Genomic DNA, 57671 nt, shown 5'->3' on the forward strand with positions numbered 1-57671 from the left:
CAAGGCGATTACCTATTTGCCCACACTTGGCTGCACATCTATCACGAACTGCGAGGCCTCGATTTGCGCCGCGAGATCCAAGAGTCTGATGGCGGAAATCTTAGTCTCCAAAACTGGCTGATTAATGTCACTGCAGTCTGCATAAATCAAGCTGAATTGCCCCCTGTTGAGTCGATTCACTACTCTTTGCAATCGGCTCCGCCTCCGCTGTGGTGTTACGTCAAACAAGCCTTGGAATTGTTAGCGCCGCTGCCGCGTTTAGTGGTGTTGATGGCTCAGACTTTCCGCTGGAGCGAAACTCGCATTGCAGCTTATTTGCAAGCAGAAGGCGAAGCTATTTCCCCCGCTCAGGTAAAGGCTTTGCTGCAAAAAGGATATCAAAGTTTAGAATCCAACTTGCCGGAGGATATTCGGGCTATTTATCTAGATGAAAATCTCGATTATCAGGAAGCGCTTGTCTAGTATAGCGATCGAGGTTGTGGTTTCTCAAAAACCCGGTGTTTTGAAAATACTGGGTTTTTTAGCTATCATGTATAGCGGAATGTGCTTCGTCCGCACCCTACATTTTGATTTTTTCTGTAAGTTGTAATCATCTATTTTAGTTGAATACCAGCAATCCAAATATAAGAGGTGGAAATGGCTGTTTATCAAGTTCGGTTGGTGAATGAGGCTCTCGCGCTCGATCGCACGATCGCAGTACCAGACGACCAGTATATCTTAGATATCGCAGAAGATGCCGGCATCCGCTTGCCGAATGGATGCAAGCAAGGCGAGTGTTCTGCTTGCGTTGTCAAACTGCTGAGCGGTGAAATCGACCAAAGCGAACAAAAGTTTTTGAAGCCGTCTGAAGTGCAAGCTGGCTACGCTGTTACTTGTGTGGCTTACCCGCTTTCTGACTGCACTTTGTTAACTCATCAAGAACAAGTTTTATATCAAGCCGCTCTTTATTTTAAGTAATACGAAATCATTTTTTTACCATCTTTTCTTCTAGCCTCGCTTGGCGCGGAATTTGTTTGTAATACCAATTTTAAAAAACAATGCAACAGTATTCTTGTTCCCCCCCTTTGCAAGGGGGGGCTAGGGGGGGTCGAAGAGTGTTGCAGGATTTTAGAGAAATGGTATAAAAGAGCGAATTATATTCGCCGAGCTAATCGTTATCAAAGCAGATTTGGTGTCATGTAAGGTGCGTGACTCTCCAGCATCTCGCTGTTAATTGAGTAACTAAAAAGTCACGCACCCTAATGAGTATAGATAAACCCACCCTTATAAATTCAGCAATTGTAGAATCCGCTTCATCGGAATTTCCGCCCAATCCAAGCGGTAATTAAGTTCGTAGGCTAGCTCGCCAACCGCTTTTTCCAAAATGTAAGCATCCAACAAAACTTGTAGTTCCGGTATAGATTTGGGCAAGAAATTGGCATCGCCTGCTGTTACCAAATAGCTGTTAAGAAACGTCAGGCTGACCCAGCGGTGCCAAACGTTCGCCCACTGCTGCATCTCCGGGAGATTTTCCGGGCGAATCATGCCACTTTCTACTTCATTGCGGAGTGCCAAAGTAACAGCGTAACTTATAGATTGCAGCATTCCCGCAACATCTCGCAGGGGCGACCTCTTCATCCGCCGCTCGCTTAACGGTCGATTCCGTTCTCCTCCGAAATCAATAATTACAAAGTCTTTCCCTGTATAAAGAACTTGCCCGAAATGAAAGTCTCCGTGACAGCGAATTCTATCGGCCGTGATTCTCAAGTTCAAAATAGACTTGAAACGTTCCATGATCAACTCTTCGCGGTTGAGCAGCTTTTGAGCCGATTTTTGTATTTCTGGCGGCAGTTTAGACATCCGTTTTTTCAGATCCAGCAAAGTTCTTCCGGCCAGATTTCTCATGTGTTGATAGATGGAACGCTGGTAAAAGGAGGTGAAGTTTTCTGGGGCAAAAGCGGGATTTTCTGTGTCAGCACCTAAAGCGAGGTGAAGTTCGGCTGTCCGTTGACCTAAAAGTTCGGCTGATGCTAAGTAAGAGCCGATGAGTTCGCGAGCTAATGCCGGAATTTCTAGCGATAAATCGGCTACTAGCGAGTTTTGCTGCCGCTGCTGTCCGGTCAAAGCGTTCGGTAAATAATTTTCGGGGGCTGTAGATAAATTCTCACCGGAATGCTTTGCTTCTACTGTCATTACTTGCTCGAAATAGTCGCGCAGTGTGTCTAAGGTATAAGACCAAGCATCTACGCTGTCGGGGATTAATTTTTGTAGGATTCCGACTGTAAGGACTTGTTTTGCTGGTGTGTGATATTCCAATGCTCCGGCAATTGGAGCGTAGTGTTGGATCGAGTTGCGCTCCGTTAAAAAGCGTCCGATTTCTAATTCGGGGTTGATTCCTTCCTCGACTTTTCGCAATATTTTGAGGACGAAGCGGTCGCCGTAACCTGCGGATGTATTGCTTTGTTCTTTTTTGAACACGTGGGGGTCGAGGTGGGATAAATCTTCTTCTGAGCTGAATGCAGTGTCGGCAATTCCTAGTAGTTGGCCTGCAACACCTCTGTAACTGCGAGAATTGCCGATCGCCCCCAGCAGCGCGCTCAGAAAACCTTTTTCCCCGGCAGCGTCAAATAGTACCCCGATTTCCTTGTTGGTTTCTGGGAAGTGCAGGCGCGCGATCGCCCGCTCGTCCACATCCCCTTTCATCTCTTCCCAACCTAAAGGCAAAACGTAAGTTTCCGGCATACCTTCAGTATAATTCAACTGCAAAAACAGAATGTAAACTTGAGATTCCTCCCCCGCATTATCTTTACATTCAATCGGTACAACCTCACTTATTTCTAATGATTGAATTGTCCGATCTGTACCGCTAAACCAGCGATTGCGCCGCAGGTATCCCGGCAAAAGATTAAGCAGCATATCGCTTAACTGACTTGTAGCAAAAGCAGTTTTCCAATTGCCTATCACCGCCAAAGTAGGCAAGTCTGTGGGAACACCGTGCAGCGAAAAATCTTCGTGTTTAACAGTAAGAGTAAACCAGTAAAAAGTGTGAGGACTCAAGCACAAAAAGTAAGGCGACTCGCCAACTGGAGGAAACTCCGTGCGACCGAAAATCTCCACTGGAACAGCACCTTTAAAGGGCGCAAGGTCTAATTCTGCCGTCTGGACAAAGCGTGACAAATTAGCCACTACCAGGATGTGTTCGTCTTGATAAGTGCGTACAAAAGCTAAAACTTTGCGGTTTTCCGGGTACAGAAACTCGCAAGTTCCGCGGCCGAATGCTTGGAAGCGCTGCCTAATTGCAATCAGGCGTTTCATCCACCACCACAGAGAACTTGGATTCGCCCGCTGCGCGTCCACGTTAACAGATTCGTAGTGATATTCAGGGTCAACAATGGGCGGTGCGTACAGCCGCTGCGGGTTAGCACGGCTGAAACCGGCATTGCGATCGCCACTCCACTGCATCGGAGTTCTCACCCCGTTGCGATCGCCCAAATAGATATTGTCTCCCATGCCAATTTCATCGCCGTAGTAAAGCACCGGCGTACCCGGAAGAGACAGCAGCAAAGCATTCATCAACTCGATGCGGCGGCGGTTATTTCCCATCAAAGGAGCCAAGCGGCGGCGGATGCCCAAATTAATTCTCGCCTGAGTGTCTTGAGCGTAAACCCGATACATATAATCTCGGTCTTCATCGCTCACCATTTCCAGCGTCAATTCATCGTGATTCCGCAAAAATAATGCCCACTGACAATTATTGGGAATATGTGGAGTTTGCTGGAGAATGTCGCTAATTGGGAAGCTATCTTCCATGTGCAAAGCCATAAATAAACGCGGCATCAGCGGAAAATGAAAGTTCATGTGACATTCATCGCCAGCAGCGTAATATTCAACCGCATCCTCCGGCCACTGATTCGCCTCAGCCAGCAGCATCCGGTTCGGGAATTTCTCATCTACGTGCTGCCGCAATTGCTTCAGGAATACGTGAGTTTCGGGCAGGTTTTCGCAGTTAGTACCTTCGCGCTCGTACAGGTAAGGCACCGCATCCATTCGCAGTCCGTCTACTCCCAGTGCCAACCAGAAATCTACCACATCTAAGATGGCTTGGCGGACGGCCGGATTGTCGTAATTCAAATCGGGTTGGTGGGAATAAAAACGGTGCCAGTAATAAGCTTTTGCTACCGGATCCCAAGCCCAATTAGATGTTTCAAAATCTTGGAAAATAATCCGAGCCTCTTGATATTTTTCCGGGGTGTCGTTCCACACATAAAAATCTCTTTCGTTACTTCCTTTCGGGGCGCGGCGCGCTCGCTGAAACCAAGCGTGCTGGTCGGAAGTGTGGTTAACAATTAACTCAATAATGACTCGAATTCCCCGCTGGTGCGCTGCTTCTAAAAGGTCTTTAAAGTCCTCTAATGTGCCGTAAATCGGGTTGACGGTAGTATAGTGAGATGTATCGTAGCCGTCGTCTCGGAGCGGCGAGGGAAAAAATGGCAGTACCCAAATTGCTGTTACTCCCAAGTTTTGCAGGTAATCCAGTTTTTCTGTCAGTCCTCTAAAGTCGCCTATCCCGTCTGCATTGCTGTCGGCAAAAGCCCGAACTGGTACTTCGTAAATAATCGCGTCTTTGAACCACAAGGGGTCGTCATTTAACATTGAGTTTGGCATGATTTTTAGCGATGATTGGTAATTGAGAATTTGTACTTAAAATTTGGTAATTGGGATTTGTTCGTTCAAATCCAAACTGATAAATCATAACTTATAATTTGACCGCGATCGTCCTGCCAGCGGCAGACTTTTAATCGTAATTTATTAACGCAAAACTTATAACTTCTTAACTATAAAATCTCAACAATCTGTTTTGCTATTTCGGATACAGTTCACAATCCGGGTACTGTGCTAGCTACCGATGCGCGGTAGTGCCCACCCTACCAAGGCGTGTCAACTTAAGCCTTAAACCCCTCTGTATCTCTCGCTGGTAGCCCAGTCTATATCCCCCTAAATCCCCCTTGATAAGGGGGACGAAAGAGAACACTCTTGTCCCCCCCTTATTAAGGGGGGCTAGGGGGGATCGAGCCCTTGTTGACACTAAGCACACCCTACAGACTCAGGATTAGGTGCGGTATTTACTACCTGCCGGACGGTTGCCACGACATTACAGTACCTTGACGTTTATTAATAATTTTCGTTACATTAGTTTACATAAAGCAACAAAAGTTAAGGAAAAAGCAAAAATGACTATTGTAATCGCTCTTTTAATCGTCGGTTGGGTCGCGGCCTCAGTAATTGGCACTCAAGCATATTTCCTCGGGGAACAGTCAAAGCCCATCCACGAGCGGAATTGGAACGATGAATCTTTTGAACAACTAGCAAAATCAGTGACGGGAACAGAAATTGATTACCGCGTTCGCGTTCCTGCCTACAGCATGGATGCCTATGGTAGCCGCACCATGTCTAATTCTTGATAATATATTTCACCATTTTTAATAACAGGCAGGATGCCTGCTCCACAAGAAAAATTGATTGTCTGTGGAACAGGCATCTTGCCTGTTCCTAGCTGTTCGGCAACTACAAACTGTTACCTGTCAGCGCTGGGCGAGAATCTTTTTTGCGAAATTGCAAAGTGTTATTTTCACAGTCGATCGCAATTGTATCGCCCTCCACAAACGCATTTTCCAGAATCTTGTTCGCCAGCGGGTTTTCCAGCTCCCGCTGGATGGCACGTTTCAAGGGACGAGCGCCGTAAACCGGGTCGTAACCGACATCTGTGATATGGTTTTTCGCCGCATCTGACAGTTCCAAAGTAATTTTTTGCTCGGCCAACAAACGCTCGATCCGCTTCACTTGGATACTGACTATTTGCCGCAGTTCCGTCTTGCTCAAAGTGTGGAACAAAATTATCTCGTCCACCCGATTGAGAAATTCGGGCCGGAAGTGCGAGCGCAGGGCTGTCATCACCCGTTTTAACATCTGTTCGTACTCTTGGTCTGTCTCCCGTTCTTGAGTCAATAAATTTTCATTTTCACTCTTCTCGGCAGTATCGACTCGGTGGGCAGACACCTCAACAGTACCGTCGGCAGCCACTTTATAATCTGTCTTTTGGCTTGACAAATCTTTCGTTTCCTGCTTGCGAGTAGCAGGTTTTTTGACGGTTTTTTCCTTCTTAGTAAACACGTCTAAAATGTGGTCGCTGCCGATATTGCTAGTCATCACAATTACGGTATTTCTAAAGTCAACCACTCGACCTTGAGAATCGGTAATTCTGCCGTCATCCAACACTTGCAGCAAAATGTTAAATACGTCGGGGTGCGCTTTTTCCACTTCGTCAAACAGCACTACCGAATAAGGATGTCTCCGCACTGCTTCCGAAAGTTGTCCCCCTTCATCGTAACCGACATATCCGGGAGGAGCTCCTACCAACCGGGAAACGCTGTGCTTCTCCATGTATTCCGACATATCGATGCGGACGATCGCATCATCGCTGTCAAACAAAAACTCCGCCAACGCCCGCGCTAACTCTGTTTTTCCGACGCCTGTCGGGCCCATAAACAAGAAAGAGCCGATCGGCCTTCCGGGGTCTTTCATGCCCGCCCGAGCGCGCCGAATTGCCGCTGCCACGGCTGTTACAGCTTCCTCTTGACCGATAACTTTTTGGTGCAAGTGTTTTTCCAATTGCAGCAATTTTTGGCGTTCGGATTCTAACAACCGGTTAACCGGAATGCCCGTCCATTTAGCGACAATTTCCGCAATATCGCCCTCAGTAACTTTTTCCCGCAGCAGGGAAGAACCTTGAGCTTGCTGTTTCAAAAGTTCCGCTTCTTTCGCTTCGCGATCGCGCACCGCCGTTTCTAACTTGCCGTACTTTAACTGTGCGGCTTTATTCAAATCGTAAGCCCTTTCTGCTTGTTCGATTTGCACTCGCAGTTGGTCTTCTTCTGCTTTCAATTTATTGATTGCATCCAACAACTGCTTTTCGCCCAACCACTGAGAGGATAATTTTTCCTGCTTAACTTTTAAGATGTCAATCTCAGATGTGATGCGTTCGACGCGGAAGCCGAGCCCAGGGGCTAGAGCACCTTTTCCTTCCCCTTCGATCGACAATTTTTCCATTTCCAACTGCATCACCCGGCGGTCAATGCCTTCCAATTCCACAGGTTTAGAGGTAATCTCCATTTTCAAGTGGGCGGCCGCTTCATCTACGAGGTCGATCGCCTTGTCTGGCAAAAATCGATCGGAAATATAGCGGAAAGACAGAGTTGCAGCAGCTACCAGAGCCGAATCCGTAATTTTTACCCCGTGGTGGCGTTCGTAACGGTCTTTCAATCCGCGCAAAATCGAAACAGTATCTTCAACGCTGGGTTCGCCGACAAATACTTGTTGAAATCGGCGTTCTAGTGCGGGATCTTTTTCAATATTCTTGCGGAATTCGTCGAGAGTTGTAGCGCCGATGCAGCGCAGTTCGCCTCTGGCTAACATCGGTTTTAACAAGTTTCCCGCATCCATCCCCGAACCGGAACTGCCACCGCCGCCAGTACCGACAACGGTGTGCAATTCGTCAATAAATAGGACAATTTGCCCGTCGGAATCGATGACTTCCCGCAGAACAGACCGCAATCGTTCTTCAAATTCGCCCCGGAATTTGGCCCCAGCAATTAAACTGCCCATGTCGAGGCTAAATAGCTGGCGATTTTTCAAAGATTCCGGTACGTCGCCGTTGACAATTCGCTGGGCTAAACCTTCGGCGATCGCAGTTTTTCCAACTCCGGGATCGCCAATTAACACCGGATTGTTTTTTTGACGGCGGGAAAGAACTTGTACCACGCGGCGGATTTCCTCATCGCGGCCGATTACTGGGTCGAGTTTGCCGGCTTTGGCGGCTTCTGTCAAATCGCGGCCGTACTTGCTGAGGGCGTCGGAGCTAGCTTCGCCATCTTGCTCTTGGGCTTTAGCGCTGCTGCGGCTGGCTTTCCCAGTTTCGGAATTTTTTTCTTGGGCTTTAGTAGTGGCGCGGACTGATTTGATTGCTTCTTCGAGTTTTGGTCGATCGAGCGTACCGGCTGGGGGTTTGCGATCGTAACCGGGGCGGCCCGGCGGGCCGTCGCCTTTTGTCAGCAACCTGCGACCGACTCGTTCGTCTTCTACTAAACCAATTAATAAATGTTCAACGGCGATAAAATTATCTTGCCAAGCCGCCCTGGTGGCCTCGGCAACATCTAACATCACTTCTAAGCCGCGGCCGAGGTATAGTTGGTCAGCGTTGGCAACTCTGGGCTGTCGTTTGGCAAAAGCATCTAACTGCTGGGCAAAGCGGGCGGCATCGACTCCAGCTTTGCTGAGAATGCTGTTGGCCTGACCTTGCTGTTCGAGAAGGGCGATGGCTAAATGTTCAACCTCTAGCTGCTGATTGGCAAAGCGGCGGGCTACATCCTGGGATTTGACAATGGCTTCCCAGGCTTGATCTGTAAATTTGCTAGGGTCTGTTGGCTGCACGTTAGTTCCTCGCAATCAAGGGGATTCCTGTTGTTATCCGTTAATACATCGTCTCACAACCATCATAATCTTTAAACAGGATTGTGAATTTATGAGTGCGGTTAACTAGGGGGGAAGTTGTGGCCTAATTGACCTCTTACAAAAGCTTACAGTCCGCAATCCACCCCGAAATTTGGTGCGGTCAGACCGACTCTGGCGATATCCTTCGGGATAGGTTGGCTGGCCGTACTTATAAAAATATTGCCACAAACAAGATTTTTTACCGGCTGAGATTTATGCTATTTCCCACTTACCAATTTTTAGTATTTTTCCTAATTATTTTTAGCCTGATCGTCTCTGTGAAACCCCAAGTCGATTTGTATAAAATTGTCTTGTTAGTTTCCAGTTTCTTATTTTATTCCTTTTGGAGTTTCGACTTTCTCTTGCTCCTCGTTTTCTCTACAGCCTATAACTATATCACTCTTCGGGTTCTGTGCAACAGTAAGTATAAAAAACTTGCTTTAATCTCCGGCTTAGTTTTCAACATTGTCTATCTCGGCATCTTTAAATATTGCAACTTCTTTGTAACTTCTTTATTTGAGATACTGAACCACCTACAAATTCCAGCCAGCTTTCCAGTGTTGCAAATAATCGCCCCCGTCGGCGTGTCTTTCTACACTTTTAGAATAATTTCTCATTTAATCGACTGCTACCAGCAAAAAATACCCTGTCCAAAATTTATAGACTATGCCGCCTACATTACCTACTTTCCGCAAATTGCCTCCGGGCCAATCTCGCGAGCTCCCGAATTTTATTTGCAGCTAAATTCACCGAAAAAATACGACTATCAAATTGAAGAAGTTATAGTTTTGATTTTGTCGGGACTCTTCAAAAAATATACTTTAGCCAGCTTTTTGTTTAACTTCACTGACTTGCCATTCAAAGTCCCCCAGCAGTACAGCAGCATCGATTTAATCCTGGCGGCAATTTCCTATTCCTGTTTAATTTACGTAGATTTCAGCGGCTATTCAGATTTAGCCAACGGCATCTCCTGTTTGCTAGGTTTCCAACCCATTGCCAACTTTAATATGCCATACCGATCGCTCAGCCTGCAAGAATTTTGGAAAAGGTGGCACATCAGTCTTTCCGAGTGGCTGAGGGATTACCTTTACTTTTCCTTGGGCGGCAACAAATACGGCAAGTTGAGAAAGTACCTAAATCTATTTTTAACCATGGCGATCGGCGGATTTTGGCACGGCGCAGGTTTAAACTTTATTTTCTGGGGAGCAATTCACGGTTTAGGATTAATTGTCAACCATTTATGTAAAGATATCCCCCAAGCTATCCACTTTAAATTAGACTATGCCTTTCCCAGATTTGCTAAATTTTGCAGTTGGTTGTTAACATTTAGTTTTGTTACTTGTAGCTGGGTATTTTTCGGCACTCCCAACTGGGAAACTGCGGTGAGTTTTTTTGAAGGAATTGTCCATCCTGCCGTCGCCACTTTTCAATTTAACTTTTGGCAATTGTATTTAGTAATTGCAGTCATTGGCGCGCTCAACTTGCGGGGCGATCGCATCGCGAAACTATTGCAAACCTTATTGTCATTAAAAAACATTTTCTTTCGCGTTGTCTTAGTTTCGCTGCTCGTGTATACTATCTTGATGTTGGGGCCTAGTACCGTTCCGCCTTTTATTTACTTTAATTTCTAAGAAATATGAAAGACCGGGAATTTTTGCTAATTGTTACTTCTGTCATTCTCACTTTAATATTTTCAAACTTATCATTATTTCTAAAAAGCTTTGCTTCAACTCCTTTGGCCAGTCCAGAAATCAAAGAAGCCGCGCGCCGGATCGAAATAGACGGTTTCCGAAAATCCGAACAAGCTTTTTGGAGCCAAATTAAAGATATTAACTTCGATAGCCTCGCCAAAGAAGCAGAAATTCCTCCTGTCAAAACCGAAACAAAAGCGGCCGTTGAACCCCCAATGCCCGCTAATGCTAAAAAACAAACCCCAGCTAAACCTAAACTGACCAGACCTTATCGCAGATTTTTATTTATTGGAGATTCCGTACTGTTCGACTTAGGAATTCAACTCCAGTACACTCTTAAGAAAAAATACAATATCGCCGATACGAAAATTGACTACAAAGTCTCGACGGGGTTAAATCGGATAGATTATTATGACTGGTATGCCAGAACTAGCCAAATTCTTAATAATTACCAGCCGGATGTAGTGATAGTTTTGTTTGGAGCAAATGACCGTCAAAATATTACTGATTTTCAAGGAAAAGCCTGGGCAGTTATGAGCCAAGGATGGCAAAAAGCTTATCAAGAAAGAGTTGAAAAATATGCCACTTTACTTGATTCATCCTCGGTGAGAAAAGTCTATTGGATAGGTCAATCTATACCTAACAAATCTTCGTATATCAAAGCTTTTCCTATTATGAACGATATTTATAAAAATGCCAGCCAATCTTCATCAAAAATTGAATATATTTCGACCTGGGAAACTTTTGGAAAAGGCGGAAGATTTGTTCCTGTAGTTGCTAATAAATCGGGTAAGCGAGGTTATGTAAAAAATAATGACGGCTTGCACTTTACCTCCCACGGGGCTCAAATTATCAGCGACTTAATCGTTGACCAAATGGTGAGCGACAAAATATTAAAAGTTCCGACCAAAAAATAAATATAGTAGGTTGGGTTTCGTGACCCAACCTAAAATTTTGACATTTCACCGATCACTGCAAAATTATATATTTATTTCGGGACGCACATTTGCCTTGCTCAAGCCGGTTTATAAGAAAAATATGGGCTTTAGTTAGGAGAAATTTACCCGTGAAACCGGGTTTATAACTCCCTAGGCGTCCCGGACTAATATTGACAAAAAGCACCAGTAGATGTAAAGTTGAATTCAGCATCAAAGAATGGCGTCCATATCTACCAATTGTCATGGCGACCAATTATGACGAGGAATCTGGGGAAAGTCGATCGCAGTAGCATCCCTGAGTCGATCGGGTGCAGCGGCACAGCGCTAATCTTCATTCTCAATAAATATACTCAACCCTGGCAAAGAATAAACATAGTTGAAAAAATCCTGCAACAGTGCGGCAGCGAGCCTTTTGCTGAAGTTGTGGGCGTAGCGAAAAGCGGAATATTCAGAGAAAATATACCCGAATCAGTCAGAAAACCGCATCCGAATTTGCTGTTTCGCGCTTTGGGGATTCAGGCATTGGGGAAGGTGCGAGATGAGCTGAGATCGAGTGAGAGAGAAGCTAGAGCAAGTGATTTTAGCAAAAATCTGCTGGCGGCGTTAGAACAGGAAGCGCGAGGGGGATCGACTCCTTTAATTCGGTGGTCTGCGGCTGTTAGTATTAAGTCAATTTGGTTGGATGAAGCAGGGCAAGCACAAGACAAGGAATGTGCTGTCAATGTCACAATCAATGCAGGGGAAATTGAGCGGCTGGTTGTAGAAGAGCAAATTAAACTGTTAGCAATCAACAAATTTGCTTTGGGCGACAGTAGAAATGATAGCAGTAAGGAATATGAGAATTGTCTAGATTTTTGGGTGTACGGCCCGAGCTGGCTGCTGCCGGGTATGCCAATGGATTGCGAAGAATATCTGTTTTGGATCGAGAGAGTATTTGCTGCGATCGCAGTTACGGGCTCGTACAAATTGAATCCCAAAAAGGATGCAGCAGTAACCAACTTTTTGGAAGCTGCGGAAAATAATTTTAATGACTTGGAATTCTCCCAAATACTTGCCAAAATTTTTGAGTTCCTGCACCACCCGGAAGCGAGAGTCAAAAATCTAGCTGCAATTATTTTAGAACCTTACAAAGACAAGCTTGACCGGAAATCGGCGCTGATTCTGACAGCCCTAGTATATAAATTTAATGTAGTAAAAAATCCGCCCTTAGAATGTCTGACTATTCCCGAAATAGAGGAGTGCAAAGCGTCACTGTATCGAGATAAAATCGAAATTGACAAGGTGTATAGTGAGGCTTTGTCGCTGTGCGGCGATCGGGATGTCGAGATGGCAAGTTTCTTGTCAGCTAAACAGAGTGAAGACCAAAATACGGTAGACGAGCAAATCAACAATCTCAGCAAGTTAGTTAAGTCGATCGTAGATTGCCAGAGCTTGTTAGATGCTAATAGGGAACTTTTGTATTTGACTATAGAGCGGCTGCAAAAATGGGATTACACCCTAGGCCATAAACTGTCTGTGCACCGCAAGAAACTCCAAAACCTCAGTTTTGACAAAAGCACCTCCGAGCAGTGCATAAACCTCGACAACGAGCTAAATTCTATCAGAGATTCTTTGCAATATACTTTGTATGAAGTCACATCCAAAATTAACAGCCTAATTAGAGATGTAGAAGTTTCAGTGTCTAAGAATAATAAGACGGCCACAGATATGTTTAAGTGGACATGGGTATTGTTGGGGGTGTGGTTTTCAGTAGGGCTGCTCTTGTATGTATCGGATTCAGTGATTAACTCAATGTTTACCGTCAGCTACACAAGCGAATTTGTAGTTTATTGGACTATTTTATTTATTGTGATGGTGGTATTTTTGTTAGTATTAGCTGTATTTTTTTCGGCGATCGCTGCTTTAGAAAAGCGCCGAGAATCTAAATTAATTCCTCAATTTGATAGCTTAAGCCAAATAGGCACCAGTTTTTCTATTTTGTGGCAAAAGAGTTACTTGCAGCAGTTTGTACCGTCGGTGCGATCGAATTAAAAGTGTTGAAAACCCCTAAATCCCCTCAGTAGGGTGCGTCACAGAAAGAGTTTCAGCTTAACTCAAAAAGTTTGTTTCTGACGCACCCTACCAGGACTAGGAGGACGAACTCTAAGATGCGCTCGCCGCACTTACTTTCTGGGCGTTGCTACCTTGATTTGCCAGTTGAATTAATTCAACTTTATATCCATCTGGGTCTTGCACAAAAGCGATGACTGTTGAACCGTGCTTCATCGGGCCGGGTTCGCGGCTGACTTTACCGCCGCGGGCTTTAATTTCTTCGCAAGTACCGTAAATGTCGTCAACGCCGATCGCAATATGACCGTAAGCATCTCCCAAATTGTACTCTGTGACGCCCCAGTTGTATGTTAATTCCAAAACTGTAGTGTCTGATTCGTCGCCGTAACCGACAAAAGCCAGAGTAAATTTACCGTCTGGATAGTCCTTTTGCCGCAGCAATTTCATGCCCAGAACCTCGGTGTAAAATTTGAGGGATTCTTCCAGATTGCCGACTCGGAGCATCGTGTGTAGTAGTTTCATTTAGCTCACTCCAAATTTTTTAAGCTTCCTCAATTTTAGCGAGATCTCGCTGGAAAAAACCGCGCCGGAAAAGTTTACCTGGTTTTAGCTTGCTTTTTACTGAACAAAAACCACCACAGTTCTAAACCAATTAATGTCAATCCGCCTGCTGTTACGCCAATTTTTAAACTTAACGGCTGTTCGATATGCCGAAATTGAGCGGTTGATTTGGCAGGATGGATTGATATTTGATTGGCTCGAACTCCCGATGCAATTCCGAGCATAATTCCTAAAGTGCCGAGGCTTCCTAAGATTTGGCGTTGATTCAACATTTTTTAAATTTCTCCTAGTTTATGCAAGAGATTTTCTTTGATAAATCGGGGAATGGTGCGTATAGCGCACCTTATATCTGTGTGCAGGTAGGGTGGGGCACCATAGATTTTTGGAAAACTCCTAATTTAGGCAATAGATTTGGGTTTAAAATTCCTCAATCGCAAAGCATTACTAACTACAGAGACTGAACTGAAAGTCATTGCTGCACCGGCGATAATTGGATTTAGCAGCCAGCCAAAAATGGGGAACAAAATGCCAGCGGCGAGCGGTATTCCAGCGATGTTATAAATAAACGCAAAAAACAGATTTTCGCGGATGTTCCGCATGGTGGCGCGGGAAAGTTTAATTGCGGTAACTATGCCTTGCAAATCTCCTGAAATTAAGGTAATGTCGCTCGCTGCGATCGCCACATCGGTGCCGGTGCCGATCGCAATTCCCACGTCTGCTAAGGCCAAAGCCGGCGCGTCGTTAATCCCGTCTCCCACCATCGCCACAATGTTTCCTTCCCTTTGCAGGGCTTGAATTTGAGCTGCTTTTTGGTCGGGTCTAACTTCGGCAAAAACCCGAGTAATGCCCACGGATTGGGCGATCGACTCCGCAGTCGCGCGATTATCCCCCGTCAGCATCGCCACCTCCAAACCGAGCTTTTGAAGCGCTTTCACCGCCTGCGCTGACGACGGTTTGAGGGCATCCGCAATCCCCAGAATTGCCTCTATTTTGCCCTCTACAGCCATCCAAACAACCGTTTTGCTCGCAGCTTCCAAAGCTCTCCCGCGCAGTTCCAGATATTCAGTATCGCAGCCTAGTTCCTGCATCCACCTCAGCGTTCCCAAGGCGATCGACTTTCCGCCTACAACCCCGCGAACACCACTCCCCGCGATCGCCTCAAAATCCTTAACATCCGTCAAATTAACCTCTTGAGATTGAGCGTACCTCACAACAGCTTCCCCCAAAGGATGCTCGGAATTTCGCTCTACAGACGCCGCCAATTGCAGCAACTTTAACTCATTGCTGTTCGCCGTTCCCCTAATTGTCACAAAATCAGTTACAGTCGGCTTGCCTTCGGTGAGAGTCCCAGTTTTATCTAAGACAATAATTTGAATTTTATGAGCCAATTCTAAACTCTCGGCTCCTTTAATTAAAATCCCATTTTCTGCCCCTTTACCAGTTCCCACCATCACAGCAGTCGGAGTCGCCAAACCCAAAGCGCACGGACAGGCAATAATCAGCACTTCCACCATTGTTACGGTGGCTAGAGTGATGTTTCCCGTCGCGTTAAACCAGATAATAAAAGTAGCTAAAGCGACGGCAATTACTGCGGGTACAAACCAACCAGTCACTTGGTCTGCTAACTTTTGAATCGGTGCTTTTGAACCCTGTGCGTCCTGCACCATCTTGACAATTTGAGCTAAAAATGTATCTTTGCCAACTCTTGTCGCCCGAAACTTGAAACTGCCAGTTTTGTTAATTGTGGCTCCGATAACTTCGTCACCAAGCTGCTTTTTGACAGGCACAGTTTCTCCCGTAACCATTGCTTCGTCTACTGTGGAAGAGCCTTCAATTACCTCTCCATCTACGGGGATTTGCTCTCCCGGCCGCACCTGCACGACATCGCCAATTTCCACTTGGGCGATCGGCACTTCCAACTCTTCCCCGTTGCGAATTATCCGAGCAGTTTTTGCTTGCAAACCCATGAGTTTGCGAATCGCTTCGGAAGTCTCTCCCTTCGCCCGATTTTCTAGGGTTTTCCCCAACAAAATTAAGGCGACAACGCTGGCGGCAACTTCGTAGTAAACGCTAGGAGTCAAACCTTGGGCAGTCAAGAAACCGGGAAAAAAGGTCACAAATACAGAATAAAAGTAAGCAGCACTCGTTCCCAAGGCAATCAAGGTGTCCATTGTCGCCACCCGCCGTTTTAGGGATTTCCAAGCTCCTACATAAAACGATTTGCCGCACCAAAATTGTACGGGGGATGTCAGCACTAATTGCAGCCAAAAATTGTGCAGCCATGCGGGAATAAATGGCAGATGCAAGCCGGTCATCGCTGGAATAGCGCCCACAACCAGCAGGATGCTGATGATACCTGCTGTCCAGAGTTTCCGCTGCAAGGTTTGAGATTCAGATTTGCGATCGGCTTGTTCGGAATCATCCTCTACAGCCGCCATTTCTTGAAGCGGCCAAGCTTGGTATCCCGCATCATCAACCGCCGATTGAATTGTTTCTAAGTCGGTTTGCTTGGAGTCGTATTGGATGCTTGCTTGTTCCATCCCAAAATTGACATGACACTCAATTACGCCGGGAACAGATTGAATTGCTTGTTCGATAGAGGAAGCACAAGAAGCACAACTCATGCCCCGCAATTTAAGTGTGAGATTGTCCATATATGCCATCCTCAATGAGACATTTACCCTTTGTCTTTAAATAGTTGGATAGCCCGCCGATGCGATCGCTTTCCTAACTTCACTTTCCGACTTAGCGGTTTGAATCGCGACCACTTTTGTCTTGAGATCCGCCTCAACCGTTGAGGCTGAGTCAATGGCTTGGACTGCTTTTTTGATTGTAGTCGCACAAGCAGAACAAGCCATCTTAGGAACTTTTAGCTTTAAAGTCATAATTTGAACCTCAGCAGAAACTACTCTGCTCAATCAATGAATTAACTCCATTGTAAAGTCTCCAGTGTACTGGAGAGTCAAGGGTAATTGCGAAATTAATCAGGAATTATGGAAAAAGTGGTTTGACACCCTACCCATAGGGGTAAGGGGCGCACTGTGCACCCTACATAATTAGATTCAACTGAGTTCTGTAAATCTTAAATTTGAGTGCGATCGGCGGCACAGCAATAATTATTTACAATTCCGACTCAAAAATTTCATCCTAATTTCATTTATATGTGGAAAACTGAAGATAAATGGCAGTTTTAAGCATATAAAAATCTATGAAACCAATTTCATTAAAAACAGGCTTTGCAGCCCTGATATTGACCGCCGCAGCCGCTTTAACCAGCGGAGTGCTTGCAGCTTGTTCAAAAGCCCCTTCCAGCGAAACTCAAGCCCCAAATGTTACGGCTGCAACCGAAGCAAACAAGAAGCAAGACGTGGCACAAGGCGACGGCATGGGTGGCATGAATCATGGCATGAATCATGGCATGAATCACAATATGTCAATGGATTTAGGCCCGGCTGATGCGGACTACGATTTGCGATTTATTGATGGCATGACAGTACACCATCAAGGTGCTGTAAACATGGCTAAAGAGGTACTCAATAAATCCAAACGTCCTGAAATGAAAAAACTAGCAAATAACATTATTGCTGCTCAGAACCGCGAAATCAATCAAATGAAAGAGTGGCGAAAAGCTTGGTATCCCAAAGCTAGCAGTACCCCGATGGCTTATCACGCTCCAATGGGTCACATGATGGCAATGACTCCCGAACAAATGCAAAGCATGATGATGAGCATGGATTTAGGGGCGGCTGACGACCAATTTGACTTGCGATTTATCAATGCGATGATTCCTCACCACGAGGGAGCTGTAGTGATGGCTGAAGATGCTTTGAAGAAATCGAAACGGTCAGAAATGACAAAATTATCTCAAGAGATTCTGAGTTCGCAAAAGCAAGAAATTGAGCAAATGAAACAGTGGCGGCAAGCTTGGTATAAACAGTAGAAAGTCGGCGCGGGAATTTAGCCTAATATCTGTAGGGCCGGGTTCACTCAAATATAAATCGTAAGTAAAAAAGATAAACCCGCCCCGCCCTGTTGGTAAACCCGTTTCAATCTGCGGTTTTTCGGGGTAGTTTATAACATCATATCGGGTGATATATTCCGCCTCGTGGCGGGTTTATGAAGATCAAGGTTGTGATATTAAATATCTTGGTGAACTCGCCCTAGATAAACGATGTTGATTTAACCTATTTCATCCTGATTTCATATTGGTCTGCCAAACTGATCGGTGAGTTCAGATTCGCCCCTACTCAATCATGCACTCTTGCCACTATTTCGCCTCCCCAATAAAGCTCTGCCGCTTTTCGGGCTTACTCCTGAGCCTCGCGTTCCTAACTTCTCCCGCCGCTGTTTTTGCCCACGCTGGCCACGGAGATGAATTTCACCAAAGCGGCGAAACAACTCAAACTCCTGCTGCTATTTCTGTTGATGCCGAAACAGCAAAACGATTAGGAATTAAAGTCTCCCCTGCAGCTCGCCAGCGACTAGATATCGGCATCAAAACCACAGGACAAATTGAAACTTTGCCCAACCAAAAAGTTGAAGTGACGGCTCCTGTTGCTGGGAAAGTAGTAGAGTTGTTGGTTAAGCCTGGGGACAAAGTGTCAAAAGGTCAAGCCCTTGCGGTTTTATCGAGTTCAGAATTAGGACAATTGCGGGTTGAATCTCTCTCGAAACGTGCCGAAGCTGAGGCAGATTTGCAGCAAGCGGAAGGCGATCTCAAACTAGCACGAGAAAATTACGATCGCCAAATTCAAATATCCGCAGCAGAAATCGCCCAAGCCCAAACCCAATTGACAGCGGTAACAAAGCAGTACCAACAAGAACAAGAATTAGTAAACAATCGTTCAGTTGTGCAAGCAGCTAAAGAAAATTATCAGCGTCAAGTTGAAATAGCGCAAGCCGAAATAGCGCGGGCAGAAACAGAATTAACTGTTGCTAAAGAACAGTTCGATCGCGACAAAGAATTAGCGGCATCAGGGGCGATCGCGCGGCGCACAATGCTGGAATCGCAAGCCCACTTCGCCGAAGCACAAGCCAATGTTGCTAAGGCAAAAAGCCGTCCTGAAGTTATCAAAGCCCAAACCGAAATTAAACAAGCCGAAGTAGACCTCCCAATGCGGGAATTGCGCGATTCTCAAGGCAGAGTAGCAGAAGCAAAAGCTCAACTTACCAGAGCTCAGAGCCGCCGGGAAGTCCTAGAAGCCGAGAACCAACTCAAACGCGGCCAAACTGCCGTCGAAGTCGCTCAGTCGCGCATTCGCTTGGCTGACGCAGCCTATCAAGCGCGGCTCCAACAATTAGGAACTGTTGCCAACGATCGAGGACTCGTTACCGTAGTTGCTCCGATTTCGGGGACGGTAGCCGATCGCGAAATCACCCCAGGAGAGTCAGTAAACGCTGAAAAACCGTTGATGAGTCTGTTAAATGACAGCCGCGTTTTTGCCACAGCCAATATTTACGAAAAAGACCTGAATCAAGTAAAACCGGGTCAGGAAGTCAGGGTAAAAGTCGCTAATTTACCCGATCGCACTTTTAATGGAAAAATCGCCTTAATTGGGTCATCCGTGGAAGGAGAAACGCGGGTTGTGCCGGTGAAAGCAGAACTAGATAATATTAACGGCGAATTAAAGCCCGGACTGTTTGCGGAGTTGGAGATTTTAACCGACAAAACTGCAACAAATATTTTAGCAATTCCGAGTGCGGCGGTAGTGGATGTTAGCGGGAAAAAAACCGTTTACGTCCAAAATGGTAATGCTTATCAAGCGGTGGAAATTGAACTTGGTCAAACTGCCGGAGATTTAGTTGAAGTTAAGAGGGGTTTATTCGAGGGAGATTTGATAGTAACGCAGCGAGCACCTCAACTTTACGCACAATCTTTGCGGGGCGACAGCCAGCCCTCAAAAGACGAGGCAAAGAAAGAGGCAACTCCAAAGGTAACAGAGGTTAATTTTAATAATTTACCCGTGTCTGTATGGTGGGCGGGAATAGGGGGAGGAGTTGCGATCGCATCCCTGACTTTCACAGCGGGCGTGTTGTGGGGAAATCGGCGCAAATTGCCAGCAATAGCAGCGGATTCTGGAAACAATGCTACAAATAATGGTTTTTCCGCCTCAACATCGACCTGGGACGATGAATTGCTATTACACAATGACAACCATCACGTTAAAACTCAAGAGGCAGAAGCCAAGAGTTTAAAGTAACAGCACGACACGGAAGTCACGGATACACGGATAGCTGTTTTTATCAATGCCCAATGCCCAATTCCCAATGCCCAATTCCCAAATTATTAAATGTTCAGCACAATTCTCAGATGGGTAATTAACCGCCGCTGGCTAGTCGTTATCGCCACCCTTATTGTTAGTCTGTGGACATTTTCTATCATCCCCCAAATGTCGCTTGATGTCTTCCCTCCTTTTGCACCCCCGCAAGTCGAAATTCAAACCGAAGCACCGGGGCTCGCACCGGAAGAAATCGAGTCTTTAGTAACACTGCCGATCGAAAGTGCAATTAACGGAACTCCTGGGGTAACAGCAGTGCGATCGTCTTCCGCTGTGGGCCTTTCTGCGGTTAAGGTAATCTTTGATTGGGGAACTGAAATTTATCAAGCGCGGCAGTTGATAACAGAACGGTTGCAGCAAGCGCAAAGCAAACTCCCCGCCGGAGTAGAAACACCGCAAATTTCTCCCACGACTTCACCTGTCGGCACTGTTATTACCTATGCTTTTACATCAGAAACTACTCCTTTGATGGAAGTGCGCCGTCTGGTTGACTGGCAAGTCACAAATCGCCTTCTAGCCGTGACGGGTGTTGCTCAAGTGGTGGCTTACGGAGGCGAAGAAAGGCAGTATCAAGTATTAGTAGAACCTGCCAAGTTGAAAGCTTTTAATGTGTCGTTGCAGCAAGTAGCTGAAGCGGCGGCGGCTGCGAATGTTAACGCGCCGGGGGGGTATTTAATTACGCCGGATCGAGAAACTTTAATCCGGGGAGTGGGGCGAATTGAGTCTGTGGAAGATTTGCAGCAATCGGCGATCGACTCTCGCCACGGAACGCCCGTCAGAATTGCTGATGTCGCTGATGTCAAGATTGGGGCTGCTATCAAGCGGGGCGATGGCAGTTTTAAGGGCAAAAAAGCTGTGATTGTGATGGTAAACAGACAGCCAGTTGCTGATACTCCGACGGTAACGAAAGCGGTTGAGGCAGCAATGGCTGAGGTACAGCAAGCTCTGCCAAAAGATATTAAAGTTACTGTGACTTTTCGACAGGAAGAATATATCAATTCCTCGGTGGACAATGTGCGATCGGCTTTAGTTGAAGGCAGTATTATCGTCACCCTTATTCTGATCCCGTTTTTGATGAATTGGCGCACTCTGGCGGTTGTTTTGCTGGATTTCTTTCTGACTTGGCTGTTGGCGCTGCTGGCGATGTATTGGCTGGGGCTGGGGCTGAATACGATGACTTTGGGGGGTTTGTCGGTGGCGATCGGCACTGCGATCGACGATGCGATCGTCTATGCGGAAAATACCTACCGCAATTTGAGGGAAAATACGTCTTCTCTTCATCCACGCCCGGTGATGGATGTGATTTTTGACGGCAGTCAAGAGGTGCGCGATTCTTTAATTGGAGCGACTGTTATTGGGATTGTGGTGTTTTCGCCAATTTTTACTTTGCCCGGTGTAGAAGGTCGAATTTTTACGCCTATGGGAATTACTTATCTGGTAGTTGTTGTGATTTCTAGTCTGGAATCGCTGTTAATATCTCCCGCCCTTTGCGCTATCTTGTTGCCTACCAAACGCATGAGTGCTGCGGAACCTTGGCTGCCGAGATTTTGCAAGAAAGTCTATCATTTTTTTATACAATTGTCAATGCGCTATTCGGGAATTATTTTAGCTTTAGCTGCTGCTAGCATGGTTGCTGCATTAATTATTTTGCCATCTTTTGGGCGGGTGTTTTTGCCTGAGTTTCAGGAGCAAACTTTGGTAAATACTATTCTGCTTTATCCTGGGGTGTCTTTGGAGACAACAGATAGCGCGGCTTTTGCTATTGAAGATGCACTTAAGGATGATACCAGGTTTGAATACGTGCAAGTGCGATCGGGCAGAGCTCCAGGTGATGCTGATGCTGCGGGAGTCAATTTAGCTCACATTGATATCGGTTTGAGCGAGGCAGGGATGAAAAACAGGCCGAAAACTTTGGAGTCGCTGCGGCAGGAATTTGCTAAATTGCCGGGAGTTGCACCAAATATCGGCGGTTTTATTTCTCACCGGATGGATGAGGTTTTATCTGGTGTCAGAAGTCAGATTGCTGTCAAAATCTTTGGCCCGGATTTGGATCAACTTCGCAGCATCGGTGCCCAAGTTGAAGAGCAAATGAAAACAGTTGAGGGAATTGTGGATTTGCAACTCGAACCGCAGGTGCCTGTGCAACAAATTCAAATTAAGTTTAACCGTCAAGCGGCGGGTAGATACGGTTTGAAAATCGGAGAGCTTTCTGAAATAATTGAGACAGCTTTAAACGGCAAAGTTGTTTCTCAAGTTTTGGAGGTGCAACAAACTTTTGATTTAGTTGTTTGGTTGCAGCCTGAAGCCCGAAATAACTTAGAAACAATTCAGAATTTGCTGGTTGATACTCCAAGCGGCAACAAGATTCCCCTCGCCCAAGTTGCGACTGTTAAATACGGTACGGGGCCCAATACGATTAACCGCGAGAATGTTTCCCGGTTGATTGTGGCGGCGGCTAATGCTAAAGGTAGGGATTTGCGATCGGTTGTGAATGAAATTCAAGCTAAAGTTAAACGCGAGGTGCAGTTGCCTTTTGGCTATTTTATCCAGTACGGCGGTCAATTTGAAGCCGAACAAAGGGCTTCGCAAAATATTATGATATTTAGCGCGATCGCCTTTTTAGTAATTACAGTATTGATGTACTTGTCCGTCAAGTCTATCGCTTCAACTGCTATGATTATGATTAATTTGCCGATCGGATTAGTGGGAGGAGTAATTGCGGTAGCTTTGACGGGCGGCATCATCTCTGTAGCTTCCCTGGTTGGCTTTGTCACATTATTCGGCGTTGCTACCCGTAACGGCTTGCTTTTAGTAGACAACTACAACTCTAAGTTTGCCGAAGGAATGCCTTTTAAGGAAGCAATTATAAAAGGCTCGATGGAACGGCTCAACGCCATCCTGATGACCGCTTTAACTTCAGCTTTGGGTTTAGCACCTTTAGTCTTTGAAGGCGGGGCGGGCAAGGAAATTTTGCAACCGCTGTCAGTAGTAGTTTTAGGAGGATTATTTACTTCTACAGCCTTAACTCTGTTAGTTTTGCCAGCTTTGTATGATCAATTTGGGAAAATTTTACTACCTCAAGAACCTCAGGCAGTTATTGAAGAGGGGAAGAGAGTTAATGTGTGATATTTTCTAATTAGTGTCAGTCAGCAAGGAGTCAAACCAATGAAATCGCTCAAATCAAATTTAATTGTTCTAGGTAGTGTAGGATTGTTATTTTTGGTAGCCTGTAATAAAGGCGACCAAGCAAGCGATACAAATACCAGTCCAGCCTCCTCTCCTGTCGCCTCTCAACCTGCATCTTCGGCTCCCGCCACTGCTCCTGCAACAGCAACTCAAGGGGGGCAAGTTGTAAAGTCTGGAGCTTACTATTTAGAGTTTGTACCTGAAAAAGAAGCTACCGGAACTCATTTAGATGTTTTTTTGCAAAAAGGGGAGAAAAAGGAACCAGTTCCTAACGCCAAAGTGACGGCTCAAGTGCAGTTGCCGAATGGAAAGCAGCAAACCCTAGCTCTCAAGTATGATGCTGATGGCAAACATTACGCTGTGGTGTTTCCCGGCAAAGATGCAGGAAGTTATCCCGTAAAAGTGACTGCGGATATTAACGGAGAAAAAGTTGACGGTCGTTTTACCTTCAATCAATAGATAGCTGATTTCCTAATGCGCTCTAACTTATGGGCGCATTAGTTATTAGCAACAAACAACTGCCTCCTGCATTTCCACTAAAAAGCCGATCGTATTTCGATCGCACTTAATTTCCTATTTCGTTACCTGAGTTTTTTTTGAACGGGAAAAACACTCGACCTGCCAAACTTTGAAAGTAAATGCCGCCCACGGTAATTAAAAAGACGAAATAAGCGATCGCCTGCACGACATAGAGCTTATCCGTGTAGCCAAACAGCGCACTCAACAACAAACCTGGAAACTTGTCTTCGGGAAGCAGTTGCGAGGTATTCCAGACCATCGGCCCGAGAATGCAAGAGTGGATTTTAGTAAATCTTTCGTAATAGAAACACAGTGCTGCTGATTCGCGATTTGTTTGCGATAAAATATTCATCGCGCTGTCAAAAAGTCCCAAAGTAGATACCACTAAGCCTGCTACAATGAAGAGCAATAAAATGCCCATATATTTGAAAAACAGGCGGATATTAATTTTGACTCCCCATTTAAACAGCAGGACACCAAGTCCGGTGGCTGAGAGAATGCCGCCCAAAGCGCCGAGGGCTGGAATAATGCCTTGTTGAAACTTGGCGACGACAAACAAAACAGTTTCAAACCCTTCGCGCAAAACAGCAATAAAAACTAAACTAAATACGCCCCAACCGGCATGAGAGTTTTGCGTTAAAGCAGCACTTACAGCGCCTTCAACTTCGGCTTTCATAAATCGCGCTTGCTTGGTCATCCAAATCAGCATCCAGCTCAGCATTGCGATCGCTATCAGCCCAAAGATTGCTTCTAGCAGCAATTCCATAATCGGTGCAAAAGGCTGATTGGATGCGGACAAAATTTGCATCGTCCAGACCAACAGTACACCTATCAAAGCGCTGGCAATAAGTCCAACCCCAACACCCCCAAAAACCCAAGGGCTTAAATAGCTTTGTCCCGACTTTTTGAGGCAAGCGAGAACGATTCCGACAACTAAGGCGGCTTCGACTCCTTCGCGGAGAGTAATTACAAATGTGGGCAATGCTTCGCTAAAATTCATCTTTTTAGTTGAGGTAATATCGGGAGGTAATTGGTATTTTTTTTACCAATTACCGTTGGCGGTTTCAGTTAAGTTTTTTAAGAGGCTGGTTTGAGAACTTTTTGGCTGTCGTTCTCGATCGCTTTAACTAGCTGGTTGACTTGTTCCGTGGTTTTTACGGGGGTTGCTGGCGCGATCGCAGTTGGCCAATTTGCCTTCAGTTGAGTCATGTTGGCAACAATTGCTTTGTCGGTTTCGGGGCTAGTTTTAGCCACTTGCTCGGCGATATCTTTGTACAGCATTTCCGCGTACATGACAAAACCCCGCGAATCTTGGTATTCAATAATTGCGGAAATTTTGCCGTTAGCAACTGCCGCTCCGTATTCGGAATTAGCTGTATCCAACAAGCCGTTAATCACTTGCAGCACGAATTTCGGATCTTTTCGCTGCGTTTCGGGAAGGGCGGCAATTGCTCCATCAACTGCTTGCATTGATGTGGTAAATTCCGCCTTCACTTGAGCCGGATCTTTTGCACCCGCTTTAACTAAATCCTGCAATTTAATTAAAGTAGCCTTAAATTCAGGAATTTTACGCTCGTTTAGCTGATCTTCCACATCGGCATAAATTTCTTCGACTGGATGCCCGATGTGCGGTTCTGCCTGGTCTGGTTTGCCTTGATCCAAGAGTTCTTGGGCTACGAAAAGATGCCCTTTCATCAAGCCAAGTTTAGTCATGTAGTCTACATCTTTGGGTTCGCCTGTCAGCACCACATTTTCAATAGTTACCAAGTCTTTGATTTGGTCGAATTGCGCTTGAGTAATGACATTTTTTGAAACCAATTCTTCGACTTTTCCGTAAGGGCGGCTGGCTTGAATTTTGTTAGAAAGTGCCGGCACTCCTAACTTGGCTTCGAGTTTATCTAACTCTGAAAGAATGGCAGTATTGATGTTGATGCCGCCTTTGCCGCCGTGATGCCCGCTGTGACCGCTTGTGGATGCGGGACTGGCTGTGGCAGCGGGTGAGGGTGTGCTGTCGGTGTTGCTGGCTGTGGGGGAAGCGCAACCAGCAAGAGCAACGAGGATGGCTGTAGCAGTGACTGTAGGTAATAAACGAAATGTGGATAACATGGCAGTTGCTAATTTTTACGTTATGTGCATTTGGTCTCACAAGTTATTAAGAATAATTCTCAATTATTTGCGAGCTATTCATTCTACCTATTTGCGATCGAGCTTGTCAAATAATTTCATACTTTATTTGAATCGGCGCACCCTGGTAGGAGGATTGGGTTTAAGTGATGACTTCAAATACACCCATGCAGCCTGCTTCGGCGATCGCATCTTGATGGGGATGAAACATAAATTTTCCAGCGTAGCCGTAGGTAAATTCTAAAATATGCCGTTCAGCTACTCCCATTGTGATTACATCGGTTCTTTCACTGGGAGTCAAAGTCATTCCCGTGCGATATACGTCAAAAAAGTTGGCGTGCAGGTGAAAAGTCACTGCCGCTTCGTACTCAATCAGGTTAAGAACGTACAGCCGGATTAGCTGATTTCGGTAAATAGGTATCGGGTTGTTCATGTAATAATTGGGCAACCCGTTAAAAGCGTAAAGTTCGTTTTTTTTGTCGTCGTTTACGTCATATCCCCCCATGATTAACAGGATTTCATCGGCGGGAGGACGAGGTTTTGGTGGATCGATGATGAACATTCCATAGAGTCCTTTACCTATATGGCGAGTTACGGGCTCAATATGGCAGTGATATAGATGCACTCCGTAGGGATTGGCATCGAATTCATAAATAAATACCGAACCGTGTTTCACTGGTTTAACGCCATCCATTTCGCTGGTATGAACGCCGTGAAAGTGCAGCGAATGAGAATCTCCGGCTTTGTTATAAAAAATGACGCGGATACGATCGCCCTCTGTTGCCCTCAATGTCGGCCCCGGCACGCGATTGTTGACGTTCCAGGTGTTGAAAGTGACCGCGCTGTTAAGTTGGACGATCGAAGTATTAGCTTCCAGGCGAAATTCGCGTACCGTGCGCCCATTTTCGCGCGTCACCGTGCCGTAATCAAAATCCCGCGCAATTTGCATCGGGTTGATATTGCTGACGGTGAGTGCATCTGCGGGGATGGGCGGTATTCTCGCGGCTGATGTCGGTTTGCGAGTCAAGTTTTGAAGTGCGATCGCGCCGCCCGCTACCCCAGCCCCAGCTATTCCTAGCTGTAGCAGTTGGCGGCGACTCCAGCGCCCAGCCTTTTTAATGGCGGGACGATCGGATAAATCTGTCATACTTATTGAAAAATTTTCTCAAAAATTCACTGGTACTTGATTATAAGGCATTACCAGCTTGTTGTCAATCATTGTCAACAGTTCTCTTTTTCTGCGAATTCAGAATATTTCATGCTGATTTCATCTCAGTATGTGAGCTTAAATGTTGGGGTAGATGCTGCCCATCGCTAACAATGTATAAGGATTTAGCGCTATAAATTAGAGTTATGAGAGTTTTGCTAGTTGAAGATGAGCCAGATTTAGGGAAAGCGATCGACCGCACTTTAAAGCAGGAAAAATATATAGTTGATTGGGCCCTAGATGGCAATGAAGCTTGGGAATATTTAGACAGTCACTGGACGCAATATAACCTGGCTATTTTTGACTGGTTGCTACCAGGATTGTCAGGATTGGAACTGCTGCGGAGATTGCGTGCTAAAAATAGCGCTCTGCCCGTTTTGATGCTAACAGCCAAAGACCGAATGGAAGATAAAGTTGCCGGACTAGATGCCGGGGCTGACGATTATTTAGTTAAACCGTTTGGGATGGCGGAACTGTTAGCAAGATTGCGGGCTTTGCAAAGGCGAGCGCCCCAAATTCAACCGCAACAGCTACAAGTAGGAAATCTGGTTTTGGACTGCGGGAATCGAACTGTGTGGCATCTCGATCGAAGTGGCAACAGCCAGATAATTGCTTTAACAAACAAAGAGTTTCAACTGCTAGAATACTTGATGAAACATCCCAACCAAATTATCACCACTGACCAAATTCGGAATCAGCTATGGGAGGCGAGTGCAGATACCTTTAGCAATGTGGTAGCAGCTCAAGTGCGCTTGCTGCGGCGCAAACTTGAGTCGGTAGGCGGCGCGAATTTAATTGAAACCGTTCACGGCGTCGGATACCGCATGAGAAATTAAAGTAGGGCGGGTTCTCCGGTCGCCCCCACAATAAAATTTAATTTTTGTGGAACAGGCATCTTGGCTGTTCTTAAGCATTCTAGGGCTTCCCAGCCCGAATCTGGGAATCCGTAGAATATAGAAAACTCGATCGTAAAAATGACTGCTATGAAAGATTTAATCCAACAAGAGTTAGAAAATCTCGATCTAGAACAACTAAAACAAGTATTTGAATTTATTGCCTTCCTAAAAATCCGTGCCAGATTAGCTACTATTGCAGCAATCGATGAAACTAACTTAGCTGCACTCTACGGCGAATTTGCCGAAGAAGACCGACAACTTGCGGAACTCGGAATAAGCGAATATGCAGAACTCCTAAAACATGAAAATTAACTGGTTTCCCGGCCGAGCCGGGAAACCGATTTACCGAGGCTCTGCCTCGAAGAGATTCCCTGAAAATTGGAGGCAGAGCCTCTGGATATGAGTTACCAGGCAGAGCCTGGGAACGAGTAAAATGAGTAAAATTTAACTTTGTGGAACAGGCATCTTGCCTGTTCTTAACAATTATATAAAATCTAAGTTTAAATGAATCAAAATAAACTATTTAACCGAACTCGCTGGCAATTAGCCATTTCCTATGCAGCAGTAATGGGTTTGATTTTAAGCTTGTTGGGATTTGGCGTATACAAGGCGATCGCCCACGCTCACTGGGTAGCCATAGACCGGGAATTAGAATCCGTAGCGGGGACGCTACACGACAGCCTAGAACTCAAATTGCAGCAGCCCGGACGCTTGGAGCCAATAGTAAACGAACTTTTGCCCAACCTTCGCCTAATTGGAGTTAAAGGCATTAAAGAACAGTTGCCAAGCCGCCATATTTTAAGCGCTATCAACCAAGGCTATTACTATATTCGTTTATTTGATTATTCCGGGAAATTAATTGCTACAGCAGGCGCTTATCCCGAAAAATTACCACCAGAATTTAACTCCCAATACTGGCAAACAATAACTGACAACAAAGGCAATGTTTACCACCAAATTTCTGTAGCGCTACACACCCAAACACAGCAAGATTGGGGATATTTTCAAGTTGGGCGCAGCCTGCAAGACTTCAATGATTATCTCAGTACAGTGAAATGGGTTTTGAAATTAGGATTGCCTACAGCATTGATTTTGATAGGCTTTGCTAGTTGGTTGTTGGCAGGATTGGCCATGAAACCGATTTATTCTTCCTACCGACAAATCCAACAGTTTACAGCGGATGCCGCCCACGAATTGCGGACGCCTTTAGCGGCTTCGCAGGCGACTGTAGAATCGGCGCTGTTGACGCCTCAATTAGATGAAAAAGAAGCGCGGGAAATTTTGCGGACGATCGATCGCCAAAACCGACGATTGACTCAGTTAGTTGCTGATTTGCTGCTGCTGGCTCGCATGGATAATCAGGCGATACGCGATCGCCCTCAATTGTGTTGTTTGAATGACTTGGTGAGCGATTTAGTCGAGGAATTGGCCGCAATGGCGATCGCTTCTAAGGTAGCGTTAACATCCGAAGTGCGAGTGCAGCAGCAATTAAATGTTGTCGGCAATTCCGACCAACTTTATCGCTTAGTTGCTAATTTAATTGTTAATGCCATTCAATACACTCCGGCGGGCGGCAAAGTAACAGTTATTTTAGATTGCAGCCACCAAGAGGCGATCGTTCAGGTTCAAGATACCGGTATTGGGATGGCGGCGGCAGATTTAGAGCGAATATTCGATCGATTTTACCGAGTCAACAGCGATCGATCGCGCCATACTGGCGGTTCGGGACTGGGATTGGCGATCGCCCAAACCATAGCCCGCGCCCACCGCGGCAGCCTCAGCGCCCGCAGCGAATTGGGTTCCGGCAGCACCTTTCTCCTGCAGTTACCTTTGTGAGCTACTATGTGAGGGAAACTGACATCTTGCACGATCTTCGCTTAACAGGTCTTTCTGGCCTGTTCCACAAAAAGTGAATTATCTTGTGGGGAGTAAGAGTTGGGATTTTCTAGCCAGCCCGTGAAAGGCTTATTGAGAATTGTCCAAGATGTGGGGAAAACCGAATCATCTTTTTGTGGTAATCCCTTTTGCACAAGAGAACAGGATCGCCGAAAATCATTAAATAGCTATTTCTAAGCAATTAGCAGTCATCAGAGAGAAAAATTATGACAGTTTTAGAACAGGGAACAATCTCAATCCATACCGAAAATATTTTCCCGATTATCAAGAAGTCGCTATACACTGACCACGAAGTCTTCTTGCGGGAACTAATTTCTAACGGCGTCGATGCCATTGCCAAACTCAAAATGGTTTCCCGTTCCGGCGAATACGGCGGCGACATGGGCGAACCGCAAATCAACATAGCGATCGACAAAGAAAACAAAACCCTCTCAATTTCCGATAACGGCATCGGCATGACCGCCGATGAGGTAAAAAAATACATCAACCAAGTCGCTTTCTCCAGCGCAGAAGAATTTATTCAAAAATACCAAGGCAGTGGCGACGACGCAATCATTGGTCACTTCGGCCTAGGTTTCTACTCTTCTTTCATGGTGGCGAAGAAAGTAGACATTGATACTCTTTCTTACCAAGAAGGCTCCCAAGCAGTACACTGGTCTTGCGACGGGTCTCCCGCTTTTGAACTATCAGAATCTTCCCGCACGGAACGCGGCACTACTATTACTCTTACCCTCCAAGATGAAGAACAAGAATATTTAGAACCGACTCGCATTAAGCAGTTAATCAAAACTTACTGCGATTTCATGCCAGTTCCCATCAAATTTGAGGGAGAGGAACTCAACAAGCACAAAGCAATTTGGCGGGACTCAGCCAGCAATTTGCAAAAAGAAGATTACTTGGAACTCTACCGCTACCTTTACCCGTTCCAAGACGAGCCGCTGTTGTGGGTACACCTGAATACAGATTATCCTTTCATTGTCAACGGGATTCTTTACTTTCCCAAACTGCGTCCGGATGTCGATGTTACCCAAGGCAATATTAAGCTATTCTGCAACCAGGTTTTTGTCAGCGACCACTGCGAAGAAATTATCCCGAAATTCTTGATGCCGCTGCGGGGCGTTATTGACAGTACCGACATTCCGCTGAACGTTTCTCGCAGTTCTTTGCAAAGCAATCGCACTGTGCGGAGAATCGCTGATTATATTGCGAAAAAAGTGGGCGATCGCCTGAAAGAACTCTACCGCGACGATCGTGACGAATACATCCGCTGTTGGCAAGATATCGGCACTTTTGTCAAGTTCGGAACTCTCAACGATGACAAGTTCAAAAAGCAAGTCGAAGATATTTTAATCTTCCGCAGCACCTACGAACCAACAGCCGAGAAGCCAGAAACTGTAACGCCCGAAGTTCAGGTGCAAAGTGAGGAAGGAGATTTGTGGCAGGATGTGACTCCGAAGTCGGAAAATTCTAGTTCCACGCAGCCTTACACGACTCTAAAAGAGTATTTGGAACGCAATCAAAAACGCCACGAAAATCGCGTGTTTTATTGTACCGATCCTGCCTCTCAAGCAACTTACGTGGCCATGCACAAAAGCCAAGGTTTAGAAGTGCTGTTTATGGATTCTTTCATCGACACGCACTTTATCAGCTTCCTGGAACGAGAACACTCAGATGTCAAATTCTCGCGGGTTGATTCCGACATCGACGAAACGCTAATTGACAAAGAGAAAGAAGCGGAAATTGTCGATCCGGCGACGAATAAGACTCGCAGCGAACAAGTTAAAGAGATGTTCCAAAAAGCTCTCAATAAGCCGAAAGTGAACATTCGCACAGAAGCTTTGAAGTCTGACTCTGCGGAGGCGACGCCACCTGCGATCGTACTTTTGCCGGAAGCTTTGCGCCGGATGCGCGACATGACGGCGCTTTTGCAGCAGCAAGCGGCCGAATTCCCCGAAGACCACGTTTTGCTGGTGAATACGTCTCACCCGCTGATTCAAAATCTGGCGAGTTTGAGTCAGGGTGCGATTATTCAAGGCGGCGGGGAGTCTCCGTCAAGTCAGTTGGCGAGTATGATTTGTCACCACGTTTACGACTTGGCTTTGATGGCCCAGAAGGGTTTCGATGCTGAAGGGATGAAAGATTTTGTCGAGCGATCGAATCAAGTCTTGACAAAATTGACTGAACGTGCAATGTAATTACCCCCCCCAACCCCCCCTTGCTAAGGGGGGGAGTAAGAGTTTATTTCTATTGCTGAGCGGGCGATCGGGTGTTTTTTGTCCCCCCTTTAACAAGGGGGGCTAGGGGGGTTCTGCGCTGTTGCTATATAATAAAAGGCTGCACGCAAAAAACGGTAATCTGGAGCGCAATATGTCACGGAAATGTCAGCTAACGGGAAAGAAGGCTAATAACGGTTTTGCAGTTTCTCACTCGCACCACCGCACTCACAAATTGCAAGACGCCAATTTGCAGTGGAAGCGGGTTTGGTGGCCGCAGGAGAAGCGCTGGGTAAGATTGCACCTTTCTACAAAAGCGATTAAAACCTTGCAAAACAAGGGTTTGGAAATCATGGCGAAGGAAGCTGGAATTAACCTGTACAAGCTTTAAAAAACTTGGCTAAATTAAAATGAGGGCGATCGCACACTTGAGAGTGCGCTCGCCCTTACTTTTAGAGAAAAACCTTTACTAAAGCTATTTTCGGCATTTCAGTAAATAAGTAGTCATCTGCCCTTTGCCTTTAACTTCGATCGCGCCACGGTTTTCAAAGGAATACTTTTCTCGCAACTGCTGATAAGTTGTCTCTGTTACCTGAATACACCCCGGCAAGCCGTGAGATTCCATGCGGGAAGCGGTGTTAACGGTGTCTCCCCACAAATCGTAAATAAATTTTTTAATACCGATGACTCCGGCTACAACCGGGCCTGTGTTGATGCCAATTCTGATGCTGAAAGCTTGGCTGTGGGTATTGCTGAAGTCAATAATTGCTTGCTGCATATCCAAAGCCATTTCTGCGATCGCTTCTGCGTGATCCGGGCGAGGAATGGGGAGGCCTCCAACTACCATGTAAGCGTCGCCAATCGTCTTAATTTTTTCCAAACCGTGCCTTTCTGCTAGGTTGTCAAATGTCGAAAAGATGTCATTCAGCAAGGCAACTAATTGCGTTGGAGAAACTCGCGAACTGAGTTGAGTAAAGCCTACTATGTCCGCAAATAAGACAGTAACATCAGCAAAAGTGTCTGCGATCGTGCTGTCTCCCCGCTTCAACCGATTTGCTATTTCTTCAGGCAAAATATTCAACAGCAAGCGATCGGATTGTTCCTGCTGATATCGCAGCGCTTTTAAAGTATCATTGAGAGCATTAGTCCGTTCTTCTACTCTAAACTCTAACTCGTCATTCAGCTTTACAAGCTGCATTTCAGCCCGCCTGCGGTCTGTGATATCCGTACCGATTGCCAGCATTCCCGCAAAGTTTCCTGCCGCGTCAAACAGCGGTTTATTTGCCCACGATACCCAAACGCGATCGCCGCTGCGCCGGATACTTTCATTTTCATTTCCCGTGTATTGTTCTGGGTTTTGCAAAATATCTCTCAACTTTGCTGCCAAGTCATTTCCTCTTGTATCTCTCTGGGGAATGATGGTTCCCACTGCGTTTTTGCCAATTATCTCTTTTTCATCGTAACCAAAAAAAATCTGTGCGAATTCGTTAAAAAAAGTAATATTTCCTTCCGTATCTAGTTTTAAAATAATGCTGTTAGCATTCTCGACTAATTCCCGATACTTAATTTCGCTTTGCCGCAGCGAATCCTCTGCTGATGCGCGTTCGGCTACAGTGGTGGCCAACAGCAGCGATGTAACTACAATTACGCTCATAAAAGCCTGCAAAAATAAGATGGCCTGATTGATATTTTCGGCTTTTGAAATAAAGGGACCGCCTCCCTGAGAACCGCCCCAAATGGCGATAGTGGAGACAATGAAAGATGCTAAAACAGCCCCCCCCTGGCCGAATTGAATGGTTGCCCAAATTACTAAGGGAAATGGCAAGTATTCGAGGGGATAACCGGAGAGACTACCTTCACTTTTTGAGTTATATACTAGCCAACTGACTGTTACTAATAACAGCAGGCATATTCCGGCACCGATGCGATTTACAATGGTTTGAGAACCTGTAATTGGTGAAGGGCTTGGCGCTTGTTGGCGGTTGTATATAATCAACAGCAGGGGAGTAAAAATTAAAACTCCTAATGTATCTCCGAGATACCAATTCCATCGAATGTGCCAATATTCGCTCCAGTCAACTAAACCAGTTACACAGAGGCGAAGCGTGCCGAGAGTGCAGTTAATTTGAGTGGCAACTACAGCACCGCAGAAAATTAAATTGACTACATCGATCAGCCGATCGAGTGAGGGGCGAAACTTTAGCTGTTGCAGCAAAGTAAAGGCGCATAAAGCTTGTAAACAAGCGCAAAAGGCACTAATCGTTGCAAGTGTTAAGGATACCTTAAGGTTAATAGTCTCGTAAAAAACTACGCCTAAAGCTATTCCCGGCCAAACACGTCGGCCAAATAATAAAATTGCCGCTTGTGCAATTCCTGCGGGTGGCCAGACGCAGGTAGCTAATTTATTTACCCCTGGGATTGAAACTGCTATTTTTGCTGCCAAAGCGTAAGCAAAAGCCAGGGCAGCTACTTTTGCTAAGTCTTGCCAATTTCTAGATTGAGGAAATCGCAGAAACTGAATTTTTTGGGGGTTCATACTGAGTGTTATATTTTTTTAAACTAACTATAGCAACCGCGCCCGAAGAGCAATAAATTATTAATTCTGAAACATGATTTCTTATATTGCTTCTTCCTTCTTCATTCTTCCTTATGCTATAACTTGATACCTGTAAGAAAATAAGTCTTCATCTGGCTTTTGCCTTTGACTTCGATCGCGCCGCGGTTTTCAAAGAAATACTTTTCTCGCAATCGCTCGTAAGTTGGCTCTGTTACGTGAATACACCCCGGCAAGCCGTGAGATTCCATGCGGGAAGCGGTGTTAACTGTGTCTCCCCACAAATCGTAAATAAATTTTTTAATACCGATTACTCCGGCGACAACTGGGCCGCTGTTGATGCCGATTCTGATGCTGAAAGTTTTGTTGTGGGTATTGCTGAAGTCAATCATTGCCTGCTGCATATCCAGGGCCATTTGGGCGATCGCCTCTGCATGATCGCTGCGGGGCATTGGCAATCCTCCTACTACCATGTAAGCGTCGCCAATCGTCTTAATTTTTTCCAATCCGTGCTTTTCTGCTAGGCGATCGAATGTGGAAAAAATATCGTTAAGCAAGGAAACTAATTCGGACGGAGAAATTTGGGAACTAATTTGAGTAAAACCGACTATATCTGCAAATAATACTGTTACTTCGGCAAAAGTATCGGCGATGATGCTTTGGTCTTGTTTTAATCTATCGGCGATCGCTTGCGGTAAAACGTTGAGTAGGAGACGATCGGATTTTTCTTGTTCTAAGCGTAAAGCTGCCTCAGCTTGTTTGCGAGTTGTGATATCTTGAACAGTACCTTCGTAATAAAGCAAATTTCCGTAGGAATCGCGCACGGTATAAGTATTTTCGGAAATCCAAATTATGCTGCCATCTCGGCGGTAAATTTGAGATTCAAAATCCGATACTTTGCCTTGTTGTTCTATTAAGCGGACAACCTCGGCGCGGCGATCGGGGTCAACATAAAGTTGTTGGCTAATATCAGTTAGTGTGCCCACCAATTCCTCGCGTGAACTGTAACCGTAAATGCGAAGCAAAGCAGGATTGGCGCTGAGATATTGCCCATCTGGGGTAGTTTGAAAAATTCCGACGATCGCATTTTCAAAAATGCTGCGGTATTTTTCTTCAGCTTGCCGCAGCGCTTCTTCAGCCCGCTGGCGTTCTCGCGCTTCCATTGCGAAAGTTACAGAGTCTGCTAGAGAAACAGCGAAACTTTGTTCTTCAATCGTCCAAGGGCGGGGGATTCCTACGTGTTCCAAACAAATAACTCCTGCTGTTTCTCCGCCTATTTGAATCGGCGTATCTAGCATAGAAGTGATGCCCAAGGGAATTAGGTAAGATTCTGCAAATTCTCTAGTTCTAAAATCTTTTTGCGCGTCAAAGGCAGCAATTGCGCGTTCTTCTCCCAGTGCTTGAAAATAGACAGGATAGTCTGCTGCTGCTAATTCCAAACCGTGTGAGTGCTGGTTGAGAGCGCGATCGAACAAATCCAGGCACTCCATCTTGGATTTAGTGCGATCGTACAGCCATACGCTCGATCGGGCAACTTCCAGAGTACGGCTAGCAGTTTGAGTTATTTGTTGAAGCGCTTTTGTTAAGTCGCCTTGATTCAGTGCTTTATTTTTGGCTAAATCAATTAATGCCGATTTCTGTTTCTGTAGCTGAAGTTCGCTTTGTTTCAGGGCATTTGTCCGCTCTTCAACTCGGATTTCCAGCTTTTCATTCAGCTTTTGCAGCGCTATTTGAGCTTTTCGGCGATCGGTGATATCTGTGCCGATGCAGAGGATTCCCAGGATTTCTCCCGCTGAACCAACCAGCGGTTTATTTGCCCAAGATACCCAAACGCGATCGCCACTGCGCCGGATATTTTCATTTTCATAGCTGGTAAAGCGATCGGGATTTTGTAAAATTTCATTATAAACCAACTCTAAGTTCTTCCCTTCGAGGTCTGTCTGTGGAATAATTGTTCCCAGTGCATTTTTACCAATGATTTCTTCCTGAGTGTAGCCAAAGAATATTTCCGCAAATTCGTTAAAAAAAGTAATATTGCCGTTAGCATCCAATTTCAGAATAATGCTGCTAGCATTTTCCACCAATTCTCGATATTTAATTTCGCTTTCTCGCAGGGAATTTTCTGCCTCGGCGCGTTCAGCTACTGTCGCTGCCAATAAGAGGGAGGTAATTGTAACTACAGCCATAAAAGCTTGCAAAAATAAGATAGCCTGAGTGATATTGTCGGCTTTGGCTATGAACGGCCCCCCTCCCTGAGAACTGCCGATAATTGCGATGCTTGAGACAATGAACGATGCTAGCACAGCGGCTCGTTGACCAAATTGGATCGCAGACCAAATTATAAAAGGAAACGGCAAATATTCCAGGGGATAACGAGAAATAGAATCTTCACTTTTCGAGTCAAAAACAAGCCAGCTCACCCCAATTAATAATATTAACCATACTACCCGCCAAATTAAATATTTTTTCTGGATTTCTGTTTGTTCTTTTAAACGCTTTACGGTTACTTTAGGGCGAAAAAGTATTAGGATTAAGGGAGTTAAAATTAAAACTCCCATTGTGTCTCCCAACCACCAATCCCATCGAACCGACCAATATTTTGCCCAATCTAATTTGCCCGCTAAATATAGGGAAAACACGCCTATAGTGCAACTGATTTGAGTAGAAATTAGACCACCAAACAAGATTAAATTAACTACATCTTTTAAGCGAGCAAGAGATGGACGAAACCCCATCCTGCCCAGGGCAATTACTGCAAAAACAGCTTGCAGAATGGCCCCGGCGTTTCCTCCCAGCCAAACCGCGAATATCTGTTCATTTGGGTTAACAATATTTAGCAGAAAGGTACCCAAAACTATGGCAGGCCAGACTTTTATTCCAAACAATAAAAGTCCAGCTTGTGCAATTCCTGCGGGCGGCCACACCGAGGAAGCGAAGGGACTAACACCTTGAATTGACATTGCTAGCCTCGCCCCCACGGCGTAAGCGACAGCAACGACAGTTACTTGAACTAAGTACCGCCCAATTCGGGATTGAGGGAATCGAAGAAACTGATTTAGGTTCAGATTCATATCGAGTTTTAAGTTTTAGATAATTTCACATCAGAAGGAAGTTCGGCAACGGATTCTGTAACGGATGTAACGGATGTAACGGATGTAATGGATGTCAGGAAGAGGGAAGAAGGAAGAAGGAAGAGGGAAGAGGGGGGAGCATCTCATATTTGTAAAAACACTTCTTGTGGCTTCTTCTTTCTTCCTCTTTCCTCCTGCATTCTGCCTCCTGCCTCCTGTCTCTTGCCTCCAAACTCCAATTTCTAGCTGGAGTGCTTTCAGTGAGATGCTCCCAAAAGGGGAGCTAATGTAGGGTGTACACCGCGCAGATTGCGATCCTAAATGTAGCTGCAGCGCGCACCTTACTGATTAAAAAGTCTTAGCTGACGGCGGCTTCAATCCACTGTTTCAACGTAGAATTTACTTCATCAATGAGAATTTCGTGGGATTTGTGAGTTGCTCTTTCCACGACTTCAACTTTGCCTGCTTTCAGCGAACGACCCGGAACAATGCGATAGGGAATGCCGATTAAATCGGCATCTTTGAATTTAACTCCGGCCCGTTCGTCGCGGTCATCTAGCAAGGTTTCAATGCCAGATTGGTTGAGTTCTGCGTAGAGTTTTTCGGCGACTTCTACTTGTTGGGCGTCGGAAATATTGGGGATGCTAATGATGGCGTGATACGGGGCGATCGCCACTGGCCAAATTATCCCGTCTTTGTCGTAGGATTGTTCTACGGCCGATTGAGCTAGCCGCGACACGCCGACGCCGTAGCAGCCCATCACAAAGGGCATTTCTTCGCCTTGTTCGCTGGTGTAGGTGGCGCCCATTGCTTGGGAGTATTTGGTTCCTAATTGGAAGATGTGGCCGACTTCAATGCCTCTGGCGCTTTGCAAGGTTTGTTCGGGGTTGTGCACGGCCCGATCGCCCTTTTTGGCTGTTCTGACACCCACAACCGTTGCTGGCAGGGGAAATTCTTTGTTCCAATTGGCCCCGACAACGTGGTATCCTGATTCGTTTGAACCGGTGACAAAGTTTGTCAGGTCAACTGCAGTGCGATCGACTAAACGCAAAAACTTAGAGTTTACCTCCTTGCTTCCAGCGATATAATCATCAGCAACATCGGGAGCCATATAACCCAGAGGTAAAGATTTAGCAGCCCATTTCCGCTGAGCTTCCACGTCCGGAACAGTCAAAAATAAAACTGTTTTAGCTTGATAATTGCCCGCTAACTTCGTCAATTCATTCAGCAACTTTACCTGATTCACCTCTTGGTCGCCGCGAATGCTTACCAATACCAAGACTGTAATGCCATTATCGTAAACAGCCTGGTAAAGCACATTTTTGACAACTTGCGTCGGAGAACATTTCAAAAACTTGCAAAGTTTATCAATTGTTTCAGTTCCCGGCGTTTCCCGCTTTTCAAAAGTTGCAAATGGCGACGGTTCGGCATCAGCAGGCATCGATACAGCCTTTTCCACATTAGCTGCATACTGACCGTCTTCAGTATAAAGAACTTCATCCTCGCCCGCTTCAGCCAACACCATAAACTCTTGGGAACCAGAACCGCCAATTGCTCCCGAATCAGCATCTACTGCTCGGAATTGCAAGCCAGAGCGGCGCAGCATATTGCTATAAGCTTGAGCCATATCCTGATAAGTTTTTTTCAGGCTTTCTTCGTTAGTGTGGAAAGAATAGCCATCTTTCATAATGAATTCGCGACCGCGCATCAACCCGAAACGCGGGCGAATTTCATCGCGAAACTTAGTTTGAATTTGATATAGATGTACAGGCAATTGCCGATAGGAACGAATCATATCTTTAGCAATTGTAGTAATTACTTCTTCGTGCGTTGGGCCCAGTCCCAATTCTCGCTGCTGCCTGTCTGTCATTGCAAACATAATACCTTCAGCTTGAGTATAGGTATCCCAGCGGCCGGATTCCCGCCACAAATCGGCTGGTTGCAATTGCGGGAGGAGGCATTCTTGAGCGCCGGTAGCGTCCATTTCTTCGCGCACAATTTGAGAGACTTTTTTGAGAACTCGCCACATTAATGGGAGATAAGCGTAAATTCCGCTACCGATGCGCCGGATGTATCCGGCACGGAGTAATAGTTTGTGGCTGGGAATTTCTGCTTCTGCCGGGTCTTCACGCAGGGTAACAAAAAGCATTTGAGAGAGTCGCATGGCTGATTTCCTTAAAATACCGGATGATTGTAATCTTAGATTAACTTCTGATATTATCAGACGTGAGCCGGATTTGATTAAATATATGAATAAAATTTGGGCAAACTACGAAAAAGGTATGGCAGTATTTGATAATTGTCACTCTCCTACGGTGCAATCTCAGTGGCTTGCCTTAAAAGATGAAATAGGAGAATTTGTTCGAGAACCTAATTTAAGCGAAATTTGGGATATTGTTCATGCTGCTGGTCGATTGTTTTACAAACTAACCGGAATTCCTTTCAATTTACTGGCCTATCCTACTGTTCGCAAACACAGTCAACGTTTCGAGGAGTACGGCTGTATTCGCAGCATTCGGAACTGTGAGGGTAAATGCTGCGGCAAAAATTCGTAGCCTAGGCGGCGGCGCACCCGATATCATGTTTGTTGAATTGCCTGTAATTAGATTTAGAAACCCTCGATCGCACCAGAGTGATTATGCAGATCGAGCGCTCGGAATTATTAGCTCGTTTTGAGCCAAAAAATCAAACTGAATCCTAAATCGGTAACCCACTATACGATATCTGGGTGCACCGAAGATCACTTTACTACTATTGATAATGGGTGGCGATCGCCCCCCGCCTCAAACTTGCCCCTTTTATGCGAACTCTGCTGCTACCAGTCGCATAAAAACTAATTTCTGACTTTAGACGGATTTATTTTTTACCTTCTGCAGGCATAATAACAATTAAGGATGAGATCACTAGAAAAGTGATTTACGGCTCATCCAAATTTCACTAATAAGGGCTTCCGTAAGATTAAGCCTGACCAAAACAAACCACCATCTAAAGATTACAAAATCCCCTATAAATAAAGTTGGGGTAAATTTTCGCTATGCCTAACTCGGCATAAAAGTGTAGGAGGTAATTTATGTTAGAAAGCGAGTTATTAATGTCGCTGTACAGTCCCAAATTCAATATTGCCCAAATGCCAGTAGAAATAGATGTGCCATTTGAACACCCCGATCTCGGAGGGCTGATGTTTTTAAGCCCGCAGTTTTTCGTGGCATTAATCGCCGGAGTCATTATGGCTTTCGGCTTCCAATTCCTGTTAACAAATTTCTCGATCGCCGCCAAAATCTCAAATTGGGACGAGGCTTTACCCGACGGTGACGATGATGATGAGTCCGAAAGTTTAGGCACTAAAGTTCGGAAAATCGAAGGTTTAGTCGGGGGTTGGATTTTAGTCACCGTTAACCTGGCTTTATTTTTGGCTTGTTTTCTGGCCGTCAAACTAACTTCAATTGCCTCGGTAGACGGAGCGGCAATTATTGGTGTAGTCATTTGGTCGGCGTACTTTTTAACGCTGGTGTGGCTCGGTTCTAGCGCCGTCGGTTCCATGATCGGTTCCTTGATAAAAACTGCTTTTTCAGGGGTTCAAGGTGTCATGGGTACTGCTGGTGCTGCGATCGGCGGCAAGATGGCCAACGACCAAATGGTCAATACTGTAGAGGCATCTGTTGCCGCTGTACGCCGCGAGTTGAGTTCGGCGGTAGACCCGGATAGCATTCGCGAAACACTGCAAGATTATGTGGGTTCTTTGCAGTTACCGAAACTAGATGTTAAGGAAATTCGCGGTCAATTTGAAAAGTTGCTGGGCGATGCAGATATCAAATCTCTTGCGGGAAGCGACCTTCTGAAGAATGTTAACCGCCAGACTTTTGTGGATTTAGTTAAGAGTCGCACAGACTTTTCTGCAGAGGAAATAAATCAAATTTCTGACCAACTCGAAGGCGTTTGGAAGCAAACTTTCGGCAAGCAGCAAGAGCAGAAAGACCCGAATTTCGAGTTGGTTGATTTTCTCAAGTTTGCGGCTCCCGATTTGCTGAAGTCTGACGAACTCAACGCCAAGCTGTCTCAAATTCTGGAAAGTAGGGAAAACAAATCGGAATCCAGCAGCGGCATGAAGCGAGCAATGCAGTTGGGTGTGGGATCTCTTGTGAACACTGTTTTGTCGCGGACAGATTTGTCTGATTTGGATGTTGAAAAAATCACTGGTCAGTTGCAGCAACTGACAGCCAAAGGGACGGAACAAGCTAAATCTTTGGCTTCTAAGGTGGGCGACAAAGTGCCTGCGCTGCCTTTCAATACAGCTAAGGCTGATGTGGAAAACTACTTGATGAATGCCCAACCGTGGCATCTCAACCGGGAGACAATCAAGCAAGAATTTAGGGATGTGATTTACGACCCGGAAGCTTCTCCCGGAGCCGTTTTGCGCCAGTTAGAGCTGTTTAATCCAGATTATTTTGTAGGGATTCTGGGCCGCCGCGAGGGGTTTGCTCCGGAACAGGTGACGGAAATTGCCGAACAGCTTGAAGGTGTCCGCCAAGAAGTGTTGGAAATTGTGCAAGCTGCGGCTGGTGAAGAACAGTCTCAAGATTTGCGGAGCCGGATTGAGAATTATTTGCGATCGACCGGCAAGGAAGAATTGAATCCTGAAGGTATCGAGCGGGATTTCCAAGCGCTTTTGGAAGATCGGGATGCTGGTTTTGAGGCTTTGCGCGATCGCCTTTCGCAATTTAACCGCGATACTTTGGTGCAGTTGCTGGGTCAGCGAGAAGATTTCAGTCCAGAGGAAGCCGATCAGTTAATCGGGCGGCTCGAAAGTTCGCGCGAGCGCGTGATTTCTAAAGCTCAAGAATTGCAAGAGCAAGCGCAATCGAAAGCGCAAGAATTGCGACAAAAGGTAGAAGAGTATCTCCGCAATACTAATAAGGAAGAGCTCAATCCTGAAGCTATCGAGCGCGAGTTTCAAACCCTGTTAAGCGACCCGGAAGCCGGATTTAAATCGCTGAAAGAACGCTTGTCTCAATTCGACCGCGATACGCTGGTGCAGTTGCTGTCACAGCGCCAAGACCTCAGCGAAGAACAGATAAATCAGGCGATCGACCGGATTGAATCTGTGCGCGATAACATTATCCACGCGCCGCAAATGGTGGCAGATAGAGCTAAGCAACAGTACGAGGAAGTTACTGCAAAAATTGGCGAGTACCTGCGGAATACAAACCTGGAAGAACTCGATCCAGAAGGTATCACTCGGGATTTGACCAAATTGTTTGAAAATCCCAAAGAGGGTGCTTTGGCACTTCGGGATAGACTTTCTCAGGTCGATCGCGAAACTTTAGTCAAGTTGCTGTCGCAGCGGGAAAATTTGAGCGAAGAACAGATCGATCGGACGATCGATCGCGTGCAAGATTCGATTCGCAGCATCGTGAAATCGCCCCGCCGCTTGGCTTCTCGCGCTCAAAAAACAGTCCGGGATTTCCAAGGAAGTTTGGAAAATTACTTGCGGAATACGGACAAGGAAGAACTCAATCCTGAAAGCATCAAACGCGATTTGCAGTTGCTGTTTAGCGAGCCGGGAATGGGGATGCAAAGTTTGGGCGATCGCGTGAAGCACTTCGACCGATCGACTCTGGTAGCATTGCTGTCGCAGCGGGAAGACATCTCGGAAGAGGAAGCTAACAGAATTGCCGACCAAATTGAATCTGTCCGCAACCAAATTGTCGAACAAGTTCAAATGGTTCAGGACAAGTTTCAGTCAGCAATGGATGGTATCTTCGGGAAAATCCGGGATTACCTCAATTCGCTCGATCGACCAGAGCTCAACTACGAAGGCATCAAGCGGGACTTCCGCAAAGTGTTTGACGACCCGCAGGCCGGATTTGACGCGATTAAAGAGCGTTTAGGTGAGTTCGATCGCGGTACTTTAGTTGCCCTGCTGAGTTCTCGTTCCGATATTTCCGAGACTGACGCTCACCGGATTGTTGACCAAATGGAAGGAGCCCGGGACAGCGTTTTATTGCGATCGGAGCGCCTGCAAAATGAAGCCAAAAAACGCATTAAACAGCTCAAGAAAAAGACCAAGCAGCAAGCAGAAGATGCGCGGGAAGCCGCAGCAACTGCTGCTTGGTGGCTGTTCGGTACGGCTCTGACTTCTGTGGTTGTTTCGGCTTTGGCTGGAGCAATAGCAGTCGGCGGGATTTCGGGTTTGTTTAGCTAGATTTTCAACGAGTTTGAAATAAAGTTCTCCTGATTCTAGGCCGGCTGTTTGCCGGCCTATTTTCTTGGGAATAATATCAGAGTCCTTCAGGATTCTATAGTTGGCGGAAACACTCTCGATAAATCGAGCGCCAAATCGTGAAAATAAGGCAGATTAACAGACTCGTTGGGCAGAAAAATCAGCGTCCTGCGATAACCAAATTGGCCAGGGGCATTCTGATACGGCTCGCTGTAACATTCCAAGCAAGTTTGTGATAAATTAAATATCCAATAGTTAGAGATTCCGGCTTCAGCATAAAGGGGGAGCTTAACCTGTTTGTCGTAACTCAAAGAAGAATCTGCAATCTCAATCACCAACAGTATATCCCCTGGACAGGGGTGAGAGGATAGATAGTCGTCAGGGCGATTTTGTACGAGCGAAAAATCAGGTTCAGGTTCGCTGTTTGTCGGTAAAACGATGGGAGATTGACACTGTAAAGTTGCCCGCTCTGCTACTATGGCGCTTAATTCCCGCAATAATCTTCTCAGACAGGTTTCGTGAGCGGTACCTTTAGCTGCCATTTTCACAAGTTCTCCATTAATTAACTCAACTCGATCGTCCTCACCAAAGAACCCCAGTTCTGTCAGGCGGTGATATTCCGCTATGGTGAAGCGTTTTGCAGTTGCGATCGACATAACAGCCACCTCTATACAGGTCTGTTGCGATTATAGGCGATCGTCGATCGGCTAAACAATGCTAATCAGGAGCACCGCTCACAACAATCTTGTCAAATTTGCGTCATCCTTTGGTTGCACATTTCCCAAATTTTGGTGAGTTTACTCGACGAACTTATGTCCGGGATCATATCTGCCTTAAGCAAGATTCTAGCCTCACTATTTATTAGGTACTTTAACTAAGTAGCAAAAAAAAAGTTTTCTAAATAAGAAAGCTGAGCAATACATATTATTTTGGAGGCTTGAATGACATTTACTACTTCCGGTGCTTACGACCAAGGAAAAGCAGATATTCAGAGCTTGAGTGTAGACGACCAATTAGGTTTGCTGTGGTTTGTTTACACCGAAATGGGCAAGTCAATAACACCAGCGGCTCCCGGTGCTTCCGGTTCCGAAATCGCTCAAGGTTTGTTCGATCAAGTCAAACCGCTGCCGCACGAAGAACAACTACAAGTAATGCGCGACATTGCCTCAAAAGCCAATACTGAAATCAGCCGGATGTACGGCTCGATGAGCCCTGAAACTAAGCTGGCTTTTTGGTATTTCTTAGCAGTAGGAATGGACGAAGGAACTATTATACCCATGCCTCCCGACTATGAACTTCCAGAAGCAGGCAAAGCTTTATTAGGAAAGGTTCAGGCGATGGACTTTCAGCAACAAATTGATTTCCTTCGCGGTACAGTTTTAGTAATGGGTGCTGAAGCCGCTCCGGGCGCTGGCATTTAAAAATAGGACTTACGAAAAAAAACCCGGTTTCTCGGAGAATATTGCGTGTGGCAACGACGCATTTAGGAAGAAACCCGGTTTTTAGCCGTTTGATGCGTAAGTCCTCAAAAAGATTAGTAAGTAGCTCAAACTAATAGGCCGCGCCAGAAACCCGGCTTCTTCAAGAAACCGGGTTTCTGGCTGTTCTGTTTTTTTAGGTTGACGGCGAAGCTCCGCACTTTACAGCTAATAACTGAATTCAAGGGATCTGTTTCCCACAACTTCCGGCGCACCGACTGTTAAACGCAAATCTTCGCAGGCAACTGTTAGCAAGGGCTGACCTAAGTTTAAACTGGCAAAAGGACTTTCTTCTGCCACTTCTAATTCGCCTTTAATCAAACCGCTGCGAGACTGTAATCCTCCTTTAAACAACAGCAAATTGCGGCAGTCAGCGCTGAAAACATTTCCGCTAAAAGGCAGCGGTAAGGCTAAAGTTTGCTTGCTGTAATTGAGGCTGCACAGTTGACGGTTTTCTTGGCTAACTGTGACGCGGTAGCCTAGGGGTGCGGCCTTTACCGAATCGCTGCCTTCCCAACTAAATTGAGCTAATTCTTTAGGAAGTCCCCAAATTTCCCGTCCGCCGGCTACCGAGTTAGGGTTGTCTACGTAGATATGGGAAACCCAAGCGCCCCATTTTCCTGCATAATTGGCGATCGCGCTAACTACAATTAACTCATTGTACTCCATCACCGAACCCAACCCGTAGGAGGATATATAAATGCCACCTAGGGTTTTTCCTGGCAATAAAGAGACTATTTCTAACTCAGAGGGAACCAAGGGGCGCACTCGTGCCACATCTACCAATTGTAAAGTCTGAACAGCATAACCTTGCAGATTCCAAGGTGCAGGTGGGTATACCATTTTCAGTGATTAAATATCTGAGATTTTATCTTTATTTTAGCTTAGGGTCTCAAAAGCGACAGCCCTTTGCATTTTTTCACACATTGTTAGTAAATTTAGTCTATTTAAACAAATTAATATGTGGGCCTAAATTAGATGAATATTTGAATAGGGAATTTAGCTGCTAAAAAGTATGTATTTTACGGTACTATCGGGACGTATAAGCTGTTGTGCATTTAAATTGTATGTTGAGGGCGGGATCTCCTGCCCCCCCACAAGAGTGAAAATTTATTTTACCATGCAATTAAAATGCGGATTAGCTTAATACTAAAGTGTGGTGGGAAATTATTTTTATATATAACTCGGCGATTTAAATCGAAATGTCAACTTTCCTGCTATCTGTAAGAGCAGTTTTTACCCACAATACGTGGCTGTAACTAAAGATTTAAATAAACCAGCCCCCACAAAGGGGTAAATGATCATGTACATTTTTTGGATGAGTATCGAAGTAAAAATTGACGTGGGTTATCTGTTGTGTGGGGGCGGGTTTAGTAATATTGTTAGTTAAAATTAGATATTATTCGTAAAACCCGCCCTACAGACACTATCCGCGTTAATCCGCGTTCATCTGCGCTTAAAGACCTGCAAATCTACTTACTCGCATAACCCGTACTTACCAAAAACTCCCGCAACTTCCCAAAGAATTCAGTGCGATCGCGCCCTTGATAAACTCTCTCCAACAACTGCCAACCTTCCGCCTCCTGACCCATGACATACTTGTTCGCCATGAAGGCCGCCAAAACCCCCTTCACCTCCCCATTTTCACTCAAACGCTTGTTAGATTCCAGCCAAAGCTCAGCAGAATTTGTGTATACTTCCACCAGATACTCTTTGCTAACATCTTGCATTTTACCTTGGCGGTACTGCCAAATTTGCAGCGGAAAGCGGGAATCAGCGTAATTTGTAAAAGCCTCGGAAAATCTGCCGTCCTGACTCTTAAACTCTGGGATATCATTTTTGCCAAAATCGACTATTTCGTAACTCACATTGCCCCAGAAATGCTTGACATGAGTGTATTTGTTAGCTGCAGAGTCGTAGCGGTAAATAAACGAATAATTGCAGCAGCGGACGCCGCTTTTGATTGACACTAAATCGGCCAGCACTTCCGGTTCCTTGTCGCCGTCCAAATCACGGATTCGCAGCGATAAAAAACGTCCTTCTGATATTTCTTCGCTGGCTCTTGTGTCGGGATTATCAACTAGAGAACGAGTCGGAATCAGCACTGGTTCTTCTAATAAACTTTTACCGTCGCGGATAATTCTGATGCGGAGATTTTTAGCATTTTCTGCTTCTTTTACGAAAGAAACTTCCGCCCTAACTTTCCCCGCTTCCGAGATTTCTGTTGTTCTGGGCGGGCCGATATTCGCCGGAACTTGGGCGATATATTCGGCAGGAACTAAGGCTGTTTGGCCGGGTTTGGCGAGCGCCTGACAGAAAAAGGTTGCGACTTCGGCGCGAGTAACATTCCGAGTAGGTTCTAGCTGTTTAACAGCAGGATAATTGACCACAAGTTGTTTTTCTGTGGCGGCGGCGATCGCATTTCTTGCCAGTTCGGGAATTTGCGGCGCATCCTCAAAAGTCGCCTCCAAAACCTCAGCCGCCGCTCCCGTAGGTGTATATTTCAAGCCGCTGGTTAAAGCTACCAAAGCCTGCCAGCGGGTAATATTCAAAGTCGGGTTAAAGATACTGCCACTGTATCCAGACATAAAACCCGTCTGATAAGCTTCTCGAATTGCTTTAAAACCCCAGTAATTTGTAGGAATATCTACAAAGTCGATCGGATCGCGGACGGTTTTGGCATCGGGAAAAGCCATGCGAACCATCGCCGCAAACTCAGCGCGGCTAACTGGGCGATTCGGGCGAAAAGTGCCGTCTTCGTAGTAGCCACTGATGATTTTTTTCTGCGCTAACTCCTCTATGCAAGCTTGCGCCCAATGGTTGTTAACATCCTTAAATTTGGCTTGAGCAAATGCCGGCGCTACATTTCCGCCCGGAAACATTAAATTTCCGATGATTATCCCCAGCGCTACCACTAAAGCGATGATAGCTTGCCATCTGTGCGATCGAATCATAGAACAGACTCCTCTACTTACAAATTGGCGATCGAAACTTTCGGAAAATTTATATACTATCAGGTATATTAACCGGATTTAATACCATTTATTAAATTTTTACCGGCGGGCGACTAAGGACACGGCACTGCCGTGTCCCTAATTTTTCTAGTTCCTATAATAAAGCTTACTTCGACTCTAAAGTCATCTCCATCGCCATTTTTGTTTTGATTGTTGATTCTTGGGAACTGCCAGCAGTTTTAGCACTCATTTCGCTATTTGAACTAATAGACACAGTAGAGCGAAAAGGAATTAATCTATCCAAGCGCATTGTGGCTGCTCCCCGACCCTGAGAAGCAAAAGATTTTAGGGTTAAGGTAGTTCCAGCAGGCAGTTGGGGAGAGGTAATATTTTGGGGGTTTGCTTGCTGCTCTATACTTACATTCATAGAGGCAACTCCATCTTGCCAGCTAGCCAATTCATAGGTAGCAATGTCCTTCACATTAATACCACTGAAATCAGAGGAAGAAGAAACGCGCCATTTGGCTCCTTTTCCGACGGCTTCGGCAGGCAGCGGCGAGGCAAGTTGCTCTATAGAGTTAGACATTTGTCGAACCATTTGTTTGACGTTATTGTCAGCTCCTTCGGGCAAGATAATGTCGCCTCCTTTATGAAAACCGCGATTGTCCATGATGAAAGAGCCTTTCACTCCCACCATATTTTTGAGTGCGGAACGCATGGCATTTAGGGCGGCGGGCTGGGTATTTCCAGTATCACCGACGAGATCTGCATTAGTGTAAGCAAACTCGTAGTAAATATCGCCGTTGGGAGCGATTTTAGTGACTTTGGTCTCGAAAGTCATCACCGATACTGGAATTTTAGCCGCAGCCGAAGACTGACCGGATGCGGATATGTCCATATCCATTTTTACGGTCATCACAGTTGTTTCTTTGACATTGATAGCTGGTTTCAGACGCAGTTGCTGTCGGGGTTCCACTCCCGGATTTAGCAGTTCCACTTGCGGGGTTTTCGAGTTGGGAACAGGCGCGGATACGCCAGGGGCTGGCTGCTGCACTACAAGGGGAGTTTCTGCACTTAGAGAAGCAGGAGAAAGCTCGATCGCCCATCCGGCGCTCGCCAAACAAAGAGATGTAATAAACAGTGTTTTTTTCATTAACTTAATTTCCTGTTATCTGAATGTTAGCCTGTTCCCACAGTCGATCGACTGTCACGAATTTGTAACCTTTATACAACAGCAATGGAATTATTTTATCCGCCGAATCTGCAACATCTTCGCCGCCGCAATAGCCGTCGTGCAGTACAATAATAGATCCGTTTTCAGTTTGCTGCACGATGCGACTAATAACTTTCTTAACCCCCGGCCGCACCCAATCTTCCGGGACGACACTCCACATTACAGGGCGATATTCCCACTGTTGCAATAACTCTAATGTTCGCGGCGTAAAAATGCCGTTGGGCGGCCGCACGTCCAGGATTAATTTTGGGTCTAAATCGCAAGCTTTGGCAATTGCTTTTTGGGTGTCTTCTAAACTTTGTTTTAGTTCGTGGGTTTTGAGTTTGGGAAACGATATATGCTGGTAGCCGTGGAGGCCGATCCAGTGTCCGCGATCGTACACTTCTTTAGCCGTTTCTGGATGGCGGTCAACGCAAAAACCTAGCCAGAAAAAACTAGCTTTGATGTCGTATTTATCTAAAATTTTTAACAGTTGAGGTGTGTGCTGACGGTGCGGCCCGTCGTCAAATGTGAGGGCAATTTCTCGGCTGTTGATATCTCCCGTCCACAGACATCTGGGAAAAGCAGATTTGAGGATGGGATGAACGACAGGAAACAGGGGTGCTAGTGGCATTGATTAACCTTGATAAATGCGATCGGGTAGAAATGAAGCTGCGTTACAATAAAATAAAGTTAACTCAATCTAGGTAAATATGACAACTACGGTTGAGATTGGAACGCTAATTGTCAGCACGCCGGGAACTGGCGACTGCCGCCCCCGCATTGCCAAAACCCGAATTACCGTAAAAAATATTACTATTGATTTTAATGCTGGGCTGACTCCATAAAAAATTATTGATGAAAAACCGCATTTGACTCGATCGCAAATTTATGGTGTACTAGCCTAATATTAGGCGAAGCCAGACAAAATTGACGCAGATATAGCAGCAGAAAACGCTGATGAAAAGTGCTTGTAATCGGAATGTACGAGAAATTTGAGCAGTTAAAATATAATAAAACAGCAATAGTTAAAAGGTTATATTATATCTGAACAACTGTCTCTAATAGATGAGCAATTGCACTTCAAAAAATCTTTAACTCTTTTGATAGATCCTCAAACTATATCTGATAAATCGACCTCTATCTCGCGGTCGATGCGAGCGCCCTACCGTGTCTTCCTATACTGAACACTATCAAAACTAATCGACCAATCATCAAGGAGGAAAAATGACCGAGGAATATTTAGCCGAACGCACAGTTTCAGCCGTCTTTAAGGAAGAAGAACAATTAGACGGTGTAATTCGGCGGTTGCTCGATCGCGGAGTTTCCCGCGACCACATCTCAGTCATGGGAAAAAACTTTCAGTCTAAAACTAGAATTGCCGGGTTTCTTACTAAAAAAGATGTGATTTTAGGCGGTCTGCGAAGCGGGGCGATTTTTGGTTCCTTATTCGGTTCTTTTTTGGCTTTGCTAACTGGCGTCGGCCTGCTGGTTATTCCCTTTGTCGGTACAGTAGTCTCGGCGGGCCCGCTGGGTGCTGCACTGTTGGGTGCAGCTAGCGGGGCGATCGCAGGTTCGGCCGGTGCTGGTCTAGTTTCCGCTTTAGTCACTTTGGGAATGCCCGAAGACAAAGCAACTATCTATCAAACCCGCGTTGAAGCAGGCGAATTTCTCGTGATGGCAGAAGTCCCCGCAGATAAATCGGGCGAATTTCAACTCTTGCTAGAAAGTGCAGGCGGCGAAGAAGTTTCAGTTAGCGAGATGACCCTGCCGCGCGCAGTTAAAGGTCGCTGCAATAGTCCGGCAGATTTGTCTCCAGAAGTGCGATCGCACCTGTCGGAAGCAGCTCAAAAAACCTTTATGGAATCATACAACGCCGCATTTGATGAAAGCAACGACTCGATACAAGCCGAACACACCGCTTGGGACGCCATTCACCAGCAGTACGAAGAAGATGAAAACGGTGTTTGGACTAAGCCTTTAGCGAAAGTCTAGTCTTCCAATCGCAGTAAACTAATAAAAAATACAATGTAGCCTCTAGAACTGCGGTTCTGGAGGCTTTGACGATTTGAGATTTGAGATTTTATAATTGTGCAAGACTTAATGAGATTTTAGATTTTAGATTTGTGAAAAATTTAATTTTTAATAATTTGGGAAGGGCCGAAAGTCTCATTACTTTGTGAAAGTGGTATTGCACAAGGTTGCGTTGTCCAGTACAATCTATAGGCTTACAATATAAAATTGAGTTAAGCAAATGCAAAAATACGCTTGTACAGTTTGCAATTACGTCTACGATCCCGAAGTAGGCGATCCCGACGGAGGCATAGATCCCGGTACACCCTTTGAAGATATCCCCGACGATTGGGTTTGTCCCACTTGCGGGGCGAAAAAATCCGATTTTGAACCAGAATAAGCGAGAAAAAATTTGTCCGATCGAATCCTCAAAATTACAGTTATCGGCGGCGGTGCTGCTGGTTTTTTTAGTGCAATTACCTCTGCCAAAACCTACCCCCAGGCCCGCGTCACTTTACTAGAAGCTGGCCGGCAACTCCTGGCAAAAGTTCGCATCTCTGGCGGCGGGCGCTGCAACGTTACTCACGCTTGTTTTGACCCTGGTGTTTTAGTGCAGAATTACCCCAGAGGTGGGAAAGCTCTGCGCGGTGCTTTTACTCGATTTCAACCGCGCGATACTGTAGAATGGTTTGCAGGTCACGGTGTGAAGTTGAAAACAGAAGAAGACGGGCGAATGTTTCCGACCACCGACGATTCGGGGACAATTGTTAACTGTTTGATCCGGGCTGCTGAGGATGCCGGCGTAAAAATTCGCACCGGCGATGCAGTAGTTTCAGTAAATAAATTAACGGGCAACACCGCAGAGGGCGAACAAGGGGATACCGCCCCTAGGTTTGAAATTGAGTTGAAATCCGGGGAGAAATTGAAGTGCGATCGCATTCTTCTCGCTACAGGCAGCAATCCGTCGGGTTATAAGTGGGCAAAAGAGTTAGGTAATACTGTAGAACAGCCCGTTCCTTCTCTATTTACTTTTAATATTTCCGACAGCAGAATCAAAGATTTAGCCGGAATTTCTGTTCCTAATGCTAAGGTGAAATTGCCGGGAGCTAAATTAGAACAAAGCGGGCCTTTGCTAATTACTCACTGGGGTTTAAGCGGGCCTGCTGTCCTGAAACTTTCTGCTTGGGGTGCGAGATTTTTGCACGATCGCCATTATAAAACATCTGTGCTGGTTAATTGGCTTCCCCAGTACAATGCGGAAGTTTTGCGGCAGCAACTGCTAGCGGTTAAGTCGCAGTTGTCGCACCGATTGATTGTCTCTAGCTGTCCGTTTCCGGTGCCGCGCCGCCTCTGGGAACGTTTGACAAGTTCGATCGGGATTGATGAGCAAAAACGCTGGGCCGACTTATCTAACAAAATCCTCGATCGCCTCCTGCAAGAACTCGTTCAAGGCGAATATCAGATTGCAGGAAAAGGTGCATTTAAAGAAGAGTTCGTCACCTGCGGCGGTGTCAACCTCAAAGAAGTCGATTTCAAGACAATGGAAAGCCGCCGCTGTCCCGGACTTTTCTTTGCTGGCGAAATCTTGGATATCGACGGCGTAACGGGCGGTTTCAACTTCCAAAGTGCTTGGACTACGGCGTGGTTGGCCGGTTTGGCGATCGGCAAATGAACTCGATTTAGACGGGCAATTATTAAATTTTGTGTTATTTTTGAATTAAGAGGCACAAAATGTGATTGCTGTTGAGCCTGTAGAAGAAATTCGCAGTTTTGCCTCCTTCCACATCGGGGTCAAATACATGAAAAACGTTAAGCTGAAAACCCTAAAATTCCCGAACCACACTGACAGCCATCTTGACTCACCTTTGATAGAAAAAAATGGCTTGGTGGAACTTAACCCAAAATTTACAAATCCTGAATTTTTAACCAACTGGATTTTTGAGACAAACCTGTACGGCGAAGCAGTTTCAATCGACCACTTTGTCATCACATTTCCCACCCGAACCGAACTCGAAAACTACGCCGCATCTTTCCGCCCTTTCGGCGCCAAAACAGTTGAAGGCCCCGACTTGTTCCCGCTCAACTTTTGTGGGGAAAACATTAATGTTCCCTCCGACTTGTGGCTGCATTTAATGACCTTATTAATGCCAGCAGGCGGCTTAGTAGTATTAGATGCGCCCCACGCAGCCGGCGACCAAACAGACCGCTTCCAGCAAGAAAGAGGATTAGAAGCAGTTCACCACGTCGCGATTCGAGTCGAAAACGTGCAGAATGCTGCTAAAATATGGCAAAACAAAAACTTTAAACCGCTATCAGAACGTCCTTTAAACTCCGGCTCATTAACCCAGTGGTTTCTGCAAAACCCCGCCGGACAAATCATCGAATTAATAGAACGTCGCCCCGGCAACAACGCTACCTTTGACTGCAAAAACATCGCAGGTTTGCGCCTCAGTGAAATCCCAGGTTAGCACGGCAGGCAATATCCCGGCCCCACAGTTCCCAATTCAAATTTCCCAATTCAAAATTTATCTCGTTCCCAGTCTCTGACTGGGAATGCCGATTCGGAGGCTCTGCCTCCTGTCTTTTCACTAATAAAATATATGGTTGCCATAAAAATCCCCAAAGTCACTTTTCAACCCCCAACATTCAACTCACTTGAAGAAGAACGCCGCCACCGCAAACAGCGTTTAGCCGCCGCATTCCGATTATTTGCCCGCTTCGGATTCAGCGAAGGAGTGGCCGGACATATCACCGTCCGCGACCCCGAACACCTCGACCATTTTTGGGTCAATTCTTTTGGAATGCACTTTAGTTTAATTCGAGTCAGCGACCTAATTTTAGTCAACCACAAAGGCGAAGTTGTTGAAGGAAATAAACCCGTAAACGAAGCAGCATTTGCCATTCATTCCCAAGTGCACAGCGCCCGCCCCGACGTAATCGCAGCAGCCCACGCTCATTCTCCCTACGGCAAAAGTTGGTCGAGTTTGGGCCGCCTGCTTGACCCCCTGACGCAAGATGCTTGTTCTTTTTATGAAGACCAAGCTTTATTTGACGATTACACCGGAGTTGTTTTGGAAATCGAAGAAGCTAAACGCATCGCCAAAACTTTAGGTGAGAAAAAAGCCCTTATCTTACAAAATCACGGACTGTTAACAGTAGGTCAAACAGTAGATGAAGCGGCTTGGTGGTTTATTTCAATGGAACGTTCTTGTCAAGCGCAGTTAATGGCCGAAGCAGCGGGAAAACCAATTCTCATCAAGCCAGAATGTGCGCGTTTTACACAGCAGCAAGTAGGGTCTCACCGGATGGGATGGTTTAGCTTTCAACCGCTTTATGACATGATAGTGCGCCGGGAACCTGACTTATTAGATTAGAAACTCGGCGGTTGAAACCGCTATTACACAAACACAGTTGGCCTGCGGCAAATAAATAATGAAGGGGGTATTAAAGGCGGATTTAGTATCAGGAGTGCAAAACTTATAAATTCATGCTGAAGCCGAGTCCAACCAAGCTATCAAATCCTCTTGAGTGGTAAAGTCTAACAAGATTTCTCCTAAATCCTGTAGTTGTTCCAGAGATAACTGCTGGATGCGAGTTTTAATTTCTGGTGGGATTTCGCCAGTGCGCCGCGCGATTTGACGCAGGATTAATGCTGTTTCCCCCTCAATTATGCCTTCTTGGCGGCTTTTAATAATAGCACCGCGTTGGTCTTCAAAAAACATTTCCCGCTTTTCCAATTCCTCTAATTCCTTAAGGGTTAAATTAGTTCTGCTGGCGATGGAAAAAGCTGTTTGAATTTCGGGCATTGATGCAAATTTTTCGGGAATTTCCTCGAAGAGGGGAGCATTTTTGATAAAATAAATCCAGCTTTGAATTAGGTTTTCGACTTGTTCCAGTTCTTTGTTAAACTTGGGAAGTTCGACAAACACTAATTCGATTTCTCTGTTATAATACTCGAAGTTTTCTTCGAGTTCTTTAAATACAAAATGGGTGAGAAATTTTTCGGTATTCTCAAACAGAACAAAATCCGTAATTGTTAAAGCAATCAGAGGATTTAATTTCGAGTATCCTTCTCGGGGCCTGAGTTGAGTTGCGTAGGTTTTGGCGGCATTGTATACTACCCGTTTAGTAAAAGCTTCTACATTTATTACCTGCATTTCGATAATCACAGTTTTGTTGCCTGTAATTTTGGCTTTAACATCCAGGTAAGTGTCTTTTAATCCAGTAACGCTCGGCGCGGCGTAAGGGTCAATAATTTCTAAATCTTCAATGGTTGGCTGTGCGTCATAGAGCAGAGCATTGAGGAAGCTAATCAAAATGTCTTTGCTTTGGGGCGAAGCAAAGATTTTTTTGAAACCAAATTCTGTCTTAGGATTGATGAAATTGATAATTGGGAATTAGTAAGTGGTGTTTAATTGTGGTAATGATATCACAAAAGTCCTTCCATTTCTAAGTCTTCAATTATCTGCAATCCGCGCGGGTCGCCGACTCGCAAGAGCGAAGATTTAGCATCTTCCCGCACGCCCATATCTTCATCTTCTTCTAAAGCTTCAATCAGACCATCGATCGCCCCAGCGTACACTATATTATTCGGCAATTCCCGGGCCAGTTGCCCGATCGCCCAAGCGGAATTACTTCGCACAGCAGATACAGAATCTCCCCGCAGCGCTTCAATCAACGGCGGAATCGCAGCAATCACCACAGAGTAACCAACTTTTGCCATTTGACCCAGAGAACTCGCCGCCCACAAACGCACCGCCGAAATATCAGTTTTCAGAGCATCAATTAAAGATGGCAAAGTGCGGTGGTCGCTGCAATTTCCCAGGGCCCAAACTACCCCTTTGCGAACGTAACCGTTCCAGTCGCAGTTAAGCTGAAGAATCAGCGGTTCCACAGCATCGGGACTCGGATTTCGCCCCAACGCATAAGCTGCGCTCACCCGCACCAGGGGGCAACCGTCTCTCAACAAATTAATTAAATGCGAAATTGCTCGATCGTCCTGCAGTTCGCAAAAAGCCCGCGCCGCAATCATCCGGTGCTGAGGTTCTGGGGATTCCAGCAAAGGCAGCATTTCCTCGGGATCTGGCAGCGGGGGTTCGGATTCATAAATTTGATCCAAAGGGCTTTCCAGTTCCGTGTCAGTATCAAGGGCGTTGGAGTAGTCGTTATTGTTCATAAAAAAACTTTACCGCACAGAGGATGCTCCTCAGCAACTCAGACAACGGTCAACAGCAACTAGGATAATACCAATAAAAGTATTCCGAGGGAGGACTGAAGTCCTCATGTGGTTCATAGTGAGGACTTCAGTCCTCCATAAAGTTCGCAGTCAAGACTTAAGTGCCAATAAAGTCACAAAGTTTTCAGCTTCTTTCTGTATCAAAACTCTTCGTCCTTACTACAAACATTACATTTTATTTTTTAAAGAGACTTGAGCATCGAGAGGGAATGACTTTGATAGCCTAATTTTTGATAGAGATTCACCGCAGGCTGATTGCTCAGAAATACTTGCAAACCAATTTGCCGATCGCCCCTTTCCCGCGCCCAATTTTCAGCATGAATAACTAAAGCTGCACCGATCCCCAGACGGCGATGTTCCGGTGCTACGTACAGCAAAAAAATGTGAGCGTAGCGTTCTCCGGTGGTTTGGTCGATCGCATTTCCCAACCACAAACATCCGACAACCGATGTCAGATTTTGGACTTGAGATTGTGGATTGAGATACTGCGAGGGAAGCACCGGCAAAATTTCTGCCTCTTCCTGGCTGTTTTTCTGGCACTCTACCCACCAAACCGGCGTCTGGTTAGAAAAATACTGCTCGACAGTTTGAGCCAAATGTTCCAATTCCCCATCCGGGTAAAGCTCTCGGTAAGTCCGGTGCATAAACTTTACCAGTTTTGCCCGATCGAGTCCAGATCCTGAGCGCAGCCCGTAGCCCGGTATTAATTGAGCAGACATCAGCTCACCGGACACGCAAAGCGGAATAATTTAGCCCCAAGAAAATTGGATTCACTACTGCCGCTTGCTTTTGGGGGATCGCTTCCTCAATCGGTGCCGGGGCAGCCATGTCAGCAGGCAAAAAGATGC

45 protein-coding genes (2 of these 45 cut by a window edge) are annotated in these 57671 nt (G+C 45.7%); 24 read left to right on the forward strand and 21 right to left on the reverse strand.

The features are described 5' to 3' along the window. Together QUA71_RS09655 and QUA71_RS09660 are read left to right on the forward strand one after the other, a co-directional pair. A protein-coding gene (locus QUA71_RS09655) for an RNA polymerase sigma factor (RefSeq protein ID WP_006634336.1) crosses the window boundary here: on the forward strand, positions 1–462 show its 3' portion. It extends 186 nt beyond the left edge of the window; the window shows 462 of its 648 coding nt (coding positions 187–648); its start codon lies beyond the left edge, outside the window; the stop codon is at positions 460–462. A 174-nt stretch (positions 463–636) separates the two neighbouring features. Beyond that, the gene (locus tag QUA71_RS09660; protein WP_333284386.1) at positions 637–957 is read left to right on the forward strand and encodes a 2Fe-2S iron-sulfur cluster-binding protein; all 321 of its coding nucleotides are present in this window, start codon (positions 637–639) and stop codon (positions 955–957) included. Positions 958–1263: 306 nt separating this feature from the next. Here the strand turns inward: QUA71_RS09660 and treS are convergent, their stop codons facing one another. After that, the gene (gene treS / locus QUA71_RS09665) at positions 1264–4632 is read right to left on the reverse strand and encodes a maltose alpha-D-glucosyltransferase (RefSeq protein ID WP_333284387.1); all 3369 of its coding nucleotides are present in this window, start codon (positions 4630–4632) and stop codon (positions 1264–1266) included. A gap of 578 nt (positions 4633–5210) precedes the next feature. Between treS and QUA71_RS09670 the strand changes: the two genes are divergently transcribed. Next, a complete protein-coding gene (locus QUA71_RS09670; RefSeq protein WP_006634333.1) occupies positions 5211–5441 on the forward strand; it encodes a photosystem II protein, Psb35-related in 231 nt (76 codons plus the stop codon). Positions 5442–5544: 103 nt separating this feature from the next. On the opposite strand, the gene QUA71_RS09675 is transcribed toward QUA71_RS09670, so the two are convergent. Next, a complete protein-coding gene (locus QUA71_RS09675) occupies positions 5545–8466 on the reverse strand; it encodes an AAA family ATPase (RefSeq protein WP_333284389.1) in 2922 nt (973 codons plus the stop codon). A 617-nt stretch (positions 8467–9083) separates the two neighbouring features. Here QUA71_RS09675 and QUA71_RS09680 point away from each other — a divergent pair. From QUA71_RS09680 to QUA71_RS09690, 3 genes are all read left to right on the forward strand, one after another. Beyond that, positions 9084–10157, forward strand: a complete 1074-nt coding sequence (locus QUA71_RS09680) for an MBOAT family O-acyltransferase (protein WP_333284391.1) — start codon at positions 9084–9086, stop codon at positions 10155–10157. A 5-nt stretch (positions 10158–10162) separates the two neighbouring features. After that, positions 10163–11134, forward strand: a complete 972-nt coding sequence (locus tag QUA71_RS09685; RefSeq protein WP_333284393.1) for a DUF459 domain-containing protein — start codon at positions 10163–10165, stop codon at positions 11132–11134. 276 nt (positions 11135–11410) lie between these two features. Then, positions 11411–13186, forward strand: a complete 1776-nt coding sequence (locus QUA71_RS09690) for a hypothetical protein (protein WP_333284394.1) — start codon at positions 11411–11413, stop codon at positions 13184–13186. Positions 13187–13297: 111 nt separating this feature from the next. On the opposite strand, the gene gloA is transcribed toward QUA71_RS09690, so the two are convergent. The 4 genes from gloA to QUA71_RS09710 all read right to left on the reverse strand — a co-directional run bounded on the left by gloA (position 13298) and on the right by QUA71_RS09710 (position 16650). Continuing rightward, the gene (gloA, locus tag QUA71_RS09695; protein WP_006634328.1) at positions 13298–13726 is read right to left on the reverse strand and encodes a lactoylglutathione lyase; all 429 of its coding nucleotides are present in this window, start codon (positions 13724–13726) and stop codon (positions 13298–13300) included. Positions 13727–13800: 74 nt separating this feature from the next. Next, positions 13801–14037 carry a hypothetical protein gene (locus tag QUA71_RS09700; protein ID WP_333284396.1) on the reverse strand — a complete coding sequence of 79 codons (237 nt, stop codon included), beginning with the start codon at positions 14035–14037 and terminating at the stop codon, positions 13801–13803. 126 nt (positions 14038–14163) lie between these two features. Next, positions 14164–16419, reverse strand: coding sequence for a heavy metal translocating P-type ATPase (locus QUA71_RS09705; RefSeq protein ID WP_333284398.1), 2256 nt, complete (start codon positions 16417–16419; stop codon positions 14164–14166). A 36-nt stretch (positions 16420–16455) separates the two neighbouring features. Then, positions 16456–16650 carry a heavy-metal-associated domain-containing protein gene (locus QUA71_RS09710; RefSeq protein WP_333284400.1) on the reverse strand — a complete coding sequence of 65 codons (195 nt, stop codon included), beginning with the start codon at positions 16648–16650 and terminating at the stop codon, positions 16456–16458. Positions 16651–16973: 323 nt separating this feature from the next. Here QUA71_RS09710 and QUA71_RS09715 point away from each other — a divergent pair, with 323 nt between their 5' ends. From QUA71_RS09715 to QUA71_RS09730, 4 genes are all read left to right on the forward strand, one after another. Next, on the forward strand, positions 16974–17705 hold the full coding sequence (locus QUA71_RS09715) for a DUF305 domain-containing protein (protein ID WP_333284402.1): 732 nt from the start codon (positions 16974–16976) through the stop codon (positions 17703–17705). A 313-nt stretch (positions 17706–18018) separates the two neighbouring features. Beyond that, positions 18019–19965: an efflux RND transporter periplasmic adaptor subunit gene (locus QUA71_RS09720; protein WP_333284404.1), complete on the forward strand. Its 1947-nt coding sequence runs from the start codon at positions 18019–18021 to the stop codon at positions 19963–19965. Between the two features lie 90 nt (positions 19966–20055). After that, positions 20056–23169, forward strand: coding sequence for an efflux RND transporter permease subunit (locus tag QUA71_RS09725; protein ID WP_333284406.1), 3114 nt, complete (start codon positions 20056–20058; stop codon positions 23167–23169). Between the two features lie 39 nt (positions 23170–23208). Then, positions 23209–23688 (forward strand): hypothetical protein, encoded by a 480-nt coding sequence (locus QUA71_RS09730; RefSeq protein ID WP_333284407.1) that lies wholly within the window; start codon positions 23209–23211, stop codon positions 23686–23688. 106 nt (positions 23689–23794) lie between these two features. On the opposite strand, the gene QUA71_RS09735 is transcribed toward QUA71_RS09730, so the two are convergent. From QUA71_RS09735 to QUA71_RS09745, 3 genes are all read right to left on the reverse strand, one after another. Beyond that, positions 23795–24748: an FTR1 family protein gene (locus QUA71_RS09735; protein ID WP_333284409.1), complete on the reverse strand. Its 954-nt coding sequence runs from the start codon at positions 24746–24748 to the stop codon at positions 23795–23797. Positions 24749–24825: 77 nt separating this feature from the next. Then, entirely contained in the window at positions 24826–25854 is a 1029-nt protein-coding gene (locus tag QUA71_RS09740) for a helix-hairpin-helix domain-containing protein (protein WP_333284411.1), read from the reverse strand. A 160-nt stretch (positions 25855–26014) separates the two neighbouring features. Beyond that, positions 26015–27019 (reverse strand): multicopper oxidase domain-containing protein, encoded by a 1005-nt coding sequence (locus QUA71_RS09745; RefSeq protein WP_333216283.1) that lies wholly within the window; start codon positions 27017–27019, stop codon positions 26015–26017. 206 nt (positions 27020–27225) lie between these two features. Here QUA71_RS09745 and rppA point away from each other — a divergent pair, with 206 nt between their 5' ends. From rppA to rpmB, 5 genes are all read left to right on the forward strand, one after another. Then, the gene (rppA, locus tag QUA71_RS09750; protein ID WP_333284413.1) at positions 27226–27915 is read left to right on the forward strand and encodes a two-component system response regulator RppA; all 690 of its coding nucleotides are present in this window, start codon (positions 27226–27228) and stop codon (positions 27913–27915) included. A gap of 147 nt (positions 27916–28062) precedes the next feature. Then, positions 28063–28287, forward strand: a complete 225-nt coding sequence (locus tag QUA71_RS09755; RefSeq protein WP_333284416.1) for a hypothetical protein — start codon at positions 28063–28065, stop codon at positions 28285–28287. A 192-nt stretch (positions 28288–28479) separates the two neighbouring features. After that, positions 28480–29811 carry a two-component system sensor histidine kinase RppB gene (gene rppB / locus QUA71_RS09760; RefSeq protein ID WP_333284418.1) on the forward strand — a complete coding sequence of 444 codons (1332 nt, stop codon included), beginning with the start codon at positions 28480–28482 and terminating at the stop codon, positions 29809–29811. Between the two features lie 266 nt (positions 29812–30077). Further along, positions 30078–32066: a molecular chaperone HtpG gene (gene htpG, locus QUA71_RS09765; protein ID WP_333284420.1), complete on the forward strand. Its 1989-nt coding sequence runs from the start codon at positions 30078–30080 to the stop codon at positions 32064–32066. Positions 32067–32238: 172 nt separating this feature from the next. Next, the gene (rpmB, locus tag QUA71_RS09770) at positions 32239–32475 is read left to right on the forward strand and encodes a 50S ribosomal protein L28 (protein WP_015177569.1); all 237 of its coding nucleotides are present in this window, start codon (positions 32239–32241) and stop codon (positions 32473–32475) included. Between the two features lie 84 nt (positions 32476–32559). On the opposite strand, the gene QUA71_RS09775 is transcribed toward rpmB, so the two are convergent. The 3 genes from QUA71_RS09775 to proS form a co-directional block, all read right to left on the reverse strand. Further along, positions 32560–34620 (reverse strand): adenylate/guanylate cyclase domain-containing protein, encoded by a 2061-nt coding sequence (locus QUA71_RS09775; protein WP_333284422.1) that lies wholly within the window; start codon positions 34618–34620, stop codon positions 32560–32562. A 116-nt stretch (positions 34621–34736) separates the two neighbouring features. Beyond that, the gene (locus QUA71_RS09780) at positions 34737–37709 is read right to left on the reverse strand and encodes an adenylate/guanylate cyclase domain-containing protein (protein ID WP_333284423.1); all 2973 of its coding nucleotides are present in this window, start codon (positions 37707–37709) and stop codon (positions 34737–34739) included. Positions 37710–38067: 358 nt separating this feature from the next. Continuing rightward, entirely contained in the window at positions 38068–39873 is a 1806-nt protein-coding gene (gene proS / locus QUA71_RS09785; protein WP_333284425.1) for a proline--tRNA ligase, read from the reverse strand. An 85-nt stretch (positions 39874–39958) separates the two neighbouring features. Here proS and QUA71_RS09790 point away from each other — a divergent pair, with 85 nt between their 5' ends. Next, entirely contained in the window at positions 39959–40264 is a 306-nt protein-coding gene (locus QUA71_RS09790; RefSeq protein WP_333284427.1) for a hypothetical protein, read from the forward strand. Between the two features lie 515 nt (positions 40265–40779). Then, positions 40780–43911 (forward strand): MFS transporter, encoded by a 3132-nt coding sequence (locus tag QUA71_RS09795; protein WP_333284429.1) that lies wholly within the window; start codon positions 40780–40782, stop codon positions 43909–43911. Positions 43912–43997: 86 nt separating this feature from the next. Here QUA71_RS09795 and QUA71_RS09800 read toward each other — a convergent pair whose 3' ends face one another. Further along, positions 43998–44585, reverse strand: a complete 588-nt coding sequence (locus QUA71_RS09800; RefSeq protein ID WP_333284431.1) for a Uma2 family endonuclease — start codon at positions 44583–44585, stop codon at positions 43998–44000. A 285-nt stretch (positions 44586–44870) separates the two neighbouring features. Here QUA71_RS09800 and QUA71_RS09805 point away from each other — a divergent pair, with 285 nt between their 5' ends. Then, entirely contained in the window at positions 44871–45350 is a 480-nt protein-coding gene (locus QUA71_RS09805) for an orange carotenoid protein N-terminal domain-containing protein (protein WP_190663533.1), read from the forward strand. Between the two features lie 225 nt (positions 45351–45575). Here QUA71_RS09805 and QUA71_RS09810 read toward each other — a convergent pair whose 3' ends face one another. The 4 genes from QUA71_RS09810 to QUA71_RS09825 all read right to left on the reverse strand — a co-directional run bounded on the left by QUA71_RS09810 (position 45576) and on the right by QUA71_RS09825 (position 50208). Continuing rightward, on the reverse strand, positions 45576–46250 hold the full coding sequence (locus QUA71_RS09810) for an acetoacetate decarboxylase family protein (protein WP_333284433.1): 675 nt from the start codon (positions 46248–46250) through the stop codon (positions 45576–45578). 629 nt (positions 46251–46879) lie between these two features. Continuing rightward, positions 46880–48361: an S-layer homology domain-containing protein gene (locus QUA71_RS09815; protein WP_333284435.1), complete on the reverse strand. Its 1482-nt coding sequence runs from the start codon at positions 48359–48361 to the stop codon at positions 46880–46882. A gap of 166 nt (positions 48362–48527) precedes the next feature. Next, the gene (locus tag QUA71_RS09820) at positions 48528–49514 is read right to left on the reverse strand and encodes a hypothetical protein (RefSeq protein WP_333284437.1); all 987 of its coding nucleotides are present in this window, start codon (positions 49512–49514) and stop codon (positions 48528–48530) included. A gap of 4 nt (positions 49515–49518) precedes the next feature. Continuing rightward, on the reverse strand, positions 49519–50208 hold the full coding sequence (locus QUA71_RS09825) for a polysaccharide deacetylase family protein (RefSeq protein ID WP_333284439.1): 690 nt from the start codon (positions 50206–50208) through the stop codon (positions 49519–49521). A gap of 79 nt (positions 50209–50287) precedes the next feature. On the opposite strand from QUA71_RS09825, the gene QUA71_RS09830 reads away from it, so the two are divergent. The 6 genes from QUA71_RS09830 (at position 50288) to QUA71_RS09855 (ending at position 54961) form a co-directional block, all read left to right on the forward strand. Beyond that, positions 50288–50422: a hypothetical protein gene (locus tag QUA71_RS09830; RefSeq protein WP_333284441.1), complete on the forward strand. Its 135-nt coding sequence runs from the start codon at positions 50288–50290 to the stop codon at positions 50420–50422. Positions 50423–50801: 379 nt separating this feature from the next. Further along, entirely contained in the window at positions 50802–51569 is a 768-nt protein-coding gene (locus QUA71_RS09835; RefSeq protein ID WP_190739058.1) for a ChaB family protein, read from the forward strand. Between the two features lie 259 nt (positions 51570–51828). Beyond that, positions 51829–51987 (forward strand): rubredoxin, encoded by a 159-nt coding sequence (gene rd, locus QUA71_RS09840; protein WP_333284443.1) that lies wholly within the window; start codon positions 51829–51831, stop codon positions 51985–51987. A 12-nt stretch (positions 51988–51999) separates the two neighbouring features. Next, positions 52000–53259 (forward strand): NAD(P)/FAD-dependent oxidoreductase, encoded by a 1260-nt coding sequence (locus tag QUA71_RS09845; protein WP_333284445.1) that lies wholly within the window; start codon positions 52000–52002, stop codon positions 53257–53259. A gap of 61 nt (positions 53260–53320) precedes the next feature. After that, positions 53321–54055: a hypothetical protein gene (locus QUA71_RS09850; RefSeq protein WP_333284447.1), complete on the forward strand. Its 735-nt coding sequence runs from the start codon at positions 53321–53323 to the stop codon at positions 54053–54055. A gap of 132 nt (positions 54056–54187) precedes the next feature. Continuing rightward, positions 54188–54961, forward strand: a complete 774-nt coding sequence (locus QUA71_RS09855; RefSeq protein WP_333284449.1) for a class II aldolase/adducin family protein — start codon at positions 54188–54190, stop codon at positions 54959–54961. A 111-nt stretch (positions 54962–55072) separates the two neighbouring features. Here the strand turns inward: QUA71_RS09855 and QUA71_RS09860 are convergent, their stop codons facing one another. From QUA71_RS09860 to QUA71_RS09875, 4 genes are all read right to left on the reverse strand, one after another. Further along, entirely contained in the window at positions 55073–55975 is a 903-nt protein-coding gene (locus QUA71_RS09860; RefSeq protein WP_445243773.1) for an Rpn family recombination-promoting nuclease/putative transposase, read from the reverse strand. A gap of 41 nt (positions 55976–56016) precedes the next feature. Continuing rightward, complete coding sequence (locus QUA71_RS09865; protein ID WP_333284451.1) at positions 56017–56763, reverse strand: HEAT repeat domain-containing protein; 747 nt, start codon at positions 56761–56763, stop codon at positions 56017–56019. A gap of 242 nt (positions 56764–57005) precedes the next feature. Beyond that, positions 57006–57542 carry a GNAT family N-acetyltransferase gene (locus tag QUA71_RS09870; RefSeq protein WP_333284453.1) on the reverse strand — a complete coding sequence of 179 codons (537 nt, stop codon included), beginning with the start codon at positions 57540–57542 and terminating at the stop codon, positions 57006–57008. A gap of 4 nt (positions 57543–57546) precedes the next feature. Then, positions 57547–57671: the 3' portion of a hypothetical protein gene (locus tag QUA71_RS09875; RefSeq protein ID WP_190663521.1), read on the reverse strand. 79 nt of this gene lie beyond the right edge of the window; only the last 125 of its 204 coding nucleotides appear in the window; the start codon falls outside the window, past its right edge; its stop codon occupies positions 57547–57549.

The organism is Microcoleus sp. MON1_C5 (assembly GCF_036701875.1).
GTDB lineage: Bacteria > Cyanobacteriota > Cyanobacteriia > Cyanobacteriales > Microcoleaceae > Microcoleus.

Coding starts and splice junctions, on each gene's coding strand:
- QUA71_RS09660 (WP_333284386.1), top strand. CDS start 637: ATGGCTGTTTATCAAGTTCGGTTGGTGAATGAGGCTCTCGCGCTCGAT.
- treS (WP_333284387.1), bottom strand. CDS start 4,632: ATGTTAAATGACGACCCCTTGTGGTTCAAAGACGCGATTATTTACGAA.
- QUA71_RS09670 (WP_006634333.1), top strand. CDS start 5,211: ATGACTATTGTAATCGCTCTTTTAATCGTCGGTTGGGTCGCGGCCTCA.
- QUA71_RS09685 (WP_333284393.1), top strand. CDS start 10,163: ATGAAAGACCGGGAATTTTTGCTAATTGTTACTTCTGTCATTCTCACT.
- QUA71_RS09690 (WP_333284394.1), top strand. CDS start 11,411: ATGACGAGGAATCTGGGGAAAGTCGATCGCAGTAGCATCCCTGAGTCG.
- gloA (WP_006634328.1), bottom strand. CDS start 13,726: ATGAAACTACTACACACGATGCTCCGAGTCGGCAATCTGGAAGAATCC.
- QUA71_RS09700 (WP_333284396.1), bottom strand. CDS start 14,037: ATGTTGAATCAACGCCAAATCTTAGGAAGCCTCGGCACTTTAGGAATT.
- QUA71_RS09705 (WP_333284398.1), bottom strand. CDS start 16,419: ATGGACAATCTCACACTTAAATTGCGGGGCATGAGTTGTGCTTCTTGT.
- QUA71_RS09710 (WP_333284400.1), bottom strand. CDS start 16,650: ATGACTTTAAAGCTAAAAGTTCCTAAGATGGCTTGTTCTGCTTGTGCG.
- QUA71_RS09715 (WP_333284402.1), top strand. CDS start 16,974: ATGAAACCAATTTCATTAAAAACAGGCTTTGCAGCCCTGATATTGACC.
- QUA71_RS09720 (WP_333284404.1), top strand. CDS start 18,019: ATGCACTCTTGCCACTATTTCGCCTCCCCAATAAAGCTCTGCCGCTTT.
- QUA71_RS09725 (WP_333284406.1), top strand. CDS start 20,056: ATGTTCAGCACAATTCTCAGATGGGTAATTAACCGCCGCTGGCTAGTC.
- QUA71_RS09730 (WP_333284407.1), top strand. CDS start 23,209: ATGAAATCGCTCAAATCAAATTTAATTGTTCTAGGTAGTGTAGGATTG.
- QUA71_RS09735 (WP_333284409.1), bottom strand. CDS start 24,748: ATGAATTTTAGCGAAGCATTGCCCACATTTGTAATTACTCTCCGCGAA.
- QUA71_RS09740 (WP_333284411.1), bottom strand. CDS start 25,854: ATGTTATCCACATTTCGTTTATTACCTACAGTCACTGCTACAGCCATC.
- QUA71_RS09745 (WP_333216283.1), bottom strand. CDS start 27,019: ATGACAGATTTATCCGATCGTCCCGCCATTAAAAAGGCTGGGCGCTGG.
- rppA (WP_333284413.1), top strand. CDS start 27,226: ATGAGAGTTTTGCTAGTTGAAGATGAGCCAGATTTAGGGAAAGCGATC.
- QUA71_RS09755 (WP_333284416.1), top strand. CDS start 28,063: ATGAAAGATTTAATCCAACAAGAGTTAGAAAATCTCGATCTAGAACAA.
- rppB (WP_333284418.1), top strand. CDS start 28,480: ATGAATCAAAATAAACTATTTAACCGAACTCGCTGGCAATTAGCCATT.
- htpG (WP_333284420.1), top strand. CDS start 30,078: ATGACAGTTTTAGAACAGGGAACAATCTCAATCCATACCGAAAATATT.
- rpmB (WP_015177569.1), top strand. CDS start 32,239: ATGTCACGGAAATGTCAGCTAACGGGAAAGAAGGCTAATAACGGTTTT.
- QUA71_RS09775 (WP_333284422.1), bottom strand. CDS start 34,620: ATGAACCCCCAAAAAATTCAGTTTCTGCGATTTCCTCAATCTAGAAAT.
- QUA71_RS09780 (WP_333284423.1), bottom strand. CDS start 37,709: ATGAATCTGAACCTAAATCAGTTTCTTCGATTCCCTCAATCCCGAATT.
- proS (WP_333284425.1), bottom strand. CDS start 39,873: ATGCGACTCTCTCAAATGCTTTTTGTTACCCTGCGTGAAGACCCGGCA.
- QUA71_RS09790 (WP_333284427.1), top strand. CDS start 39,959: ATGAATAAAATTTGGGCAAACTACGAAAAAGGTATGGCAGTATTTGAT.
- QUA71_RS09795 (WP_333284429.1), top strand. CDS start 40,780: ATGTTAGAAAGCGAGTTATTAATGTCGCTGTACAGTCCCAAATTCAAT.
- QUA71_RS09800 (WP_333284431.1), bottom strand. CDS start 44,585: ATGTCGATCGCAACTGCAAAACGCTTCACCATAGCGGAATATCACCGC.
- QUA71_RS09805 (WP_190663533.1), top strand. CDS start 44,871: ATGACATTTACTACTTCCGGTGCTTACGACCAAGGAAAAGCAGATATT.
- QUA71_RS09810 (WP_333284433.1), bottom strand. CDS start 46,250: ATGGTATACCCACCTGCACCTTGGAATCTGCAAGGTTATGCTGTTCAG.
- QUA71_RS09815 (WP_333284435.1), bottom strand. CDS start 48,361: ATGATTCGATCGCACAGATGGCAAGCTATCATCGCTTTAGTGGTAGCG.
- QUA71_RS09820 (WP_333284437.1), bottom strand. CDS start 49,514: ATGAAAAAAACACTGTTTATTACATCTCTTTGTTTGGCGAGCGCCGGA.
- QUA71_RS09825 (WP_333284439.1), bottom strand. CDS start 50,208: ATGCCACTAGCACCCCTGTTTCCTGTCGTTCATCCCATCCTCAAATCT.
- QUA71_RS09830 (WP_333284441.1), top strand. CDS start 50,288: ATGACAACTACGGTTGAGATTGGAACGCTAATTGTCAGCACGCCGGGA.
- QUA71_RS09835 (WP_190739058.1), top strand. CDS start 50,802: ATGACCGAGGAATATTTAGCCGAACGCACAGTTTCAGCCGTCTTTAAG.
- rd (WP_333284443.1), top strand. CDS start 51,829: ATGCAAAAATACGCTTGTACAGTTTGCAATTACGTCTACGATCCCGAA.
- QUA71_RS09855 (WP_333284449.1), top strand. CDS start 54,188: ATGGTTGCCATAAAAATCCCCAAAGTCACTTTTCAACCCCCAACATTC.
- QUA71_RS09865 (WP_333284451.1), bottom strand. CDS start 56,763: ATGAACAATAACGACTACTCCAACGCCCTTGATACTGACACGGAACTG.
- QUA71_RS09870 (WP_333284453.1), bottom strand. CDS start 57,542: ATGTCTGCTCAATTAATACCGGGCTACGGGCTGCGCTCAGGATCTGGA.